The 56,279-nt window shown below is 65.1% G+C and carries 53 protein-coding genes (2 of these 53 cut by a window edge); 31 read left to right on the top strand and 22 right to left on the bottom strand.

Going from position 1 to position 56,279, the window contains the following annotated elements:
* The 7 genes from smc to ACFDR6_RS33995 all read left to right on the top strand — a co-directional run.
* Positions 1 to 676 carry the 3' portion of a chromosome segregation protein SMC gene (gene smc / locus ACFDR6_RS34025; RefSeq protein ID WP_375861027.1) on the top strand. 2,789 nt of this gene lie to the left of the window's left edge, so 676 of the gene's 3,465 nt are visible here — the last part of the coding sequence; the start codon falls outside the window, past its left edge; it ends in the stop codon at positions 674 to 676.
* 124 nt (positions 677 to 800) lie between these two features.
* Positions 801 to 1,778, top strand: a complete 978-nt coding sequence (locus ACFDR6_RS34020; RefSeq protein WP_375861026.1) for a small ribosomal subunit Rsm22 family protein — start codon at positions 801 to 803, stop codon at positions 1,776 to 1,778.
* Positions 1,779 to 1,916: 138 nt separating this feature from the next.
* Positions 1,917 to 2,477, top strand: coding sequence for a LemA family protein (locus tag ACFDR6_RS34015; protein ID WP_212089313.1), 561 nt, complete (start codon positions 1,917 to 1,919; stop codon positions 2,475 to 2,477).
* 130 nt (positions 2,478 to 2,607) lie between these two features.
* A complete protein-coding gene (locus tag ACFDR6_RS34010; protein WP_375861025.1) occupies positions 2,608 to 3,828 on the top strand; it encodes a M48 family metallopeptidase in 1,221 nt (406 codons plus the stop codon).
* 219 nt (positions 3,829 to 4,047) lie between these two features.
* Positions 4,048 to 4,800, top strand: coding sequence for a P-loop NTPase family protein (locus tag ACFDR6_RS34005; RefSeq protein WP_212089301.1), 753 nt, complete (start codon positions 4,048 to 4,050; stop codon positions 4,798 to 4,800).
* Between the two features lie 60 nt (positions 4,801 to 4,860).
* Positions 4,861 to 5,529 carry a hypothetical protein gene (locus ACFDR6_RS34000; RefSeq protein WP_212089299.1) on the top strand — a complete coding sequence of 223 codons (669 nt, stop codon included), beginning with the start codon at positions 4,861 to 4,863 and terminating at the stop codon, positions 5,527 to 5,529.
* Positions 5,530 to 5,614: 85 nt separating this feature from the next.
* Positions 5,615 to 5,947, top strand: coding sequence for a GIY-YIG nuclease family protein (locus ACFDR6_RS33995; RefSeq protein ID WP_375861024.1), 333 nt, complete (start codon positions 5,615 to 5,617; stop codon positions 5,945 to 5,947).
* A 13-nt stretch (positions 5,948 to 5,960) separates the two neighbouring features.
* On the opposite strand, the gene ACFDR6_RS33990 is transcribed toward ACFDR6_RS33995, so the two are convergent.
* The 5 genes from ACFDR6_RS33990 to petA all read right to left on the bottom strand — a co-directional run bounded on the left by ACFDR6_RS33990 (position 5,961) and on the right by petA (position 12,509).
* Entirely contained in the window at positions 5,961 to 6,500 is a 540-nt protein-coding gene (locus ACFDR6_RS33990; RefSeq protein ID WP_018323310.1) for an adenine phosphoribosyltransferase, read from the bottom strand.
* Between the two features lie 9 nt (positions 6,501 to 6,509).
* Positions 6,510 to 8,675 (bottom strand): anthranilate synthase component I, encoded by a 2,166-nt coding sequence (locus ACFDR6_RS33985; RefSeq protein ID WP_375861023.1) that lies wholly within the window; start codon positions 8,673 to 8,675, stop codon positions 6,510 to 6,512.
* 301 nt (positions 8,676 to 8,976) lie between these two features.
* Entirely contained in the window at positions 8,977 to 9,666 is a 690-nt protein-coding gene (locus ACFDR6_RS33980; protein WP_212089293.1) for a dienelactone hydrolase family protein, read from the bottom strand.
* 177 nt (positions 9,667 to 9,843) lie between these two features.
* Positions 9,844 to 11,916, bottom strand: a complete 2,073-nt coding sequence (gene fbcH / locus ACFDR6_RS33975) for a cytochrome b/c1 (RefSeq protein WP_375861022.1) — start codon at positions 11,914 to 11,916, stop codon at positions 9,844 to 9,846.
* 62 nt (positions 11,917 to 11,978) lie between these two features.
* Positions 11,979 to 12,509: a ubiquinol-cytochrome c reductase iron-sulfur subunit gene (petA, locus tag ACFDR6_RS33970; protein WP_212089289.1), complete on the bottom strand. Its 531-nt coding sequence runs from the start codon at positions 12,507 to 12,509 to the stop codon at positions 11,979 to 11,981.
* A gap of 277 nt (positions 12,510 to 12,786) precedes the next feature.
* Between petA and ACFDR6_RS33965 the strand changes: the two genes are divergently transcribed.
* The 9 genes from ACFDR6_RS33965 (at position 12,787) to ACFDR6_RS33925 (ending at position 21,241) form a co-directional block, all read left to right on the top strand.
* On the top strand, positions 12,787 to 13,245 hold the full coding sequence (locus ACFDR6_RS33965) for a tRNA (cytidine(34)-2'-O)-methyltransferase (RefSeq protein ID WP_212089287.1): 459 nt from the start codon (positions 12,787 to 12,789) through the stop codon (positions 13,243 to 13,245).
* A 34-nt stretch (positions 13,246 to 13,279) separates the two neighbouring features.
* Positions 13,280 to 13,912 carry a 7-carboxy-7-deazaguanine synthase gene (queE, locus tag ACFDR6_RS33960; RefSeq protein WP_212089285.1) on the top strand — a complete coding sequence of 211 codons (633 nt, stop codon included), beginning with the start codon at positions 13,280 to 13,282 and terminating at the stop codon, positions 13,910 to 13,912.
* A 19-nt stretch (positions 13,913 to 13,931) separates the two neighbouring features.
* A complete protein-coding gene (gene hemF / locus ACFDR6_RS33955) occupies positions 13,932 to 14,819 on the top strand; it encodes an oxygen-dependent coproporphyrinogen oxidase (protein ID WP_375861021.1) in 888 nt (295 codons plus the stop codon).
* Positions 14,810 to 15,565: an HAD family hydrolase gene (locus ACFDR6_RS33950; protein WP_212089281.1), complete on the top strand. Its 756-nt coding sequence runs from the start codon at positions 14,810 to 14,812 to the stop codon at positions 15,563 to 15,565. The genes hemF and ACFDR6_RS33950 overlap by 10 nt, the downstream gene beginning before the upstream one ends.
* Positions 15,566 to 15,885: 320 nt before the next feature.
* Positions 15,886 to 16,095: a DUF2158 domain-containing protein gene (locus ACFDR6_RS33945; protein ID WP_375848291.1), complete on the top strand. Its 210-nt coding sequence runs from the start codon at positions 15,886 to 15,888 to the stop codon at positions 16,093 to 16,095.
* Positions 16,096 to 16,203: 108 nt separating this feature from the next.
* Positions 16,204 to 16,803, top strand: coding sequence for an Isoquinoline 1-oxidoreductase subunit (locus ACFDR6_RS33940; RefSeq protein WP_317242803.1), 600 nt, complete (start codon positions 16,204 to 16,206; stop codon positions 16,801 to 16,803).
* 120 nt (positions 16,804 to 16,923) lie between these two features.
* Positions 16,924 to 18,435, top strand: coding sequence for a glucan biosynthesis protein G (locus tag ACFDR6_RS33935; RefSeq protein ID WP_317242802.1), 1,512 nt, complete (start codon positions 16,924 to 16,926; stop codon positions 18,433 to 18,435).
* Positions 18,423 to 20,564 carry a glucans biosynthesis glucosyltransferase MdoH gene (gene mdoH / locus ACFDR6_RS33930; RefSeq protein WP_375861020.1) on the top strand — a complete coding sequence of 714 codons (2,142 nt, stop codon included), beginning with the start codon at positions 18,423 to 18,425 and terminating at the stop codon, positions 20,562 to 20,564. Before ACFDR6_RS33935 ends, mdoH begins: the two co-directional genes overlap by 13 nt.
* Before the next feature lie 326 nt (positions 20,565 to 20,890).
* On the top strand, positions 20,891 to 21,241 hold the full coding sequence (locus tag ACFDR6_RS33925; RefSeq protein WP_375861019.1) for a hypothetical protein: 351 nt from the start codon (positions 20,891 to 20,893) through the stop codon (positions 21,239 to 21,241).
* A 10-nt stretch (positions 21,242 to 21,251) separates the two neighbouring features.
* Here ACFDR6_RS33925 and ACFDR6_RS33920 read toward each other — a convergent pair whose 3' ends face one another.
* The 5 genes from ACFDR6_RS33920 to ACFDR6_RS33900 are packed head-to-tail and all read right to left on the bottom strand — an operon-like array spanning position 21,252 to position 24,825.
* A complete protein-coding gene (locus tag ACFDR6_RS33920) occupies positions 21,252 to 22,022 on the bottom strand; it encodes a sulfite exporter TauE/SafE family protein (RefSeq protein ID WP_212089263.1) in 771 nt (256 codons plus the stop codon).
* The gene (locus tag ACFDR6_RS33915) at positions 22,019 to 23,275 is read right to left on the bottom strand and encodes a CCA tRNA nucleotidyltransferase (protein WP_375861018.1); all 1,257 of its coding nucleotides are present in this window, start codon (positions 23,273 to 23,275) and stop codon (positions 22,019 to 22,021) included. The genes ACFDR6_RS33920 and ACFDR6_RS33915 overlap by 4 nt, the downstream gene beginning before the upstream one ends.
* Before the next feature lie 10 nt (positions 23,276 to 23,285).
* Complete coding sequence (locus ACFDR6_RS33910) at positions 23,286 to 23,549, bottom strand: DUF6111 family protein (protein WP_212089259.1); 264 nt, start codon at positions 23,547 to 23,549, stop codon at positions 23,286 to 23,288.
* Entirely contained in the window at positions 23,546 to 24,217 is a 672-nt protein-coding gene (locus ACFDR6_RS33905; protein ID WP_212089256.1) for a CoA pyrophosphatase, read from the bottom strand. The genes ACFDR6_RS33910 and ACFDR6_RS33905 overlap by 4 nt, the downstream gene beginning before the upstream one ends.
* The gene (locus ACFDR6_RS33900) at positions 24,214 to 24,825 is read right to left on the bottom strand and encodes a DUF1285 domain-containing protein (protein ID WP_212089241.1); all 612 of its coding nucleotides are present in this window, start codon (positions 24,823 to 24,825) and stop codon (positions 24,214 to 24,216) included. Before ACFDR6_RS33900 ends, ACFDR6_RS33905 begins: the two co-directional genes overlap by 4 nt.
* 309 nt (positions 24,826 to 25,134) lie before the next feature.
* On the opposite strand from ACFDR6_RS33900, the gene ACFDR6_RS33895 reads away from it, so the two are divergent.
* The 6 genes from ACFDR6_RS33895 (at position 25,135) to ACFDR6_RS33870 (ending at position 35,287) form a co-directional block, all read left to right on the top strand.
* Positions 25,135 to 26,133 (top strand): AAA family ATPase, encoded by a 999-nt coding sequence (locus tag ACFDR6_RS33895; protein WP_212089239.1) that lies wholly within the window; start codon positions 25,135 to 25,137, stop codon positions 26,131 to 26,133.
* Positions 26,133 to 27,077 (top strand): DUF58 domain-containing protein, encoded by a 945-nt coding sequence (locus ACFDR6_RS33890; protein ID WP_212089237.1) that lies wholly within the window; start codon positions 26,133 to 26,135, stop codon positions 27,075 to 27,077. Before ACFDR6_RS33895 ends, ACFDR6_RS33890 begins: the two co-directional genes overlap by 1 nt.
* Entirely contained in the window at positions 27,074 to 29,887 is a 2,814-nt protein-coding gene (locus tag ACFDR6_RS33885; RefSeq protein ID WP_375861017.1) for a DUF4159 domain-containing protein, read from the top strand. Before ACFDR6_RS33890 ends, ACFDR6_RS33885 begins: the two co-directional genes overlap by 4 nt.
* A gap of 142 nt (positions 29,888 to 30,029) precedes the next feature.
* Positions 30,030 to 32,093 (top strand): hypothetical protein, encoded by a 2,064-nt coding sequence (locus ACFDR6_RS33880; protein WP_375861016.1) that lies wholly within the window; start codon positions 30,030 to 30,032, stop codon positions 32,091 to 32,093.
* A gap of 261 nt (positions 32,094 to 32,354) precedes the next feature.
* Entirely contained in the window at positions 32,355 to 32,771 is a 417-nt protein-coding gene (locus ACFDR6_RS33875; protein WP_375861015.1) for a DUF2946 domain-containing protein, read from the top strand.
* Positions 32,772 to 32,914: 143 nt separating this feature from the next.
* Positions 32,915 to 35,287 (top strand): TonB-dependent receptor, encoded by a 2,373-nt coding sequence (locus ACFDR6_RS33870; protein ID WP_375861014.1) that lies wholly within the window; start codon positions 32,915 to 32,917, stop codon positions 35,285 to 35,287.
* Between the two features lie 221 nt (positions 35,288 to 35,508).
* On the opposite strand, the gene ACFDR6_RS33865 is transcribed toward ACFDR6_RS33870, so the two are convergent.
* From ACFDR6_RS33865 to ACFDR6_RS33850, 4 genes are read right to left on the bottom strand one after another with little or no spacing between them, the layout of a single operon-like run.
* Positions 35,509 to 36,027 carry a GNAT family N-acetyltransferase gene (locus ACFDR6_RS33865; RefSeq protein WP_375861013.1) on the bottom strand — a complete coding sequence of 173 codons (519 nt, stop codon included), beginning with the start codon at positions 36,025 to 36,027 and terminating at the stop codon, positions 35,509 to 35,511.
* A 56-nt stretch (positions 36,028 to 36,083) separates the two neighbouring features.
* Positions 36,084 to 37,019 carry a glycosyltransferase family 2 protein gene (locus tag ACFDR6_RS33860; protein WP_375861012.1) on the bottom strand — a complete coding sequence of 312 codons (936 nt, stop codon included), beginning with the start codon at positions 37,017 to 37,019 and terminating at the stop codon, positions 36,084 to 36,086.
* Complete coding sequence (locus ACFDR6_RS33855) at positions 37,016 to 38,167, bottom strand: hypothetical protein (protein WP_375861011.1); 1,152 nt, start codon at positions 38,165 to 38,167, stop codon at positions 37,016 to 37,018. The genes ACFDR6_RS33860 and ACFDR6_RS33855 overlap by 4 nt, the downstream gene beginning before the upstream one ends.
* Positions 38,168 to 38,215: 48 nt before the next feature.
* Positions 38,216 to 38,707, bottom strand: coding sequence for an NUDIX domain-containing protein (locus tag ACFDR6_RS33850; protein WP_212089220.1), 492 nt, complete (start codon positions 38,705 to 38,707; stop codon positions 38,216 to 38,218).
* A gap of 93 nt (positions 38,708 to 38,800) precedes the next feature.
* Here ACFDR6_RS33850 and ACFDR6_RS33845 point away from each other — a divergent pair, with 93 nt between their 5' ends.
* On the top strand, positions 38,801 to 39,682 hold the full coding sequence (locus tag ACFDR6_RS33845) for a metallophosphoesterase family protein (RefSeq protein WP_375861010.1): 882 nt from the start codon (positions 38,801 to 38,803) through the stop codon (positions 39,680 to 39,682).
* A gap of 121 nt (positions 39,683 to 39,803) precedes the next feature.
* Here the strand turns inward: ACFDR6_RS33845 and ACFDR6_RS33840 are convergent, their stop codons facing one another.
* The 3 genes from ACFDR6_RS33840 to ACFDR6_RS33830 form a co-directional block, all read right to left on the bottom strand.
* Positions 39,804 to 40,358: a hypothetical protein gene (locus tag ACFDR6_RS33840; protein ID WP_212089216.1), complete on the bottom strand. Its 555-nt coding sequence runs from the start codon at positions 40,356 to 40,358 to the stop codon at positions 39,804 to 39,806.
* A 189-nt stretch (positions 40,359 to 40,547) separates the two neighbouring features.
* Complete coding sequence (locus ACFDR6_RS33835) at positions 40,548 to 40,757, bottom strand: DUF4170 domain-containing protein (protein ID WP_018323282.1); 210 nt, start codon at positions 40,755 to 40,757, stop codon at positions 40,548 to 40,550.
* A gap of 30 nt (positions 40,758 to 40,787) precedes the next feature.
* Positions 40,788 to 42,422, bottom strand: a complete 1,635-nt coding sequence (locus tag ACFDR6_RS33830) for an isocitrate lyase (protein WP_212089214.1) — start codon at positions 42,420 to 42,422, stop codon at positions 40,788 to 40,790.
* Positions 42,423 to 42,653: 231 nt separating this feature from the next.
* Here ACFDR6_RS33830 and ACFDR6_RS33825 point away from each other — a divergent pair, with 231 nt between their 5' ends.
* Positions 42,654 to 44,099 (top strand): helix-turn-helix domain-containing protein, encoded by a 1,446-nt coding sequence (locus ACFDR6_RS33825; protein ID WP_212089212.1) that lies wholly within the window; start codon positions 42,654 to 42,656, stop codon positions 44,097 to 44,099.
* A 163-nt stretch (positions 44,100 to 44,262) separates the two neighbouring features.
* On the opposite strand, the gene ACFDR6_RS33820 is transcribed toward ACFDR6_RS33825, so the two are convergent.
* On the bottom strand, positions 44,263 to 44,556 hold the full coding sequence (locus ACFDR6_RS33820; RefSeq protein WP_027575542.1) for an antibiotic biosynthesis monooxygenase: 294 nt from the start codon (positions 44,554 to 44,556) through the stop codon (positions 44,263 to 44,265).
* A 226-nt stretch (positions 44,557 to 44,782) separates the two neighbouring features.
* Between ACFDR6_RS33820 and ACFDR6_RS33815 the strand changes: the two genes are divergently transcribed.
* Positions 44,783 to 45,583 (top strand): hypothetical protein, encoded by an 801-nt coding sequence (locus ACFDR6_RS33815; RefSeq protein ID WP_212089210.1) that lies wholly within the window; start codon positions 44,783 to 44,785, stop codon positions 45,581 to 45,583.
* 162 nt (positions 45,584 to 45,745) lie between these two features.
* Positions 45,746 to 46,093, top strand: a complete 348-nt coding sequence (locus tag ACFDR6_RS33810; RefSeq protein ID WP_317242791.1) for a hypothetical protein — start codon at positions 45,746 to 45,748, stop codon at positions 46,091 to 46,093.
* A gap of 240 nt (positions 46,094 to 46,333) precedes the next feature.
* On the opposite strand, the gene ACFDR6_RS33805 is transcribed toward ACFDR6_RS33810, so the two are convergent.
* The 3 genes from ACFDR6_RS33805 to htpX all read right to left on the bottom strand — a co-directional run bounded on the left by ACFDR6_RS33805 (position 46,334) and on the right by htpX (position 48,654).
* Complete coding sequence (locus ACFDR6_RS33805) at positions 46,334 to 46,705, bottom strand: DUF3551 domain-containing protein (protein ID WP_375861009.1); 372 nt, start codon at positions 46,703 to 46,705, stop codon at positions 46,334 to 46,336.
* 220 nt (positions 46,706 to 46,925) lie between these two features.
* Entirely contained in the window at positions 46,926 to 47,567 is a 642-nt protein-coding gene (locus tag ACFDR6_RS33800) for a tetratricopeptide repeat protein (protein WP_375861008.1), read from the bottom strand.
* Positions 47,568 to 47,706: 139 nt separating this feature from the next.
* On the bottom strand, positions 47,707 to 48,654 hold the full coding sequence (gene htpX, locus ACFDR6_RS33795) for a zinc metalloprotease HtpX (RefSeq protein WP_375861007.1): 948 nt from the start codon (positions 48,652 to 48,654) through the stop codon (positions 47,707 to 47,709).
* A 285-nt stretch (positions 48,655 to 48,939) separates the two neighbouring features.
* On the opposite strand from htpX, the gene ACFDR6_RS33790 reads away from it, so the two are divergent.
* The 5 genes from ACFDR6_RS33790 to ACFDR6_RS33770 all read left to right on the top strand — a co-directional run bounded on the left by ACFDR6_RS33790 (position 48,940) and on the right by ACFDR6_RS33770 (position 55,499).
* Positions 48,940 to 50,280 (top strand): HlyD family secretion protein, encoded by a 1,341-nt coding sequence (locus ACFDR6_RS33790; RefSeq protein ID WP_317242788.1) that lies wholly within the window; start codon positions 48,940 to 48,942, stop codon positions 50,278 to 50,280.
* Entirely contained in the window at positions 50,280 to 52,217 is a 1,938-nt protein-coding gene (locus tag ACFDR6_RS33785; protein ID WP_375861071.1) for a glycosyltransferase, read from the top strand. Before ACFDR6_RS33790 ends, ACFDR6_RS33785 begins: the two co-directional genes overlap by 1 nt.
* A gap of 87 nt (positions 52,218 to 52,304) precedes the next feature.
* Positions 52,305 to 53,606, top strand: a complete 1,302-nt coding sequence (locus ACFDR6_RS33780) for a lytic murein transglycosylase (protein ID WP_375861006.1) — start codon at positions 52,305 to 52,307, stop codon at positions 53,604 to 53,606.
* A gap of 109 nt (positions 53,607 to 53,715) precedes the next feature.
* A complete protein-coding gene (locus ACFDR6_RS33775) occupies positions 53,716 to 54,219 on the top strand; it encodes a DUF1993 domain-containing protein (protein ID WP_212089190.1) in 504 nt (167 codons plus the stop codon).
* A 179-nt stretch (positions 54,220 to 54,398) separates the two neighbouring features.
* Positions 54,399 to 55,499 carry an alkene reductase gene (locus tag ACFDR6_RS33770; RefSeq protein WP_375861005.1) on the top strand — a complete coding sequence of 367 codons (1,101 nt, stop codon included), beginning with the start codon at positions 54,399 to 54,401 and terminating at the stop codon, positions 55,497 to 55,499.
* Positions 55,500 to 55,686: 187 nt separating this feature from the next.
* Here ACFDR6_RS33770 and ACFDR6_RS33765 read toward each other — a convergent pair whose 3' ends face one another.
* Positions 55,687 to 56,279, bottom strand: the end of a protein-coding gene (locus tag ACFDR6_RS33765) for an ABC transporter substrate-binding protein (RefSeq protein ID WP_212090331.1). The gene runs 1,150 nt beyond the window's last position; 593 of the gene's 1,743 nt are visible here — the last part of the coding sequence; the start codon falls outside the window, past its right edge; its stop codon occupies positions 55,687 to 55,689.

The raw sequence follows: 56,279 nt of genomic DNA, 5'->3' as shown, positions 1-56,279 counted from the left end.
CATCGAGGAAGATCTCGAAAAGATGCGCCGCGACCGCGAGCGCCTCGGCGCCGTCAATTTGCGCGCCGAGGAAGAGCTGCGCGAGGTCGAGACCCAGCACACCGGTTTGGTCACCGAGCGCGACGACCTGGTCGAAGCCATCAAGCGGCTGCGCCAGGGCATCCAGAGCCTCAACAAGGAGGCGCGCGAGCGGCTTCTGACCTCGTTTGAGGTCGTCAACAACCACTTCAAGCGCCTGTTCGTCGAGCTGTTCGGCGGCGGCGAAGCCGCGCTGCATCTGATCGAGAGCGACGATCCGCTCGAAGCCGGTCTCGAAATCATCGCAAAGCCCCCGGGCAAGAAGCCGCAGACGCTGTCGCTGCTCTCGGGCGGCGAGCAGGCGCTGACCGCCATGGCGCTGATCTTCGCGGTGTTCTTGACTAACCCTTCGCCGATCTGCGTGCTGGACGAAGTCGACGCGCCGCTCGACGACCACAACGTCGAACGCTACTGCAACCTCTTGCACGAGATGACCGGCTCGACCGATACGCGCTTCATCATCATCACGCACAACCCGATCACGATGGCGCGGATGAACCGTCTGTTCGGCGTCACCATGGCCGAGCGCGGCGTGTCGCAACTGGTGTCGGTAAGCCTGTCGGAGGCCGTGGACATCCTCGACCAGAACGTGGCTTAACGTCGTGGCTGTCATTCCGGGGCTCGCGCGGCGAGAACCCGGAATCCCTTTCTCGACCGAGTCTGCCGCGCGATGGATTCCGGGTTCGATGCTGCGCATCGCCCCGGAATGACGGTGGGCATAGATGATCTCGCCCATTCTTCCCGCTGAACTGAAAGCCGCCCTCGACGGCAAGCTCCAGGGCTTCTCGCGCACCGACGCGGCACAGCGCTCGCAGAAGATCTCGACCACCTACCGCGCAGGCGGTACGTCCGGCACGATCAAGTCCGAGGCTGATGGCCTCGCCTATGCCCTCGCGCGCATGCCGGCGACCTACGCGGCCGTGGCCGCAAGCTTGAACGCGCTGACCGAGATCGCACCAGACCTCGCCCCGGAAACGTTGCTCGACGTCGGCGCGGGCCCGGGCACCGCGAGCTGGGCCGCCGCCGAGGCATTCCCGTCGCTGCAGGATTTCACCCTGCTCGACGCCAACGCCACGCTGAGCCGGCTGGCGCTCGACCTCGCGCGCGACAGCACGCGTCTTGGAGAGTGTCGCTATCTGCCGGGCGATGCCGGCGGCAACCTCGCTGAAGTCTCGCAAGCTGATCTGGTCATCGCCAGCTACATCATCGGCGAACTCAGCGAGAGCGATCAGCGCAAGCTCGCCCAGGTGATGTGGGCGAAAGCACGCCACGCCCTGCTCGTGATCGAGCCCGGCACGCCCGCGGGATATGCCCGCATCCTCGCGCTGCGCCAGCAGCTGGTCACGGCCGGCGCTTACGTCGCCGCACCCTGCCCGCACGAAAGGCCCTGTCCGCTCCTCGCGCCCGACTGGTGCCATTTCTCCCAGCGCCTGCCGCGGTCGCAGGCGCACCGCCAGATCAAGGGTGCCGAGGTGCCGTTCGAGGACGAGCGCTTCATCTACGTCGCCCTGACCCGCACGGCGCCCGAGAGCCGCGCCGCGCGCGTGCTGGCGCCGCCGGATGTCGGCAAGGCCGAGATCACGGCCAAGCTCTGTACCGAGAGCAGCGTCGCGCTGACGAAGATCCCGCGCCGCGACAAGCCGGCCTATGCAAGCGCCCGGCGTTGGCGCTGGGGCGACGCGGTTGTTGCCGAAAGTTAACCCCGTTCAGGGCCTTCGGCTTGAACTCGGATGGCTCCTCGTCAGACCAAATCCTACCTCCCCTCCGCGACGGGCTCTCGCTCCACGCCAATTTGGTCTACCCTAGCGCCCGCCTTCTTCCCTCTTCAGGAGTTCTCCATGTCGACCGGCTGGATCGTTCTCGGCGTCATCGTCGTCCTCGCGCTGTTCGCCTTCAGCGCCTATAACCGCCTGGTGGCGCTGAGCCAACGCGTCGGCCAGGCCTTTGCCGACATCGACGTGCAGCTCAAGCAGCGTCACGATCTGATCCCGAACCTGGTCGAGACCGTGAAGGGCTATGCCTCGCACGAACGCGGCACGCTCGACGACGTCATCAAGGCGCGAAATTCGGCGATGTCGGCCCAGGGGCCGTCGCAGGTATCCGCCGCCGAGAACCAGCTCTCGGGTGCGCTCGGCCGGCTGATCGCGCTCTCGGAGGCCTATCCGGATCTCAAGGCCAACGCCAATTTCCAGCAGCTCGCATCCGAACTCTCCGACCTCGAGAACAAGATCGCGGCGAGCCGCCGCTTCTTCAACAACGCGGTCCAGGAATACAACACCGGCATCCAGCAGCTGCCTGCCGCGCTGTTCGCAGGCATGTTCGGCTTCACCAGGAAGGACTTCTTCGATCTCGGCGCCAGCCGCACCGAGGTCGAGGCGACACCGCAGGTGAAGTTCTGATTGCTTGAGCATGCCCATCATTTCTTTCCGTCATTCCGGGGCGATGCGTAGCATCGAACCCGGAATCTCGAGGTTCCGGGTTCACGCCTTCGGCGCGCCCCGGAACGACGGATTTTGATAAAGACGCGTCATGGCCGCGTATGGTCTCTACACGCATATCGCCTCGAACAAGTTTCGTTCGATGCTGCTGCTCGCCGGCCTGTTCATGCTGGTCTACGTGCTGGTCTATGCCGGCGCGCTGCTCGCCGAAGTTCTCATCGACAGCAACCGGACCGTCGCCTTCTACCTGAGCCACGCCTTCCAGGATCTGAAAATCGCGGCCCCCGTTGCGACAATCGTGGCGGCGGTCTGGATCGTGATCGCCTATTTCTTCCACCAGTCGATGATCGATGCGGTCACCGGTGGCCACGGCGTCACCCGGCAGGAGGAGCCGCGGCTCTACAATCTGCTCGAAAACCTCTGCATCTCGCGCGGCATCACCATGCCGAAGCTGAAGATCATGGAGAGCCCGGCGCTGAACGCGTTCGCGACCGGCCTCAATCCCAGGCAATATTCCATCACCGTCACCACGGGTCTGCTCGATGCGCTTGATGACAAGGAGATCGAGGCCGTGCTCGGCCACGAGCTGACCCACATCAAGAACGGCGACGTACAGTTGATGGTGGTCGCCGTCATCATCGCCGGCGTGGTCGGCTTCTTCGGCGAATTGTTCTTCCGCCTGTTTACGAATCTCAACTGGAGCTCCGGCTCCGGGGGCTCATGGTCCTCGGGCTCCTCCTCCTCGTCGCGGTCGTCCTCCTCGTCGAGCGAGGGCAAAAGTTCCGGTGGCGGCGCGGTGATCGTGATCGTCATCGCGATCGTGCTGATCGTGGTGGCCTGGCTGCTGTCCCAGGTGGTGAAGCTAGCGCTGTCCCGCTCGCGCGAATATCTCGCCGACGCCGGCTCCGTGGAGCTGACCAAGGATCCCGATGCGATGATCTCGGCGCTGCGCAAGATCGAGAATCGCGGCGAGCTGCCCGGCGCGACCTCGGCCGTCATGGAGCTCTGCGTCGACAATCCCCGCGAGGGCTTTGCCGACCTGTTCGCAACCCACCCTTCGGTGCAGTCCCGGGTCGATGCACTGGTCAAGTTTGCCGGCGGCCGCGATCCAGGCCCGCTGCTGCCGAGTGAGGAAACGGACGAGCCCGAGCCACCAGCCGACCAGCAGGACGCACTGCCGCCGCCGCGTCATGGCCCCTGGGACGATACCGACGAGCCCGCCGCTCCACCGCCCGTGCCTGCATCCGGCCCCTCGGGAACCGCGAACAGCAATCCGGTCCGCGATCCCATGGGCCCCTGGGGCCGTCATTAGGCACGCGACGTCCCGCCATCCGCGGCAGTTTCGCCGCGCTTGGGAAAAACTTCCGGAATTGCCGTATCGACGGCCTGCGGAATTGAATTCTCCCTTGTTTCTGCCATGTTCGCGCCCAACAGCAGACTCGGGACATCCTTGGGACCATCCTCGGGACATCGATTTGGGGCCCGGCCGATCGCGACCTCGCGATCGGGGGGCGCGCGTTAGGGGACAGCAATGGCAAAGCCGGCAGTGGTTGTGGTGGGCGCGGACAAGGGCGGGGTCGGCAAGACCACGGTGTCGCGGACCTTGCTTGATTATTTCTCAGCCAACAACGTGCCGACGCGCGCCTTCGACACGGAGTCGCCCCGCGGAACCCTGAAGCGCTTCCACCCTGACATCACCGAGATCGTCGACATGACGACGACGGCCGATCAGATGAAGATCTTCGATACGCTCAACGCGACGAGCCCGTCGGTCACCGTGATCGACGTCCGCGCCGGCCTGCTCTCGCCGGCGCTCGCCTCCTTGCGCGACATCGGTTTCCTCGACGCCGCCAAGGCCGGCCAAATCACCTTTGCCGTGTTCCACATCCTCGGCCCCTCGATCGCCTCGCTGGACGAGATCGCCGAGACCGCGGGCTTCATGGGCGGCGCAAAATATTTCCTGGTCAAGAACTTCATCAACGACACCCAGTTCTTCCAGTGGGACCAGGCGACTTACCAATCGTATTTCAACCGCATCAAGGACGCGACCGAGCTGACCATCCCCAAGCTCAACGAAATGGCCTATGAGCAGGTCGAGGTGTCCTCCGTCCCGTTCCTGAAATTCGTCGCCAACAAGGGCATCAACGACGAGGCAGCGAACTATTCGTTCGTTCTGCGCGGCTATGTCCGGCACTGGCTGGCCAACGTCTGGAGCGAGTTCGACCGGATCCGCCTGACCGACATCGTCGGGTCGAAATCCGCGACCCGCAACAGCGAAAAATAGTTGCGAAGCCGGGGCTGATACGGCTGGATTGGGCGGTGAGTTGGCCTGATATAGCTGTCGATGCCCGCGACACCCGTCTACATCATCTGTTCGCCCCGCCCGCAGGTAGGAAAGACCCTGCTGGCGCGGCTCCTCAGCGAATTCCTGCTGCTCAAGAACGGCAACGTCGCGGCCTTCGACGTCAATCTGAAGGAGCCGTCGCTGCTCGACTATCTGCCGAAGGTGACCGAAACGGCCGACGTGATCGACACCTACGGTAAAATGCAGCTGATGGACCGCGTCATCCTCGATGACGGCGTTGCCAAGGTGATCGACCTCGGCTTCCACGCCTTCGACGAGTTCTTCAAGATGACCGACGAGATCGGCCTGTTGAAGGAGGCCGCGCGCCGCCATGTCGCGCCTCAGATCCTGTTCGTCGCCGACACCGACCGCGTCTCGATTCGCGCCCACGAGACGCTGCGCGGGCAGATCCCGCGCATGAACCTGATCACGGTCGACAACGAACATGTCGTGCGCGGCGAGCTGCCGGCCGCGATGGCCGGCGGCCGGCTGTTCCGCCTGCCCGCGCTGCCGGGCTTCCTCAAGACGTATATCGACCGATTGAACTTCTCCTTCACCGGCTACCTGCGCCAGGAGAAGGATGCCTCGACCGAGCTGCACCAATGGACCCGGCGCAACTACCTCGCCTTTCGTGAGCTCGAGCTCAGCCTGATCCTGCAGCGCTCCTGAAGGTATTTTACCCGGGTATTATTGACAGAGGGCCGGCTCGCCGCTACTAAGTGCGCAGCAACGTCCTCAGCAAGGCTTGTCCCCCGTGAGCATCGACCGGAAAGCAGCGATCGCCGCCTACAAGGAGCGAAAGACCATCGCGGGCATCTTCGTCGTGCGCTGCGCGGCCTCAGGCGAGGCCTGGGTCGGCCAGGCGCCGAACCTGGAGACGATCCAGAACCGCATCTGGTTCTCGCTGCGCCAGGGCAGCCACACATGCCGCAGCCTCCAGGCAGCCTGGAAGGCCCATGGCGAGACCGGCCTGACCTTTGCCGAGTGCGAGCGCCTGGAGGACGAGGAGAGCGCCTATGTCAGGAACGCGCTCCTGAAGGAGCGCATGCTGCATTGGCGGGACGAGCTGAAGGCCGAGATGATCTGACCGCAGCGGCGGCTCAGTGCCCCTCGAACGTCATCAGCGTGCGCACCGGAACGTCCATGGCGCGCAGCTTGGCGGCGCCGCCGAGCTCGGGGAGGTCGATGATGAAGCAGGCGGCGACGACGTTGGCGCCGATCTGGCGCAGCAGCTTCACCGCGCCTTCCGCGGTGCCGCCGGTGGCGATGAGGTCGTCCACCAGGATGACGCGCTCGCCGGGCTGGATCGCGTCGACATGCATCTCCATCTCGTCGATACCGTATTCGAGTGAATAGGCGATGCGCACCGTCGTGTGCGGCAGCTTGCCCTTCTTGCGGATCGGCACGAAGCCGGCCGAGAGCTGATGCGCCACCGCGCCGCCGATGATGAAGCCGCGCGCCTCCATGCCCGCGACCTTGTCGATCTTGTTGCCGGCCCAGGGATTGACGAGCTCATCGACCGCGCGGCGGAACGCGCGTGCGTCCGCCAGCAGGGTCGTGATGTCGCGGAACATGATCCCTGGCTTGGGATAGTCAGGGATGGTGCGGACGCTCGCCTTGATATCATGGTCGAAGGTCATTGGTGCCTCTCAATCAACGCGCGCATCCAGCCGGAACGCATTCTCGACAATACGTAGTCCCACCTCATTGCCGAGCGACATCAGCGATTCCGGGTGGAATTGCACGCCGGCGATCGGCAGGGTCTTGTGCTCCAGCGCCATGGCGACGCCGTCCTCGGTGCTTGCGGTGACGGACAACACCTCCGGCATGCTGTCGCGCTCTACGAAGAGCGAGTGATAGCGGCCGATGACGATCTCGTTCGGCAGATTGCGCATCAGCCGTCCGCCGCGCACCTGCACCCGCGAGGGGCGGCCGTGGGCGGGATGGGTGAGCTGCCCGAGCTCGCCGCCAAAATATTCGCCGATGGCCTGCACACCGAGACAGACGCCGAACACCGGCAGCTTCTTCTCCAGCGCCGCATCGATCGTCTTCTTGATCGCGAAATCCTCGGGGCGTCCAGGACCCGGCGACAGCACCAGCAAATCCCATGTCCTCTGCTTGAGCATGTCGAGCGCATGCACATGGCGGACCACGGTGACGCTGGCGCCGACCTGGCGGAAGTAATCGGCGAGCATGTGGACGAAACTGTCGTCGTGGTCGATCAGCAGCACCTGCTTGCCCGAACCGGTCGCATCAGGCGCAAAGGTCGACAGCGGCTTCGGCGGATCGCCGCGCAGCGCCTGGAACAGCGCGGCAGCTTTCACCTGGCACTCGCGGTCTTCGGCGGCGGGATCGGAATCGAACAGGCACGTGGCGCCGACGCGCACTTCGGCAAGCCCATCCTTCATGCGGATGGTGCGGATGGTGAGACCGGTGTTGATGCTGCCGTCGAAGTTCACCGCGCCGATCGCGCCGGCATACCAGCGGCGCGGCGAACGCTCGTGATCCTCGACGAACTGCATCGCCCACAGCTTGGGCGCACCCGTTACGGTGACCGCCCAGGCATGGGTGAGGAAGGCATCGAGCGCGTCGAAGCCGGGGCGCAGCATGCCCTCGACATGATCGACGGTGTGGAACAGCTTGGAGTAGGTTTCGATCTGCCGGCGCGCCAGCACCTTGATGGTGCCGGGGACGCAGACGCGCGCCTTGTCGTTGCGGTCGACGTCGGTGCACATGTTGAGCTCGAACTCGTCCTTCTCCGAGTTCAGCAGCTGGCGAATCTGCTCGGCATCGCCGATCGCATCGCTGCCGCGCGCGATGGTGCCTGAGATCGGGCAGGTTTCGACGCGGCGCCCGTCCGAGCGCACGAACATTTCCGGCGAGGCGGAGACGAGAAACTCGCCTTCGCCGAGATTCATCAGCGCGCCATAGGGCGACGGATTGATGACGCAGAGGCGCTGGAACACTTCCGCCGGCGAGCGATCGCAAGGCTCCGCGAACAACTGCCCTGGCACCGCCTCGAACAGATCACCGCGGGCGAAGGCGGCACGCGCGGTCTCGACGGTGGCCTGATATTCGCCGGGCGCGTGATCGGCGAAGCCCTGGCGCGGCGTCTTCAGGTATGGGCTCTCGGCGGTCTCGCGCGGCAGGCCTGCGGTGGACTTGCCGTTCCAGGCGAAGTCGTAACTCAGCACGACGCCGCGGCCGGTGGCGCGGTCGTAAGCCAGCAGGCGATCGGGCACGTAGAGCACGATGTCGCGCTGGTCGCTCTCGCGTGCACGCTTCTGTACGAGGTCCTCAATCTGGAACACGAGGTCGTAGGCGAAGGCGCCGAACAGGCCGAGGAGCCCGTCTTCATTGGCGGAGAAGGCGGCGACGAGATCGCGCACCAGCGACATCACGCTGGCACGCCGGGTGCGCTGGTCCTCCTCGACCGGCGCGTCGCCGCGGATGATGTGGCCGGCCAGGCGCGAAGCGGTCTTCTCGGAGATCACCACGCAGGGTTCGCGCAGCACGTCAGTAAGGAAGGCGATCAGCACCTGCCCGCGTGCGTTCAGCGCTTCCAGCTTGAAATGGACGCCCGTGGTCTCGAGCTTGAGAGGCGGATCGGAGAAACCGAGGTCAAAACTCTCATAGCGGCCGGGCACGGTCGTGCCCGAGGACAACACCACGCCGCGGCGGTGGTCGAGCAGGTTGATCAGGTCGTCGAGCCGATTGGCACCGCCGGTAAACTGCTCGGCCACCCGCGTGATCGCAAGTCCCGCGCGGGTCACATAGTCGCTTCGAGCCGGGAGGGCAAAGACTGTCCTGTTCATGTCGTCCTCTTACGAAACTTGCCGAGGGAACGCCACACAGGACAAACGATCAGGCCGCCGCGCTGTGCTGGCGACCTCAGACGATTTGGGAAAGGAAAATCGCACCGGCCACCTCGTCAGGAGGTGCGCCACCAAAGACGGGCTGGGCGGACGGCGGTGCTCATGGCGTGGATACTCACCATGGCCGGGAAGCGGCGTCAAGGGTGGGCGGCAGCCCGGATGGAGCGTAGCGCAATCCGGGGACGCGCCACGACGAGACAGTCCCGGATTCCGGTGCGCTCCATCCGGGCTACCAGTTGGGTCAGGCCGCGCTGGTGCCGCCGAGATGATTGGCGAAGAACTTGATCGCCCGGCCCCAGGCGAGCTCGGCGGCTTCGCGGTCGTGCACGGCCTGGCGCTGCTCGTTGACGAAGGCGTGCTCGGCGTCATAGCGGAACAGCTCCAGCGACTTGCCGGCGGCCTTCATGGCCTTTTCGAAGCCATTGACCAGCTCCGGCGTGCACCAATCGTCCTTGTTGGCGAAATGGGCCTGGAGCGGAATCTTGACGTCGGCGGGCTTGGCCGCCTGCTCGGGCGGGATGCCGTAGAACACGACGCCGGCCGCAAGCTCCGGGATCTTGGTCGCGCCGATGATGGTGACGGCGCCGCCGAGGCAGAAGCCTGTCAGCCCGACCTTGGCGCCGTTGCGCGAGAGATATTGCGTGGCGCCGCGTACCGTCTGCGTGGTGGCGTCCATGAAGTCGAGCGAGTTCATTTCCTTGTTGGCGGAATCCGTGTCATGGTACGGCACCACCTTGCCCTTGTAGAGATCGGGCGCCAGCGCATCGAAGCCTGCCAGCGCGAAACGATCGCACAGGCCCTTGATCTGGTCCGACAGCCCCCACCATTCCTGGATCACGACCACGCCCGGCGCATTGCCGCGCGCGGCGTTGGCCAGATAGCCCGAGGCGTCCTTGCCGTCCGGGCGCTTGAAGGTGATGGCGGTTCCCATGGTGTCCTCCGATGAGTTTTTGGGGGAGCAGTTGAGGCTATTTTGACGGCTGGAAGCGCGAGGCGCAATCCACACTCCCGTCATTCCGGGTTCGATGCTTACCCATCGCCCTGGAATGACGGACAACAAAAAAGCCCCCATCCGGGGGCTTTTTCATTTCGTCTCGTCAGGCACAGCTCAGTGCGAGGTGGCCCAGACCTTTTTCTTGGTGAAGTACATCAGGCCGGCAAAGAGGATCAGGAACACGAAGACCTGGAAGCCGAGGCGCTTGCGCGCTTCCATGTGCGGCTCTGCGGTCCACATCAGGAACGTGGTGACGTCCTTGGCGTATTGCGCCACCGTGGCGGGCGAGCCGTCGTCGTAGGTGACCTGGCCATCGCTGATCGGCTTCGGCATCTTGATGGCATGGCCCGGGAAGTACTTGTTGTAGTAGGAGCCCTCCGGCAGGGTCACACCTTCCGGCGCCTTGTCCTCGTAACCCTGAAGCAGCGCCGACACGTAGTCCGGACCCTGCTCCTGGTATTGGGTGAAGAAGTCGATGATGAACCAGGGGAAGCCGCGCTTGTAGGAACGCGCCTTGGTGATCAGGGACAGGTCGGGCGGCGCCGCACCGCCGTTCGCGGCACGCGCTGCCTGCTCGTTCGGAAATGGCGAGGGGAAATAGTCCGCCGGCCGGCCCGCACGCTCGAACATGTCACCCGCATCGTTCGGGCCGTCCTTGACCTTGTACTCCGAAGCGAAGGCAGCCGCCTGCGCCACCGAATAGCCCGGACCGCCGGGCTCGGCGAGATTGCGGAAAGCGACGTAGGACAGGCCGTGGCAGCTGGCGCAGACTTCCTTGTAGACCTTCAGGCCACGCTGCAGCGCGCCGCGATCGAACGTACCGAAGGGGCCCGAGAACGACCATTTGTTGCCCGGAGGCTTGTCGCCGCCTTCAGCCGCTTTCGCGCTGTCGATCGAGCCCGCGAACAACGAACCGGCGAGCGCCAGCACGATCGCGGTCGAAACCATCGGCGTCGACCTGCTGCCGGTCTTGGCGAGCACCGCGTCCGAGATCGAGTTCGGAACCGGCCGCGGCTTCTCGATGCGCGCGAGCAGCGGCAGCACGATCAGGAAGTAGGCGAAATAGCAGAACGTAAGGATCCTGCCGGCGATCACGTAGATGCCCTCCGGCGGCTGTGCGCCGAGATAGCCGAGCAGGATGCAGACCGCGACGAAGATCCAGAAGAACTGCTTTGCCAGCGGACGATACTTCGACGACCTGGTCTTGGCGCTGTCGAGCCAGGGCAGGAAGCACAGGATGATGATCGCCCCGAACATTGCGATGACGCCCGCGAGCTTGTCCGGGATCGAGCGCAGGATCGCGTAGAACGGCAGGTAATACCATTCCGGCACGATGTGCGGCGGCGTCACGCCGGGGTTCGCCGGAATGTAGTTATCCGCGTCGCCGAGATAGTTCGGCATGTAGAAGATGAACCAGGCGTAGAGCAACATGAAGCAGGTGACGCCGAACATGTCCTTGATGGTGGCATGCGGCGTGAAGGGCACCGTGTCCTTTTCCGTCTTCGGCTCGACACCGTCAGGATTGTTCTGGCCGGCGACGTGCAGCGCCCAGACGTGGAGCACGACGACGCCCGCGATCACGAACGGCAACAGGTAATGCAGCGAGAAGAAGCGATTCAGCGTCGGATTGCCGACCGCATAGCCGCCCCAGAGCAGCGTCACGACGCTCTCGCCGACATAGGGAATGGCGGAGAACAGGTTGGTGATGACGGTGGCGCCCCAGAAGCTCATCTGGCCCCACGGCAGCACATAACCCATGAAGCCGGTCGCCATCATCAGGAGATAGATGATGACGCCGAGGATCCACAGCACCTCGCGCGGCTCCTTGTACGACCCGTAGTAAAGGCCGCGGAACATATGGACATAGACCGCGACGAAGAACATGGAGGCGCCGACCGCGTGCATGTTGCGGAGCAGCCAGCCGTAGTTCACGTCACGGACGATCAGCTCGACCGACTTGAAGGCGAGATCGGCATGCGGCGTGTAGTGCATCGCCAGGATCACGCCGGTCAGGATCTGCATCCCCAGCATGAAGGAGAGGATGGCGCCGAAGGTCCACCAGTAGTTCAGGTTGCGCGGGGTGGGATAGGCGACGAAGGAGGAGTGCATGAGACCAAAGATCGGCAGGCGCCGCTCGATCCATTGCAAGGCCGGATTGCTCGGCTGGTAGTCGGATGGTCCGCTCATGATGCGATCCTGAGGAAATAGTACGACGAGACGGCGCGAAGCTTCGGACGAAGGTCCGAGGCTCAGCCGATCTGGATTTTGGTGTCGGAAACGAACTGGTACGGCGGCACCGCCAAATTCGTGGGCGCGGGCCCCTGGCGGATGCGGCCGGACGTATCGTACTGCGAACCATGGCAGGGGCAGAAGAACCCGTCGTAATTGCCCTCATGAGCGATCGGGATGCAGCCGAGATGGGTGCAGATGCCGATCACGACCAGCCACTGCTCGTGGCCCGACTTGACCCGGGCCTCGTCGGTCTGCGGATCGGGCAGGCTCGCCACGTTGACGGCGCGCGCCTCGTCGATCTGCTTCTTGGTGCGGTGGCTGATGTAGATCGGCTTGCCGCGCCAGAACACCTTGAGGTCCTGGCCTTCGGCGACCGGGCTGAGATCGACCTCGATCGGCGCACCGGCGGCGATGGTCGAGGCGTCAGGATTCATTTGGGAGATGAAGGGCCAGAGCGCAGCCGCGCCCCCTACTGCTGCAGCTGCCCCGGTTGCAACGAATAAGAAATCACGGCGTGTCGGATGGTCCGCCGAAGACGCTGTCGTCACGATTCCAACCCTTTCTTCTTATGCGACCGGTGGAACCGCTCCAGGGGGCGCCCATGAGGTCCCCGGAAAGGCTGCCGGCGCCCGCGGCCCCCCGCGGCGGCAGAACTTCGCTTATCCACCTCTAAACAGGCGAAACAGCAGTCCAGAATCGTTCTATTGGCACCCTTGCCGGGCGAGCGCAAGCCCGCTATCGGCGCGGGAGCGTGCAATGCACGAATTCCCGGGCAGGCGATGTTTTATTGAGACATTTCCGCCCCGCAACCAACCGCAGCCCATGATGCAGATAGCGCTTTTCCAGCCCGACATCCCCCAGAACACCGGCACGATTCTCAGACTCTGCGCCTGCCTGGGACTGGCCGCCCATATCATTGAGCCGGCGGGGTTCCCGGTCTCCGACCGCGCGTTCCGCCGGGCGGGAATGGATTACCTCGGCCATGTCAGCATCGTCAGGCACGACTCCTGGCAGAAATTCGAGGACTGGCGCGCCTCGCACGGCTACCGCCTGCTGCTGTTCACCACCAAGGGCGCCACCGACTATCGCGATTTCCATTACCAGACGTCGGACATCCTGCTATTCGGGCGCGAGAGCGCCGGCGTCACCGACGCGGTGGTCGAGGCCGCGGATGCGCGGCTGGTGATCCCGATCACGGCGGGGCTGCGGTCGCTCAATGTCGCCATGACCGCGGCCATGGCCGCAGGCGAGGCGCTGCGGCAGATGCGAGCCCCGCAAGTCTGACAAGGTCAAGTCCGGCAAGGATGAGGAGAGACAATTGAGTTACGCGGTCAAGGAAATCTTCCTGACCCTGCAAGGCGAAGGCGCCCATGCCGGGCGCGCGTCCGTGTTCTGCCGTTTTGCCGGCTGCAATCTCTGGAGCGGGCGCGAGGCGGACCGCATGGATGCGACCTGCAAATTCTGCGACACGGATTTCGTCGGCATCGACGGCACGCTCGGCGGCCGCTACGGCTCGGCCGCCGAGCTCGCCGACACCATCGCCGCGCAATGGACGGCAACCGCCGCCAACCGTTACGTGGTGCTCACCGGCGGCGAGCCGCTGCTCCAGGTCGACGCCGCGCTGATCGAGGCGCTCCATGCCCGCGGCTTCGAGATCGGCGTCGAGACCAACGGCACGATCGAAGCGCCGGAGGGGCTCGACTGGATCTGCGTCAGCCCCAAGGGCGGCAGCGAACTGGTGCTGCGCCAGGGGCACGAGCTGAAGCTGGTCTATCCGCAGGCCCTCGCCGCGCCCGAGACTTTCGAGAACCTCGCCTTCGAGCGCTTCTCGCTGCAGCCGATGGACGGCCCCGAAGCCATCGAGAACACCGCACGTGCGATCGACTATTGCCTGCGCCATCCGCAATGGCGGCTCAGCGTGCAGACGCACAAGTCGCTCGGCATCAGATAGGACGCGACCGGGAATGCAGATGGACATGTCCACGATCGAAGACCGCAAAACCCGCGCACGCGCCTGGTTCGAAGCCTTGCGCGACGACATCTGCGCGAGCTTCGAGCGGCTCGAGGACGACGCCCCGCAGAGCCTCTATCCGGGCGAAGCAGGCCGCTTCAAGCGCACGCCGTGGCAACGCACCGACCATACCGGCGCGGCCGGCGGTGGCGGCGTGATGTCGATGATGCACGGCCGGCTGTTCGAGAAGGTCGGCGTGCACTGCTCGACCGTACATGGCGAGTTCGCGCCCGAGTTTCGGGCTCAGATCCCCGGCGCCGCGGAAGATCCAAAATTCTGGGCCTCCGGCATCTCCCTGATCGCGCATATGCGCAATCCGAACGTGCCCGCGGTGCATATGAACACCCGCTTCGTCGTCACCACCAAGGCCTGGTTCGGCGGCGGCGCCGATCTCACGCCGGTGCTGGACCGACGGCGCACGCAGGAAGATGCCGACACCATCGCCTTCCACGCCGCGATGAAGCAAGCCTGCAACCAGCACAACGGCGTTGCCGATTACGACAAGTACAGGAAATGGTGCGAGGAGTATTTCTACCTGCCGCACCGCAAGGAAGCGCGCGGCATCGGCGGCATCTTCTACGACTGGCACGACAGCGGCGACTGGGACGCCGACCTCGCCTTCACGCAGGACGTCGGCCGCGCCTTCCTGAAGATCTATCCCGAGATCGTCAGGCGCAATTTCGCGAGCGCCTGGACCGCCGCGGACCGCGAGGAGCAATTGATCCGGCGGGGCCGCTATGTCGAGTTCAACCTGCTCTACGATCGCGGCACCATCTTCGGGCTGAAGACCGGCGGCAATGTCGATTCGATCCTGTCGTCGATGCCGCCGGAGGTGAAATGGCCATGACGATGACGCCGATCTCGAAACCGTTGCCGCGCGCCATGCTGATCGACATGGACGACACCATCCTGTCCGCCTATGGCCGGCCCGAGATCGCCTGGAACACGATCGCCAGGGAATTTGCCGACGAGCTTGCGCCGCTGCCGCCCGAGCTGGTCGCAACCACGGTCCTGGCTTTCGCGCGAAACTTCTGGGCCAATGCGGAAGCCGCATGGCGGATGAAGCTCGCCGAGGCGCGGCACCTCACGGTCAAGGGCGGCTTTGCCGCGCTCGCGGCAGCCGGCCACCGCGCCCTCCCCGACGACCTCGCCATCCGCCTCGCCGACCGCTTCACGGCTTATCGCGAGGAGGAGATGTTCGTCTTCCCCGGCGCGCATGAGGCGATCGACAAGTTCAAGACGCTCGGCATCAAGCTGGCGCTGGTGACCAACGGCGCCGCCGACATGCAGCGCGCCAAGGTCGAGCGCTTCGAGCTGGCGCACCGATTCGACCACATCCAGATCGAGGGCGAGCACGGTTTCGGCAAGCCCGAGGAGCGCGCTTATCTGCACGCGATGGAAGCGCTCGGCGTCACGCCTGCGGACACCTGGATGATCGGCGACAATCTGGAATGGGAAGTCGTGACGCCGCAGCGCCTCGGCATCTATTCGATCTGGATCGACGTGCATGGCGACGGCCTGCCCGAAGGCTCGACGGTCAGACCCGACCGCATCATCCGCTCGCTGACCGAGCTGGTGCCGGACCGGCCCTGACCAAAGCAAAATATCGAAAAACAACCCCATGCACAGTAGACGGCTGTTGCAATAACAACGGCTTACGTCACGCCGAAAGCGAATTGCCGATTTTACGAAATCATTTGACCCGTCGGGCAAAACGGGCGCATGATGCCATCATCGCCGCACCCAGGACGGAACAGCCCTCGGTGACCATCGAGCGATCCCCACTCGAACCTCTGCCATAGACGCTTCGGAAGTTGACGCCAGCCGGGCACATTCGCGGGTCCCCATCCCGTGATCGGCGTGTCATGCCGGCTTGCTAGCTTCTCAAGTCAATCAACCTGAAAGGACCATCCATGGAACTGAAAGCCGGCGATATCGTCATGCTGAAATCCGGCGGGCAGCCGCTCACCGTCGCCGAAGTGAAGGGCGACGAAGTCCTCTGTCTCTGGATGGGCGTGGAAGGCGATTTGTTTCGCGAGACCCTACCGCTCGCCGTGCTCGAACAACTGGAAGAGTTGGACGAGGATGAAGAGGATGAAGAAGACGAGGAAGACGAGGAATAGGCGCGGCCGGGTCCTCATCCTGGCGGCGCGGGAACCAAACCCAAAGGCGTCGATTAGGATGTCATGATCCGCGCACCTCAATTCGCGGTTCGGGCCGGAAGCCTTGCGATGATCGCTTTCGTCGTAGCGATGACTGGCTCTGGCCCGAGCGGTGCAGACCCCTCATCTGCTTCCACAACACTTCGGAATGCCGCCGCTTTTTCGTCCATTTCAAATCAAGCGGATCGCTCGCGCGCGCTGTTCGAAGAAATCGGCAAGGTGCTCACCAATCCGCGTTGCATGAATTGCCACCCGGCCGGCGATCATCCGTTGCAGGGTGACGATAGCCACGAGCATGTACCGCCGATATGGCGTGCCGAGACCGGGCATTTCGAGGTCAATTGCTCCGGATGCCATGGCGGGAAGAACTTCTCGCTTCACGAAGCGGCCACCTATCGAAGCATTCCCGGTCATCCGCGATGGGGCTTCGCGCCACTGTCCATGGCGTGGGAAGGCAAGTCGTTGGGCGAGATCTGCCGCCAGTTGAAGGACGTCCAGCTCAATGGCGGTCGTGACCTCGCCGCGCTGCAGGAACACATCGCCAAGGATGATCTCGTCGCGTGGGGGTGGAATCCCGGCGAAGGCCGCAAGCCGGCTCCGGGCAGCCAGCAGGCGGCGGGCGAACTGGTGCAGGCCTGGATCGATAGCGGCGCCGAGTGCCCACGCTGACGCAGGCAGTTATCCGGACGTTGCGGCGCCCATAACGCGCGATGCTGAGCTCCTGGAATGTCCAATGGAACTCCCGGGAACATCGGCCGTTTCCATCCGTTCCAAAATCAGGAGACGCGCGTGAACCGCCGAGACCTTCTTCGCGCATCAGCTGCTGTTTCAGCTGCAGCCATCCTGCCACGGGCTGCAGACGCTCAGACCAGCGCCGCCGCGCCCTTCGGCCCATCCACCGTGCGCGAGCTGGCGCGGGCGCTTGCGACCAAGCCATTTGTGGCTCCGGACGAGAAGCTTCCGGATCCACTGAAGAATCTCGATTACGACCGATACCGATCCATTCGGTTCGCCCCCGAAAAGGCGCTGTGGCGTGACGAAAAATTGCCGTTCCAGGTGCAGTTCTTCCACCGCGGCTTCTTCTACAAGAACAGGGTCGACATCTTTGAGGTGGCGAACAGAAGCGTCACGCCGGTGTTGTATCGGCGCGCTGACTTTTCGTTCGGCGAAGGGCTCGGGCAATGGCCGGATGCGGACCTCGGGTTCGGCGGCTTCCGTATCCATACCCCGATCAACAAACCCGATTATTACGACGAACTTTGCGTATTCCTTGGCGCAAGCTACTTCCGGGCCGTTGCGAAAGGACAGACCTATGGCCTGTCCGCGCGGGGGCTTGCGATCGATACAGGCGAGAGCAAAGGCGAAGAGTTTCCGGTGTTCAAGGCGTTCTGGCTGGAGAAGCCGGCGCCGAACGCCTCCTCGATGGTGGTCCATGCGCTGCTCGACAGCAAGAGCGCGGCGGCCAGCTACCGCTTCACCATACGGCCGGGCCAAACCACGGTATTCGACGTCGAGATGGCCCTCTATCCGCGGGTCGACGTCGAGCACGCGGGGCTCGCGCCGATGACCAGCATGTTCTTCTTCGGTCCGAACGATCGGAAGGACTTCGATGATTTCCGCCCCGCGGTTCACGACTCGGATGGACTTTCGATCTTCAACGGCAGAGGCGAGCAGCTCTGGCGACCGCTCAACAATCCGCGCGATTTGCAGGTCAGCAGTTTTGCCGATGTCAATCCTGGCGGCTTCGGCCTCATGCAGCGGGAGAGGAATTATCTCGCTTATCAGGATCTGGAATCCAGTTTCGAGACGCGTCCAAGCCTCTGGTTCGAGCCGATCGGCGATTGGGGCGAAGGGGCGGTGAAATTGATCGAGATCCCGACCAAGGAAGAGGTCCACGACAATATCGCCGCGCTCTGGCAGCCGAAGCAGCCCCTGGCGGCAAAGAGCGAGCACATCTTTACCTATCGACTGCACTGGGGACCGGACGCGCCGAAAGCCGACGCACTTGCGCGGTTCACGCGAACAGGAATCGGCAGCCGTGGCGATGACAGCAAGCTGTTCGTCCTGGAGCTGATGGGCGACCGCCTCAAAAGCATCGATCCCAAGACCATCAAAGGCATGGTGACCGCTGAAAAAGCTGAAATCAGCAACATCGTCACGCAACCTAATCCCGCGACCGGCGGATGGCGTTTGAGCTTCCAATGCGCGGTCAAGGGGCAGGCGTCGATCGAATTGCGCGCTTTCCTCGCGCAAAACGATGCGCCGGTCTCTGAAGTCTGGATCTATCGATGGACGCCCTGAAGCACTCGCAGGCGGCGCTGCCAAGCGCCTCCGCCCGCCCGTTTCTGCCGCAGGAAAGCCCGCTGACGATGCTGCCGTGCCGGCTGGACAACGCAACCGGCGTCGGGCAGTCGCAAGCGCCGGCGAGGGCCAGCCTGACGGTTCGCCGTCTCTTCATCTTTGCCGGTACCGCCTTGCTGACGCTTGCAGGCGGCTACGGCATGTACGACGTGGTGAAAATTGGCGGTGTCACCTTTCTCGAGGCGCTGCTGCTGGGTCTGTTCTTCGTGCTGCTCGCCTGGGTCGCGTTCTCGTTCATGTCCGCGCTTGCCGGATTTTTCGTGCTGTTGACGCGCGGGCAGGTCAGCCTGCCGATCGACACGACAGGCCCGCTGCCTCGCATCACCACGCGCACCGCGATGCTGCTGCCGACCTATAACGAGGACCCCCATCATGTGATGGCCCGGCTGCGCGCAATGTATGAATCCGTCGAAGCGACCGGATATGGCCCACAGTTCGACTGGTTCTTGCTGAGCGATACGACCGACCCGGACATCTGGATCAGCGAAGAGATGGCCTTCATCCAGCTGCGCCGCGCCTGCGGCGGAGATCGGCTGTACTACCGGCATCGCTCCGACAACACCGCGCGGAAGTCCGGAAACATCGCGGACTGGGTCACCAGGTTCGGCGCGGCCTATGATCACATGATCGTCCTTGACGCTGACAGCCTCATGGAGGCTGACACGATCGTTCGTATCGTCCACGCGATGGAACACAACCCCACTTGCGCGCTGATCCAGACGCAGCCCGTCATCGTCAACGCGCGCACGCTGTTCAGCAGGCTGCAGCAATTTTCGGGACGCATGTACGGTCCGCTCATCACGGCGGGCAATGCCTGGTGGCACGGCGGCGACAGCAACTATTGGGGCCACAACGCCATCATCCGGATACAGGCCTTCGCTGCGGAGGCCGGACTGCCGGAACTGCGCGGTCGCAAACCCTTCGGAGGACACATCCTCAGCCATGATTTTGTCGAGGCCGCGTTGATGCGCCGCGCCGGCTGGGGGATCTATATGGTCCCGGCGATTCACGGCAGCTTCGAAGAGGTCCCGCCGTCATTGCTGGACTTTGCGGGGAGAGACCGTCGCTGGTGCCAGGGAAACCTGCAGCATCTCGCGGTCCTGCCGGCACGCGGGCTACACTGGGTCTCGAGGCTGCATCTGCTCACCGGCATCGGCTCCTACGTGACGGCGCCGCTCTGGCTTGTGTTCCTGTTGCTCGGTCTGCTCATCTCGCTGCAGGCGCACTTCATCCGGCCCGAATACTTTCCGAAGGGCTTCAGTTTGTTTCCGACATGGCCGCAACAGGATCCGGTGCTTGCGGCCTGGGTCTTTGCCGCGACAATGGGGCTTCTGATCCTGCCGAAGCTGCTGGCCTATCTGGTTATGATCAGCAATCGCGATGAGCGAGCCGGATTTGCAGGAAGCTGTCGTGCTCTGGCGGGTGTCGTTTGCGAGACGTTCGTGGCGGCATTGCTAGCGCCCTGCATGATGATCCTTCAGACCAAGGCCGTCGTGGAAATTCTCGCCGGCCGTGACGCGGGCTGGCAAGTGCAGCGCCGAGGCGATGGACAGCCTGCCCGCGGCGAAGTCCATCGAAAGCTCGCCGGACCGACACTGTTCGGCCTCACCCTGTCGATATGCGCCTATGCAGTCTCCTTGCCCCTGCTGCTCTGGATGTCGCCGGTGGTGCTGGGACTGCTGCTTTCAATCCCGTTGGGGATCATGACGTCTTTGCGGCTGAGCACGCCCGGGGTCTTTGCCACGCCGGAAACCAACAGCCCGCCTGCCGTGGTGCTGCGCGCGAACGAGCTTGCCGCATCAAAGCGCACTGAAATGGCCGGGGCTCTACACCAGCTCGGCCGGGACCCTGAATTGCTGGTCGAGCATCTGGGCTCGCTCTCGCCTGCCAGCCCGCGCAGATTTGGTCCCGTCGACGTGCCTCTTGCGACCGCAACCGCCAAGGTCGAGCAATGCGAAAGCCTGGAGGATGCCGCTTCCTGGCTCGACCGCTCGGAATTGCAAGCCGTTCTCGGCCATCCGACGCTGCTCAAGCACGTCCTCGAAATGCCTCCGGGCAGGCGAGAGTAGCCGTTGCGGTCAAGCCGTTATCGGGTGCCAGCTGCGGGCGTTCATTGCTCACGGCTGCCGATCGCTGCCGCACCAATTGCGTTGGACGAAAAGGCTGACTAGGACGTTCGGATGAGCATCGAATCGCCTCCGAGTTGGCCAGTTGTGGACCCGCCGCCTTTTGTGCCCGCGCCTCGTCGCCGATGGCCGTTTGCGCTCTTCGTGGCCGTTGTCTTGGCGCTGGCAGGCGCAGGGGCCGGTTACGTCTGGCTGAATCCGGGTTGTTCAGTCAGTCCGCCGGACGCGAGGATGGGGATGCCGACAGCAGATCCGGTGACAAGGCGATCATGACCGACTTGCTCGCCGCGCAACAGAAAACGGCCGACGACCTGGCAGCGGTCGACAGGGCCATCGCCGACCAGCAAGAGCAGCTGAAGGCGATCGTAAGTCAGCTTGCCAACCTCAGTTCGAAAATTGACGCACTGAAGAGCCCGGCCCCGCAGTCATCGGTCGCGCCGGCTCCGCTGACCGCGCCCGGTGTCGCGATGCCATCGGCTTCAGTGCCTCCCGTTTCGCCAGCAGCGACAGCGCGCGTCGCCCCGAAGCAAAAGAAGCCACCGCGCGCAGCGGCCCCGAGCGGTCCGATATCAATCGGGGGAGCGCCGTTAAACGCGACGCCGGATGCGACTGTGCGCTGAGCCGCGTCGTCTACGCGATCAGCTGCCTCGCCGCCGCCGAGATCATCACCAGCCCGCCGGTGATCACCGCGGCATCGAGGATCGCGGTGTGGATATGCACCGGCATCCGCTCGACGAAGGCCTTGGCGAGGAACGCGCCGGGGATCGCGATCGCGCCGATCAGCAGCGCGAAGGCGAGCACTTGCGCGGTGACGGCGCCGGCGAGACCGAACACCGAGATCTTGATGAGGCCGGTGCCGAGCGAGATCATCGCATCGGTCGCAATCACGGCGGCGCCTTCGAGGCCGGCGGCCATCAGCAGCGAGAGCAGGATCACGCCGGAGCCCGAGGTGCCGCCGACCAGCACGCCGTAGCCGACCGAGCCGGCGGCAAGACCGCCGTCGCCGATCCGCACCTGACGGCGGCGGAGCACGCGGCGCAGCGGCACGCTGAGGATCAGCATCGAACCAATCACCAGAGCCGCGCCGGCGTTGGTGAGGCGCGTATAGCCGTAGGCGCCGAGTGCGGTCGTCAGCGCCGCGCAGGCCAGCACGATCAGCGCGCGGCGTCGGTCGGCATAGCGGATATAGGCGAGTGCACGGCTCGAATTGGTGAGCATCGCGGAGATCGCGATGATCGGCACCACCGGCTCGGCGCCGACCAGGGGTACCAGCACCAGCGGCATCAGGGCGCCGGTGCCGTAGCCGGCGAGACCACCGATGATCGAAGCAAACAACGCCATCAACGCGACCAGCAGGAGCTGAAAGATCGAGATGTCGGCGAAGGCTGAGACGATGGTCACGTTCTCTCGTCGCGGCTGACGCGGGCCGCAGCTTGATCGGCGATGGCAGCGAGTGCGGCATCATCTAGGGGAAAATCCGCCGCAAGCCAAGCGTCCTCCGCGAGCGTCAGCACATGCCCGAGCCGGGGTCCTTCCGCCATTCCGCGCGCGATGAAGTCGGCGGCCTTCAGCGGAAATTTCGGCGCAGTCCAGCGCTGCGGCAGCTCGGCGAGCGCGCGCCAGCGCGTTGACGTGACGTCGCCGCCGGCCCGCGCCCATCCCAGCAACACGCGATCGTGATAGCGCTCGGGGCCGAGCCGATAGAGCAGCCGCCGCGCATTGGCCTCGTCCTTGGTGGCGAAGCGCCACCAGCGATGGCCCATCGAATCCAGCGCCTTGGTCTCGGCATTGGACAGCCGCAGGCGCGCGGCGACGCGCTTGGCATCTTCGGTCACCGCGACGGTCAGCGCGGCGAGGCGGCGCGTGCTGCTCGCGGTGAGGCGGAGCTCGCGTTCGATCGCAATCATCGTCGCCAGCGGCCCGGTATAGACGACGCCGCCGGTCAGCGTTTGCAGCAATCCGCCCTCGGCCATGGCCAGCGCGGCCGCGGATGCGCCTGATGCCACCAGCAGCTTCAGCAGCTCCATCCGCATCCGCTCGGCCGAGAGGCTGGCGAGGCCCGCGCGTCCCCGGATACAGGCGAGATAGCCGTCGCGGTCGGGCTCGCCCGCGCCGAAGGCGGCGTGGATGCGGAAGAAGCGCAGGATGCGCAAGTAATCCTCGGCGATGCGCTGATCGGGATCGCCGATGAAGCGTACGCGGCGCGCTTTCGCATCCGCGATGCCGCCGACATGATCGTAGACGATTCCTGCCGCATCGACCGACAAGCCGTTCATGGTGAAGTCGCGCCGCTCGGCATCCTTCACCCAGTCGCGGCCGAACGCGACCTTGGCCTTGCGGCCGAAAGTCTCGGTATCCTCGCGCAGCGTCGTGACTTCATAGGGATGGCTGTCGATGACCAGCGTGACGGTGCCGTGATCGATGCCGGTCGGCACGCTCTTGATGCCGGCCGCCTTGGCGCGCCGCATCACCTCCTCCGGCCGCGCCGTGGTCGCGATGTCGATGTCGCCGGGCTCGAGACCGAGCAGCGCGTTGCGCACCGCGCCGCCGACCACCCGCGCCTCCTCGCCGTCGGCGTTGAGCAGTTGCAGGACGCGCGCGGTCCCGCCTGCGGTCAGCCAGGGCGCATGGGCGAGTAAAGGCTCCGCGCTCATCAGCCGGCCCCTATTTTTCCGTGCCCGGCACCAGCCTGCCGTCCTCGATATGAGCGGGAACGTAGGTCGAATCGGGCGACGCGCCGGAGAAGTGCGCAAGGCCGATCAAGCCCGCAATGACGAGCACGATGGCAACGAGCGCGAGGCGCGCCACGACGGTGAGCGGCCAGGACGAGCGCGCGAACAGGCCGGATCGCGTCGCGGCCAGAAACAGCGCATAGACGGCAAAGGGGATGAGGAAGATTCCGATCTCGGTCAGAACCGTCCGCATCATGATGAATAGATCCGTTCATAGAGCACGCGCAGCATCCCGGCGGTCGCCCCCCAGATGTAGCGCTCCGCGAAGGGCATCGCGTAATAGGATCGCTCCATGCCGCGGAATTCCTTGCTGTGCACCTGATGGTTCACCGGGTTCATCAGGAAGGATAGCGGCACCTCGAACGCGTCATCAACCTCGGAATGGTTGATGGTGAGCTCGAAGCCCGGCCGGACTTTCGCGACCGTCGGCAGGATGCGGAAGCCGAACCCCGTCCCGTACAGATCGAGATAGCCGAGCGGCTCGACGAAGTCTCGGGACAACCCGACTTCCTCCTCGGCCTCGCGCAGCGCCGCGTCCAGCGGCGAGGAATCGGTCGCGTCGATCTTGCCGCCCGGAAAGGCGATCTGGCCGGCATGGTCGTTCAGATGGGCCGAGCGCTGCGTCAGGAGGATGGTCGGCTCGGGATGGTCGACCACCGCGATCAGGACCGCTGCGGGGCGCACCGGCTGCTCGCGCGCGATGATCTCGAGCATCTTGTCGGTGCCGGGATCGCCCGAGGCGGGGATGATGTTGGGATCGAACAGACCGGGCGGCACGTCGAAACCAAGCTTGGCCCGGGAACGCGCGAAGAAATCCGCCGCGCCGATCACGGCCGGATCGTTCTTGGGGATAGGCTTGTTCAAAGCGCGGCCCTCACCTGCTCCGCATCGGCCATGGCGAAGAATTCGCCTGATGATTCGACGCCGAACATCGGCTGGCCATCGACCATCCGCTCCTCGCCCATGTCAACCAGATCGTAATAGAGCGCCCGCGTGACCTTGGCCCAGAGATCGGCGCGGACATGCAAGTACGGCGTCAGCCCGCCGTCCCCGGCCTGCTCGAAGCGCAGCCGGTGCGCGGCATCGCAAGGGACCCAGTCGTCGACATTGGTGCGGAAGCTGAGCACGCGATGCGTTCCCTCCCCGTCCTTCAGCATCTCGACCGCCATGAATGGCGCATCATCGACGCGGATGCCGACCTTCTCGACCGGCGTGACCAGGAAATGCTTGTCGCCCTCGCGCTTCAGGATGGTCGAAAACAGCCGGACCAGCGCGGGGCGCCCGATCGGCGTCCCCATGTAGAACCAAGTACCGTCGGAGGCGATTCGGATGTCGAGATCGCCGCAAAACGGCGGATTCCACAGGTGTACCGGAGGCAGGCCCTTTTTGGCGCCTTCGGCCTTGGCAGCAGTTTGGGCCGCGGCCGTCAGCCCCTCGAGACCACGATCGGCGCTCTGCCCTTGGTTCGCCATGGTTTGCCCTGACTTTGTCCTTTGGCACGATTGGTGCAGGTCTACGTTGTACATCGGCGCTCGGTTCCACCCCGGATTAGTGCGGTGTGGCGGTCGCCACTTCGTGATGCCGTACATAACCCGAAGCCGATAAGGTGGGGATAGGTTAATTCAACGAATACATGGCCTTCCTGCAAGTCTAGCATAGGGCCCATGATCTGGCGTGATGACCTAGCGTGATGACCTGGCGGTGATCACCTGACGTGATGAATTGGCGTGATGCGATGACATCATGACGCAAGCCGCATGGCGGGCCGAAGGAGCGAACGGATGGCGGAGAGTGTCGAGAAACTCGAGGACGGGATCGTCCGTTCGGCCGAGCAGGTGTCGGGCCAGATTCGCGCAGCGAAAGAGGCGATCGCGTCCGTCATCTTCGGCCAGGATCGCGTGATCGAGAACACGCTGGTCACCATCCTCTCCGGCGGCCATGCACTGCTGATCGGCGTCCCCGGCCTTGCCAAGACCAAGCTGGTCGAGACGCTCGGCGTCACGCTCGGTCTCGATGCCAAGCGCATCCAGTTCACGCCGGACCTGATGCCGTCGGACATTCTCGGCGCCGAGGTGCTCGACGAGAGCACCGCGGGCAAGCGCGCTTTCCGCTTCATTTCAGGCCCGGTGTTCGCGCAGCTCCTGATGGCCGACGAGATCAACCGCGCCAGCCCGCGGACGCAGTCGGCGCTGCTGCAGGCGATGCAGGAGCAGCACATCACCGTCGCCGGCGCGCGCCACGATCTGCCGAAGCCCTTCCACGTGCTCGCGACGCAGAACCCGCTGGAGCAGGAAGGCACCTATCCGCTGCCGGAAGCGCAGCTCGACCGCTTCCTGATGGAGATCGACGTCGACTATCCCGATCGCGACGCTGAGCGCCGCATCCTGTTCGAGACCACCGGCGCGGAGGAAACGCTCGCGAGGGGAGCGATGAGTGCGGATGCGCTGATCACCGCGCAGCGGCTGATCCGGCGCCTGCCGGTCGGCGATTCCGTGGTGGAGGCGATCCTGTCGCTGGTGCGCTCGGCCCGTCCCGGTCCGGACGCCGGCGAAGCCGGCAAGTTCATCGCCTGGGGTCCCGGCCCGCGCGCCAGCCAATCGCTGATGCTGGCGGTGCGCGCGCGTGCGCTGATCGACGGACGCCTCGCGCCCTCGGTCGACGACGTGCTCGACCTCGCCGAGCCCGTGCTGAAGCACCGCATGGCGCTGACGTTCCAGGCGCGCGCCGAAGGCCGCACGATTCCGGACGTGATCCGGCAATTGAAGACACGGATCGGTTGATGGCAGCGGAGAACGGGCACGCGGCGAAGGAGGTCATTGCGATCCGACGTGCCGACGGCGAAAGCCGCACGCTCGCAGCTTCCTTGCCGCGCCTCGTGCTCGAAGCCCGCCGTATCGCCGCCAACGTCATCCACGGCCTGCATGGTCGGCGCCGCGCCGGCTCAGGCGAGAATTTCTGGCAATATCGCCGCTTCGTCTCCGGCGAGCCGGCGCAGAACGTCGACTGGCGCCGCTCGGCGCGTGACGATCTCCTGTATGTCCGCGAGCTCGAATGGGAGGCCTCGCACACGGTCTGGATCTGGCCGGACCGTTCGCCCTCGATGGCGTTCGCCTCGAAGACCGCGCGGGAGTCCAAGCTCGAGCGCACGCTGATCGTCGCCTTCGCACTGGCAGAGCTGCTCGTCGCGGGCGGCGAGCGCGTCGGGATTCCCGGGCTGATGGCGCCGACGGCGAGCCGCAGCGTCATCGACAAGATGGCGCAGACGATGCTGCATGACGATGCCGATCGTCTCAGCCTGCCGCCGTCCTTCGTGCCCGCGGCGCTTGCCGAGACGATCGTGCTGTCGGATTTCTGGTCGCCGATCTCCGAGATCAGGGCCACGCTCGCAGGGCTCTCCGGCTCGGGCGCGCATGGCACGCTGGTGCAGATCGTCGATCCCGCCGAAGAATCGTTCCCCTATTCCGGCCGCGTCGAGTTCGTCGAGCCCGAGGGGTTCGGCGTGATCACCGCCGGCCGCGCCGAGAGCTGGGCGCAGGATTACACCGCGCGCCTCGCCCTGCACCGCGATCAGATCCGCGCCGAGACCAGCAAGCTCGACTGGCTGTTCACGACGCACGCCACCGATCGCTCTGCCGCCGAGCTGCTTCTGTTCCTGCATGCCGGCATGCAGGTGAGCAAGTCGGGCGCCCGCACCACGACCATCAAGGCGGGGCCGGCCGCATGATGGGACTACCGCTCGCATTCACCCAACCGCTGCTCCTGATCGGGCTGATCAGCCTTCCGGTACTGTGGTGGCTGCTGCGCGTGATGCCGCCGCGACCGCGCCGCATCGAGTTTCCGCCGACCCGCCTGTTGTTCGACATTGCGCCGAGGGAAGAGACGCCCTCGCGGACGCCATGGTGGCTAACCGCATTGCGCCTCCTGGCTGCGGCGCTCGTCATCTTCGCGGCCGCCGGTCCGATCTGGAATCCGCAATCAGGCCTCGCCGCCAGCAAGGCGCCGCTGATGATCATGTTCGACGACGGCTGGAGCGCCGCATCGCACTGGGATGTCAGGATCAGGGCCGCCGACGAGCTGGTCGCCAACGCCGACACCGACCGCCGCGCCATCGCGCTGGTGCCGCTGTCCGAGCCGAACCGCGACATCACCCTGATGCCGGCGGGCGCCGCGCGCGTCGCGCTGCGCCAGCTCGCGCCAAAGCCCTATTCGATCGACCGCGTCGAGACGCTGACTGCAATCGACCGCTTCCTGAAAGCCACTGGCGATTGCGAGATCGCATGGCTCTCCGATGGCATCGACACCGGCCGCGGCGAGGATTTCGTGCAGGGCCTCGGCAAGACCATCGGCGATCGCAGCCTGACCATTTTCGAAGGCGGCACATCCTCGCCGCTGGCGCTGGTTGCGGCCGAGAATGCCGCCGCCAGGATGACGGTGAAGGTGCTGCGTACCGACAGCGGCATCGCTGTCGGCACCGTGCGCGCGCTGGACCAGAAGGCCTCGCCGATCGGCGAAGCGCGTTATACGTTCGGCCCGCAGGACAAGGAGACCGACGCTTCGTTCGACCTGCCGGTCGAGCTGCGCAACGACATCACGCGGCTCGAGATATCGGGCGAGCGCTCCGCCGGCGCGGTGCAGCTGCTCGACAAGCGCTGGCGCCGCCGCGCCATCGGCGTCGTCTCGGGCACGACAAGCGAGACCGCGCAGCCGCTTCTGGCGCCGACCTTTTACCTCGCCCGCGCGCTGGCGCCATTCGCCGACGTCAGGCTCGCCGACAAGGGTTCGCCGCAGCAGGGCATTACACAGTTTCTGGACCAGAAGCTGCCGATGATCATCCTTGCCGATGTCGGCACCATCGCCCCCGAGCTGCGCGAGCGCCTCAATGCCTGGATCGACCAGGGCGGCGTGCTGGTGCGGTTCGCAGGGCCTCGGCTGGCTCAGGCCGAGGACGATCTCGTGCCGGTCAAGCTGCGCAAGGGCGGCCGCACGCTCGGCGGCAGCCTGACCTGGGAGAAGCCGCAGCATCTGGCCTCCTTCGCCGCCGATGGTCCGTTTGCCGGCGTCGTCGTCCCCAAGGACATCACCGTGAGCCGCCAGGTGCTGGCCGAGCCCGACGCCGTGCTCGCCACCAAGAGCTGGGCCTCGCTGGAAGACGGCACGCCGCTGGTGACCGGCGAGCATCGCGGCAAGGGGCTGGTCAGCCTGTTCCACGTCAGCGCCGACATGCGCTGGTCGGATTTGCCGATGTCGGGCACGTTCGTCGAAATGCTGCGGCGGGTGGTCGACATGTCCGGCTACACGTCCAAGCCCGGCGCAGGGGTTGCCAGCGAAGCGACCACTGAAACGGTGGCGCCGCTGCACATTCTCGACGGGTTTGGCGCCTTCGGCCCGCCCCCGGCAACCGCAAAGCCATTGCCCGCGGACTATCGCGACCGCGCTACCCCCGATCATCCGCCGGGCTTCTACGGCCCGGCCGAAGGACCGCTCGCCGTGAACACGCTTGCCAGCGCCGACCGCATCGCGGCCCTCAACACCGCGAGCCTGCGCGCCCGGCACGCCACCTACACCAATGCCGAGCCGCGGGACTTGCGCGGCTGGCTGCTGTCGACGGCGCTCGCACTGTTTCTGATCGACGCCATCATCGTCGCGGTGCTCGGCGGCGGGATCGCCGCGCTGCTGCGCCGCCGCGCCGCGCCTGCGATGATCGTGCTTGGGCTCGTGCTCGCGGGCCTTCCGGCGCTCGCGCCCGCGCCGGCGCGCGCCGATGGCGCGTCCGACGAGTTCGCGATGAAGGCGGTATCGCAGACCCGCCTCGCCTATGTCGTCACGGGCAATGCCGACGTCGATTCCATCGTCAAAGCCGGGATGAACGGGCTGACGCTGTTCCTGGCCCAGCGCACCGCGCTCGAGGCCGGCGATCCCGTCGGAATCGATCCCGCGCGCGACGAACTCGCCTTCTTCCCGCTGATCTACTGGCCGATCGTGCCCGGCGCGCCGAAGCCGCCGCAGGCCGCCATCAACAAGATCGACGCCTACATGAAGCAGGGCGGCACCGTGCTGTTCGACACGCGCGACGCTATCGAAGCACCGCCCGGCGCGAACGGCGCGGCCCAGACCCCGGCCATGCGGACGCTGCGCGAGATCCTGTCGTCGCTCGACGTTCCCGAGCTCGAGCCGGTGCCGCGCGAGCACGTGCTGACCAAGACCTTCTATCTGCTGCGCGACTTTCCCGGCCGCTTCGTCACCGGCCAGACCTGGGTCGAGACCCTGCCGCGCGACGAGGACGAGGACAGCGCGCAGCGGCCGGCGCGTGGCGGCGACGGCGTCTCGCCGATCATCATCACCTCGAACGATCTTGCCGGCGCCTGGGCTGTGCGGCCCGACGGCCAGGCCATGCTGCCGGTGACCGGCGGCGACACCCGCCAGCGCGAATTCGCCTACCGCGCTGGCGCCAACATCGTGATGTACACGCTGACCGGCAACTACAAGGCCGACCAGGTGCACGCACCGGCGCTGATCGAACGGCTGGGGCAATGATGCGGGTGTTGCGATTGAATGCTCGCCAACATGAAGCCGTCATGCCCGGGCTTGTCCCGGGCATCCACGTTCCTCGTGCCGTGTGGCAAGGCGTGGATGGCCGGGACAAGCCCGGGCATGACGATGCCGAGAGAGTGACGCCATGAATTACGGCATCGCATTCACACCGCTTGTCCCCACGATGGTCCTCTGGATCGCGCTCGCCGCGATCGTCGTCGTCGCGCTCGTGCTGCTGTTCGCGCGGGCACGCGGCGCCGCCGTGCGCGTCGCCGCGCTGGCGCTGTTCCTGCTGGCGCTCTCCAACCCCTCCTTCACCCGCGAGGACCGCGATCCCCTCACCTCGGTTGCCGCCGTCGTCGTCGACAAGAGCCCGAGCCAGAATTTCGGCAACCGCAATCGTGAGGCCGCGCAGGCGCAGGAGGCGCTGGTCGACAGCCTGAAGAAGATCAAGGGCCTCGAAGTCCGCGTCGTCGACGCCGGACAGGCCGACGGCGAGACCGACGGTACCAAGCTGTTCGGCGCCCTCGCCTCGACTTTGTCGGACGTGCCGGTCGACCGCGTCGCCGGCGCCTTCCTGATCACCGACGGCCGCGTCCACGACGTTCCGGCGAACGCCGCCGCGCTCGGCTTCCAGGCGCCGGTGCACGCGCTGATCACCGGGCAGAAGGACGAGCGCGATCGCCGCATCGCGATCACGGCGGCGCCGCGCTTCGGCATCGTCGGACAGACCCAGACCATCAGCTACCGCCTCGACGACCAGGGCGTCACCGGCGAGCGCGCCCGGGTCACGGTCCGCAGGGATGGCGAAGTCATCAACGAGCGCACGCTGTCGAGCGGCCAGGCCGCGAGCGTGGACGTCGACATCAAGCATGCCGGGCCGAACATCGTCGAAATCGAAGCCTCGCCGCTCGAACGCGAACTGACTCCGGTGAACAACCGCGCCGTCGTCGCCATCGACGGCGTGCGCGACAAGCTGCGGGTGCTGCTGGTCTCGGGCGAGCCGCATTCGGGCGAGCGCACCTGGCGCAATCTGCTCAAGTCCGACGCCAGCGTCGATCTCGTGCATTTCACCATTCTGCGTCCGCCGGAGAAGCAGGACGGCACGCCGATCAATGAATTGTCGCTGATCGCGTTTCCGACCCGGGAGCTGTTCCAGCAGAAGATCAACGAATTCCAGTTGATCATCTTCGACCGCTACGCCCGTCAGGGCGTGCTGCCGATCGCCTATTTCGACAACATCGCGCGCTATGTGCGCGGCGGCGGCGCGGTGCTGGTCTCGGCCGGTCCCGACTACGCCTCCAACACCAGCATCTGGCGCACGCCGCTGGATTCGGTGCTGCCGGCCGAACCCGTCGGCGTGACGGAAAAGCCGTTCTATGCGCACCTGTCCGACATCGGCAAGCGCCACCCCGTGACCCGCGCCCTGGAGGGCTCCGGAAGCGAGCCGCCGCGCTGGAGCCGCTTCTTCAGGACGGTCGACACCCGCAATTCCGTCAACCCGCCGGTGATGACGGGGGCCGACGGCAAGCCGCTGCTTTTCCTGTCGCGCTTCGGCGAGGGCCGCGTCGCACTGCTGCTGTCCGACCACATCTGGCTGTGGGCGCGCGGCTATGAGGGCGGCGGCCCGCATCTCGATCTGCTCCGGCGGATGTCACACTGGCTGATGAAGCAGCCCGATCTCGACGAGGAGGCGCTGCGTCTGCAGGTACAGGCCAAGGACCTCGTCGTGGTGCGCCAGACCATGGCTGACAGCGTCCCGCCGGTGAAGGTCACCTCGCCATCGGGCGCGACGCACGATCTGACGCTCGCACCTGCCGATCCCGGCGAGTGGCGCGCCAGTCTTCCCGCGAGCGAGCTCGGCCTGTGGCAGGCCACCGACGGCACGCTGAAGGCGCTGATCAACGTCGGTCCGACCAACCCGAGGGAATTTTCGGAAGTCACCTCCACCACCGAGACGTTGAAGCCGCTGACCCAGGCGACCGGCGGCGACGCCGTCCGCGTGGCCAGCGGTTCAAGCGTCGAGCTGCCGCGCATCCTGCCGGTGCGCTCAGTGGGCATGTTCCATGGCGATGGCTGGATGGGCGTGCGAATGCGCGATGCCAGCGTGGTGAAAGGCGTCGGCGTGCTGCCGATCTTCGCCGGCGTGATCGGCCTGTTGCTGTTGCTCGGCGCGTTTGCCGCGACCTGGGTGCGCGAAGGGCGCTGAGGCGCGATGCCATCAGTCTTGATTGCAACGGGGCGCTTCGCCCCGACCTCCGCCGCACGCACGCGGGAGAGCTGAACCACCCCGCGGTTGCACGATTCAACCAGCCCCATCCGATTTAGTTGCCCGAAGGACACATCCAGCGGGCCGCCTCAGCGGCAGCCGGGACCGGCCGTTGACATCCAACGACTGGTCAGGCGATGTTACATTATAACATCGCGGCGTCCTGAGATTGGCGTCCCGGTGTGGGGGTGGCGTTTTCAGATGAAGTGGTTCCGGTCGAATATCAGGCACGGCACCCGGCTCGCGTTGTTCGCGATGCTGGTGCAGTTCGCGCTGACATTCGGCCACAGCCATTGGTTCGCCCAGGCTGCTCCCCTTGCTCAATCCTCGCTGCAGCAGACCGACGGCGTCAAGGACAGCGGCAAGGACGTCGCTGCGATCGACCGCACAGCGGTTCACAAGCAATTGCCCTCGAGCCCCGACCGCGAGCATCCGGCCGAGGACAATTGCGCTATCTGCGCCATCATTGCGATGGCGGGCACGATCATATCGGCAACGCCGCCCGTGCTGCTGCTGCCGCAGGCGATCGAACTGCTCCACCGCACCACAGATGCCGAATTCATCCATCTGAAATCGGCCGGCACGGCATTTCAGCCCCGCGCCCCTCCCGCGTCCTGACCTCCAACGTCTGATCACGCCCAGCCTCGCCGCGCATCGGCGAATGCCTGGGAGAAGTTGAAGTCGAATTCCGTCGCGCTGCGACGGCGGGCCGCCTCCCCATCAGCGAACAATATGCGGACGGCCTGGCTGGAATCAGGATCATGTCATTCAAATCGCGACGCGCGCAGCGTCTTGGCGGAGCAAGCCTGCTCCTGCTCGGTGCTGCCGCCACACCCGTTTTCGCCCAAACGCCTGCGCAAGACCAATCGTCGACCGAGATCCCCGCCGTCACCGTGACGGCGCCGAGCCCGATCGTGCGCAGAGCGGCGGTGACGTCCCGCAACCCAGGCCGCGGCACGCGGACCGCGCGGGTGCGCAACCCCGCGCAAACGGCGGCGGAAGCAACGCCGGCGACGCCGGCGTCCGCCGCGCCCCAACCGGGCGTGCTGCCTATTGTGACCAACCAGTTCGCGACGGTCACCGTGGTGCCGAACGAGGAGATCCGCCGCGAGGGCGGCGGTCAGCTCGGCGATCTCCTGTTCTCCAAGCCCGGCATCACCGGCTCGAGCTTTGCGCCCGGCGCCTCCAGCCGGCCGATCATCCGCGGCCTCGACGTCAACCGCGTTGGGATCATCGAGAACGGCACCAATGCCGGCGGCGTCTCCGATCTCGGCGAGGATCATTTCGTTCCGATCGATCCGCTCGCGACCAACCAGATCGAAGTGGTGCGCGGCCCCGCCGCTCTGCGCTACGGTTCGACCTCGATCGGCGGCGTCGTCAGCGCCACCAACAATCGCATTCCGGATGCGCTGCCGAACTGCGGCGCCCCGTTCCAGAGCTATGGCCTGCCGGTCAAGGCGCCGCTCGCCGGCGCCGCCTCGGCGCCTTGCGTGACGGCCGAGACGCGGACCGCGGTCAGCTCGGTCGATCGCGGCGTTGAAAGCGGCGTGCTCCTCGATACCGGCGGCGGCAATTTCGCGTTCCATGCCGACGCCTATGGCCGGACGACCTCCGACTATCACATCCCGGGCTATCCGTATCTGTTCGACCAGACGCGGCCGGTGAACGGTCGCCAGCCCAACTCGGCGACGCGCTCGTACGGTGCCTCGATCGGCGGCTCCTATTTCTTCCAGGGCGGCTATATCGGCGCGTCGATCACGCAGAACGACGCGCTCTACCACATCCCCGGTATCGAGGCTTCCGACCACAACACGCGGATCGACGCGCACCAGACCAAGATCAACGTCAAGGGCGAATACCGCCCGGACGCTGCAGCCATCGATGCTGTCCGGTTCTGGGCCGGCGCGACCGACTACAGGCATCACGAGATCGGGCTTGGCGATCCGGCCGATCTCACCAGCGACGGTATTCAGCAGACTTTCACCAACAGGGAGCAGGAGATCCGCACCGAGGTGCAGCTGATGCCGTTCAACGCGCGCTTCGCCGAGGTGACGACGGCGCTGGGCTTCCAGGTCGGCCATCAGGAACTGAGCGCGTCGAGCCCCAACAATCCCGGTGCGCTTTTCAACGGCTTGCTGGATCCCAGCAACAGCAACCGTGTTGCCGGTTACGCCTTCAACGAGTTCAAATTCACGGAGGCGACCCGGGCGCAGATCGCCGGCCGCATCGAACATGTCGAGCTGCACGGCACGACGCCTAATTTCCCGGCGGACTATCTGCCCGACGGCACGCCCCAGGCAGCGATCGGGCGTAACCCGTCTTTCACGCCCAAGAGCGGCAGCATCGGCCTGCTGCAGGATCTGCCCGGCGGCATGGTCGGCAGCATCACCGCGCAATATGTCGAACGCGCGCCGAAGGCGGCCGAGCTGTTTTCCCGCGGCGGCCACGACGCGACGGCAACCTTCGACATCGGCAACCCGAACCTCACCATCGAGACCGCAAAATCTGTCGAAGTCGGCGTGCGCCGTGCGACGGGCCCGTTCCGCTTCGAGGCAACCGTCTACTACACGCATTTCGACAATTTCATCTATCGTCGCCTCACCGGCGTGCGGTGCGATGACGATTTCGCATCCTGCGGCGCGCCGGATGGCGAGTTGAACCAGGCGGTCTATACGCAGCGGAACGCAACCTTCCGCGGCGGCGAATTCCAGTCGCAGCTCGACGTCGGCGCGCTCCAGGGCGGCATCTGGGGCATCGAGAACCAGATCGACTTCGTCCGCGCCACCTTCTCTGACGGCACCAACGTGCCGCGGATTCCCCCGCTCAGAATGGGCGGCGGCCTGTTCTGGCGCGACGACAACTGGCTGATGCGCGTCAACCTGTTGCATGCCTTCGCCCAGAACAACGTCGCCGTGATCGCGGAGACGCCGACGGCAGGCTACAATCTATTGAAGGCCGAGGTCAGCTACAGGACCAAGCTCAACCCCAATCCATTCGGCGCGCGCGAGATGCTGATCGGCCTTCTCGGCAATAACCTGCTCAACGAGAACATCCGCAACTCGGTGTCCTACACCAAGGACGAGGTGCTCATGCCCGGCATTGGCGTGCGGGCGTTCGCGAACTTCAAGTTCTGAGCGTGGATCAAGGCCGGGGCCCACGGGCCCCGACCTACACCGTCATTGCGAGGAGCCCTTGCGACGAAGCAATCCAGACTGCCTCCGCGGAACAATTCTTGATTGCTTCGCTTCCGCCGTCGCTCTCCGAGCTATGGCGGACAAGCCGCTCGCAATGACGGAGTATGAGGCGCGCGGCCGTGTGTCTTATCGACGGTCTCGTAGCCGGATAGAGCTACGAGCTAGCCTAACCGCGCCTTGCTCCAGTCGGGGCCGACCGGGCCCGACACGCCCTCGAAGGCGCCGTCGACGAGCTCGAACACCAGGATGCGCGCGGCATCGACAGGGCCCGGCATGGTGACGCGGCCCTTGGGGACCGGCTTGAAGCCGACACGGCTGTAATAGGGTTCGTCGCCGACCAGCAGCACGAGACGGTGGCCTTTCGCCTTCGCGTCCTTGAGCGCGCGCTCCATCAACAGACGGCCGACACCGCGGCCGCGGAACGGCGGCTCGACCGTGAGCGGCCCGAGCAGCAGCGCGGGCGTGTCGCCGATCAGGATGGGCAGTTGCCTGACGGAGCCGACCAGCAGCGTGCCGATGCGGGCCGTGAAGGACAATTCGAGCAGATGGTCGACGTGCTCGCGAATCCGGTAGGCGCTGAGCACGAAGCGGCCGGGACCGAAGGTGCGTTCATGCAGCCGCTCGATCGACTGGGCGTCGCCGGCGGCCTCGGGAAGGATGGTCAGTGAGAGATCGGTCATGTCAATTCGCGGGATAGCACCTCAACGCAGCGCGGTCCATTGGGCAGCGACGGCGCTCAGCTCCTTTTCAAGGTCGGTTGGGACAGATAGGCCAGCATCTTCACTTCCCGCCGTCCTCGCGTCACCGTGTCGAGCACGAGTCCCGACGACACCGAGAGCAGGGCCATGATCGCCAAGCCCATCGACAGCACCGCGGTGGGCAGGCGCGGCACGAGACCGGTCTCGATGAAGGTGATCACGATCGGGATCGCGAGGGTCACCGAGGCCAGCGCCAGCAGGATTCCGATCACCGTGAAGAAGCGCAACGGCCGCTCCGAACGGTAGAGCTTCAGCATGGTGCCGAGGATGCGAAACCCGTCGCGCCAGGTGTTGAGCTTGGAGAACGAGCCTTCCGGGCGCGCGTAATAGGGAGTCTCGATCTCGGCGACCGGCAGCGACAATTCCAGCGCGTAGACTGCAAGCTCCGTCTCGATCTCGAAGCCGTCGGAGAGGACCGGGAAGGATTTGACGAAGCGGCGCGAGAACACGCGGTAGCCGGACAGGATGTCCTTGAACGTGTGACCGAAGGTCGACGCCAGGAAGCCGGTCAGCATACGGTTGCCGGTACGGTGGCCGAGCCGGTAGGCGGCCTGGTCCTGATCGACGCGAAGGCCGACCACCATGTCGAGCTGATCATCGAGCAGCCTGTCGATCATGCGCGGCGCGCTCGGCGCATCGTAGGTGGCATCGCCGTCGACCAGCACATAGACGTCGGCCTCGACGTCGGCGAACATGCGGCGCACGACGTGGCCCTTGCCCTGCCGCCGCTCGCTGCGCACGATTGCGCCAGCTTCGCGCGCGGCTGCCGCGGTACGGTCGCGCGAATTGTTGTCGTAGACATAGATCTCGGCCGAAGGGAGCGCCTTGCGGAAGTCGGCAACGACGGTCGCGACCGCCGCTTCCTCATTGTAGCATGGCACCAGCACCGCGATGCGAAGTTGCGTTGAGGTCATCGCGAGGGCACCCCGAGGCTTGCCGGCTCGCGCGCGAGCAGAGCGGGCTGCCGCGCCTGCTCGGGCTGCATCAGCCAGGCGAACGAGACGCTCCACAGCGACAGCATCGCGATCGGCACGATGTAATAGGGTGTGAAGATCGGATGGCTCAGGAAGAAGACGAGGTTGACGACGAGATTACCGGCGACGACGAGCGCGACCTGCCGCACGCTCCCCTCGCCCACCCGCAAGAACCAGGCCGTAGAGCCGATCGCCAGCACGATCAGCGCGGACTGCGTGTCGCGTAGATACTGGCCGAGGACGGCAAGATCGAAGGCCGGCGCGACCGCGTCGACGCTGCCATAGGTGGTGGCCAGCGGGCTGCCGGCGTTGACGGCCTGGGCAAGCAATGTCGGCGTCATACCGACGAGGGCACCAACACCGAAGCCGAGCCCCTGCATGAAATCCGCGACCGTCCGCGATCGCAGGAACGCAACGGCCAGGAACAGGCAATAACCAGCCAGCAGCAGCGCGTTCGGCAGCCTGAAACTGACGGAGGCTCCGAGCAGAAGGCCGATCAGCGCGAGCAGCAGCAGACTGCGCTTCTGCCTCGTCAGCCACAGCGCGGTCAGAAATCCCGCGACGGCACACACCGCCATGGTCGGCGCGATCGAATAGCTCGCCTTCGCCGGGTTGATCATGAGATAGATTGCCAGAGCGCCGAACAGGCCCGCGCCCACTATCGAAGGCAGCGTGCGCGCCAAGAAGATGCCCGATAGCGCGAGGCCGCAGACGATCAGGCTCGCGGCAATGTAGAGCGGCACCACCTGATTGCCTTCCGGAAACAGCGCCAGCAGGAATCCCGTGCCGGGCGGATATTGAATCACGATCTTGCCGCCTGGCATCGGATTGTGGCACGGCCAGCGCGTCGGATCCTGCCACTCGGCGTACGAAATTTCCTTCCACTTGCCTTTGGCATAATCATCGTAATCAAACGCGGCGTTGGTGTTGAGCCCACCGATGCCGAGGCGCTGGAATAGATGCGCCTGCCGGAGATAGCAGATGTCGTCATAGACGCCGCGCGCCTCGCTCCAGCGCGACATCGTGACGATGTTGCTGGCAAGGATCGCAAGGCAGATCAGGCCGAAGGCGAGTTTGGCAATCTTCATCCGGGGTCCGCGGAATCCGTAGGATCCGGTTACTAGCACAAGCCGCCGTCAGCGCCACGTCGCAATCGGAGCTTGTCCGCCCACGACTTCCGCGATCCGCAGCCGCGTCCCGGGCGTGGTCCCCTCCGGCAGCGCCGTGACTGCGAAAAATCCGCACTCGACGATCTCGCGATTGGGCTCGGGCAGGCGGTCCTGGCTGAACTGCCTGACCACGTAGACCGCGACGTGGTCGCGGCGGGAGACGTGGCTGTTGAGGAAGATGCCGTGCAGCACGGCATCTCCGACCAGATCAATGTCGCCCTCCTCCTTGAGCTCGCGGCGCAGCGCCTCTTCCATGGTCTCGCCGAAATCGACGCCGCCGCCGGGCAGGTACCAGCCGCTGACGTAGCTGTGCTTGACCAGGAACACCCGATTCTCATGATCCAGCACCACGGCGCGGACGCCGAGCGTCATGGCGCGGACGACCAGGAAATAGGCGTGGAAGATTCGCCGCAGCAACGGCTCGAACTTCCTGCGAACGCTGTTCAGACGATCTTCCATCAGGCTTCCTCGAGGCCGTTGTCCCGGGCCCCGCTTGCACGTTGCCTGCGACCTTGCCATTACAGTGGAGCAATAGCGAGGCAATCGCGCGCCATGGCCCCTTTCACGCTCGCCCATCTGTCCGATCCGCATCTGCCGCCCTTGCCGAAGCCGCAGCTGATCGAGCTCGCGGGCAAGCGCGTGCTCGGCTATGTCAACTGGACGCGCAACCGCCACAAGTACCAGCGCCGCGAGGTGCTCGACGCGCTGGTGGCCGACATGAAGGCGCAGGCGCCCGACCACATCGCGGTGACTGGCGATCTCGTGAACCTGGCGCTGGAAGCCGAGTTCGCTCCTGCCCGCGCCTGGCTCGAGGGCGTCGGCCCGCCCGACCGAGTCACCACAATTCCCGGCAATCACGACGCCTATGTTCGCGCCACCTCGCATCGCTTCGGCGAGACGTTTGGCCCCTATCTTGCGGACGATGACGGCAAGATCGGCTTTCCGTCCGTGCGCCGGCGCGGGCCGCTCGCGCTGATCAGCCTGTCGACGGCGGTCCCGACCCTGCCGCTGATGGCGACGGGCACGCTCGGCAGCGATCAGCTCGCCTCGCTCGCAGGAATGCTCGAACGGCTCGCGACCGAGGACGTCTTCCGCGTGCTGCTGGTGCACCATCCGCTGAAGTCCGGTGCGCGGCAGAAGCGGATGACAGATTCGGCCGCGCTGCTGGCCCTGCTCAAGCGCCACGGCGTCGAGCTGATCCTGCACGGGCACGACCACATTCATTCGACGATGTGGTTCGAGGGGCCGAACGGCAAGATTCCCGCGCTCGGCGTGCCCTCAGCGTCCGCGCTCGCGCATGGGCGCTACCCCGCGGCGGCGTATAATCTGTTCACGATCGAGAAGGACAATGCCAGCTGGCGGTGCGAGCAGACGGTGCGGAGCCTGAGAGCGGGATTGCAGATTGGGCAGATCAAGCATGTGAGGTTGATTTAGCCCCGCTGTCATTCCGGGGCATGCGAAGCATGAACCCGGAATCCATCGAGCCGCACTACGTGCTGATGAATGGATTCCGGGTTCGCGCTTCGCGCGCCCCGGAATGACGATGGAGAGAGCCTCACCAGCTCCGCAAGGCGGCGACCACGGCGACGCCGAACAACGCGGCAGCGCCGAGAATGAAGCCGAACACGAACGGCCACACGCGTGAGCGTCGCCGCGGGGGCGCGACCTCGGGTTTCGGTTCGGGCGGGACCACCATCGCATGCTCGCGCTCGACCATGCGGCGCGCGACGTAGTCGGTGACGGCCTCGACGATCACGATGGTGTCGTGCGATTCGGCGAGCACGATGCGGCCGAAGCGGGTGTCCTGGACGAAGCGGTACATCCTCTTGTCGCGCCCCATCACGATGTGCGCGACGACGTCGATCCACAGTCTCGGCGTATCGCCCTGGCTGATGCCGCGGTCGAACAGGTCGATCTTGTCAGGCACCTGCGCGAACAGCGGATCGAGGGCGTCGTTGAGGATCTCGAGTCGCGCGACCTCGGCGTCCCTGAGATCGACCACCACGCCGGTCCGGTCGGCGGCCTCGATCCGCGCTCGCAGCAGCGCATCGCGCAGCCGCACCGGGCGCGGCTGGCCGGGATGGATCCCGCTGGTCTCGGGCTCTGACATTGTCGGCCTCGTCCTCGACTTTCCTCCGTTAACCTATCAGCAACCAATACGCCCGCAAAGGGCCCACAATTCCAGAGGCTTACGGCGCCCACAGGCCATTCACCTGTGCCAAAAACAGACGATCCCACCCGGCTTGCGCCGGATGGGACCCTCCGTCCTTGGACGTCTTCTTAGATCTTCAGGCAGCCGTCAGGCCGAGACCCGCGACGGCTCTTCCACGATCGAGAAACGGACGCCGGCCTTATGGCGGTTCTCTTCCGAGACCGTGCGCCAGGCGTCCTCGGCCTCCTTGCGGGTCTTGAACGGACCCTGCACCTGGGCCGAGCCTTCCACCAGCTTGTGGAAGTTCATCGAGCCGAACTCGCCGCCGATCACCCAGAAATTGCTGCCTTTGGTCATTGTCAGTCTCCTGTTTCGGTGCGTGCTGCGTTAGCCGAACTGGTTCATCGTGTTGTGGGCGCCGCCCGCCTTCAGGGCAGCCTCGCCGGCGAAGTACTCCTTGTGGTCGTCACCGATGTCGGAACCGGCCATGTTCTGGTGCTTCACGCAGGCGATGCCCTGACGGATCTCGGCGCGCTGGACGTTCTTGACGTAGCCCAGCATGCCCTGCTCGCCGAAATACTCACGGGCGAGGTTGTCGGTCGAGAGCGCTGCCGTGTGATAGGTCGGCAACGTGATCAGATGGTGGAAGATGCCGGCACGCTTGGCCGAATCCGCCTGGAAGGTGCGGATGCGCTCGTCGGCTTCCTTGGCCAGCGGCGTATCGTCGTACTCCGCCTTCATCAGCTCGGCACGGTTGTACTTGCTGACGTCCTTGCCTGCTTCCTTCATCGCGTCGTAGACCTGCCAACGGAAGTTGAGGGTCCAGTTGAACGACGGCGAATTGTTGTAGGCCAGCTTCGCGTTCGGGACGACCTTGCGGATCCGATCGACCATCTTGGCGATCTGCTCGATGTGCGGCTTCTCGGTCTCGATCCAGAGTAGGTCGGCGCCGTTCTGCAGCGAGGTGATGCAGTCCAGCACGCAGCGGTCTTCGCCGGTGCCGGGGCGGAACTGATAGAGGTTCGAAGGCAGCCGCTTCGGACGCATCATCTTGCCGTTGCGATTGATGATGACGTCGCCGTTGCGGGCGTTCTCCGCCGTCACTTCCTCGCAATCCAGGAAGCTGTTGTACTGGTCGCCGATATCGCCGGGCTTGTGGCTGACGGCGATCTGCTGCGTCAGGCCGGCGCCGAGCGAATCAGTGCGGGTCACGACGATGCCGTCTTCGACGCCGAGCTCCAGGAAGGCGTGGCGGCAGGCACGGATCTTGGCGAGGAAGACGTCATGCGGCACGGTGACCTTGCCGTCCTGGTGGCCGCACTGCTTCTCGTCCGAGACCTGATTCTCGATCTGGAGCGCGCAGGCGCCCGCTTCGATCATCTTCTTGGCGAGCAGATAGGTCGCCTCGGCATTGCCGAAGCCGGCGTCGATGTCGGCGATGACAGGCACGACGTGGGTCTGGAAGTTGTCGATCTTCGCAATCAGCTCCTTCTCGCGAGTCTGGTCGCCTTCCTTGCGCGCCTTGTCGAGAAGACGGAAGATGTCGTTGAGCTCACGCGAATCCGCCTGACGCAGGAACGTGTAGAGTTCCTCGATCAGTGCCGGCACCGAGGTCTTCTCGTGCATGGACTGGTCGGGCAGCGGGCCGAACTCGGAGCGCAGCGCCGCGATCATCCAGCCCGAGAGGTACAGATAGGTGCGATCGGTTCTGCCGCCGAAGTGCTTCTTGACCGAGATCAGCTTCTGCTGGGCGATGAAGCCGTGCCAGCAGCCCAGCGACTGGGTGTACTTGGTCGGGTCGTTGTCATAGGCGGCCATGTCGGCCCGCATCAGCGCCGCGGTGTAGCGGGCGACGTCGAGACCGGTCTTGAAGCGGTTCTGCAGGCGCATGCGTGCGACGGCCTCGGCCGACACGCCGTTCCAGGTCGGCTGGGTCTCGAGGAGCGCCCGGGCTGCCTTGACCTCGTCCTGATACGAACCCGGGCCCTGAAGGGTGCTGATGCCGCGCGGCTGGTAGTTCATGTGCCTGATCCTTTCGCTGACGATGGCGATGGCTTGCCATCGACATTCTTGACAGTGCATTGCGAGATGCGTGTCAGGAGCTAAACGCGAAAACAGAAACTTCGTATAGATGGCTTGTTTTTTATTGGTGATGTCATGTAACATCAGAACATGTAACAGATGTTATTTTGTAAATCTTGTAACACATAGGTCAGCAAAACTGTCCTTTACGCGGTCCGGGAGATCTGAGAAATGCCCGCCAATTCCGGCAAGAAACTCTTCGTCGGCCCGCGGTTCCGGAGGATCCGGCAGCAATTGGGGCTGTCGCAAACCCAGATCGCCGAGGGACTCGGGATCTCGCCGAGCTATGTCAACCTGATCGAGCGTAACCAGCGCCCGGTGACGGCGCAGATCCTGCTGCGGCTGGCCGAGACCTACGACCTCGATTTGCGCGATCTGGCCACCGCTGACGAGGACCGTTTCTTCGCCGAGCTCAACGAGATCTTCTCCGATCCCCTGTTCCGCCAGATCGACGTTCCCAAGCAGGAGCTGCGCGACCTCGCCGAGCTCTGCCCCGGCGTCACCCATGCCCTGCAGCGGCTCTACGCCGCCTACGCCGAGGCCCGCCAGGGCGAGACGCTGGCAGCCGCCCAGATGGCCGACCGCGATGTCGGCACCCGCTATGAGGCCAATCCGGTCGAGCGCGTGCGCGAGCTGATCGAGGCCAACCGCAACTACTTCCCGGAACTCGAACAGGCCGCGGAGAATCTTCGCGACGAGTTGAACGTGCCGGCCGAGGGACTCTATGCAGCGCTCGCGGCGCGGCTGCGTGAAAAGCATTCGATCCAGACCCGCGTCATGCCTGTCGACGTGATGCGCGAGACGCTCCGGCGGTTCGATCGTCATCGCCGCCAGTTGCTGATCTCCGAGCTGGTCGATCCGCCCGGCCGCGCCTTCCAGCTCGCCTTCCAGCTTGGCTTAGGGGAATGCGCGCAAGCCCTGGAGACCATCATCGGCCGCGCCGGCCCGCTCGACGACGCGCCGCGCCGCCTGTTCCGCATCACGCTCGGCAACTACTTTGCCGCCGCCGTGATGATGCCCTATCCGGCATTCTTGGCCGCGGCCGAAGCCCTGAATTACGACATCCACGTGCTGGCGCAGCGCTTCAATTCCGGCTTCGAGCAGGTCTGCCACCGCCTCACCACCCTGCAGCGGCCGAACGCGCGCGGCATTCCGTTCTTCCTCTTGCGCGTCGACAATGCCGGCAACGTCTCCAAGCGCTTCTCGTCCGGCACCTTCCCGTTCTCGAAGTTCGGCGGCACCTGTCCGCTCTGGAACGTGCACTCGACCTTCGACACGCCGGATCGCCTGCTCAAGCAGGTGATCGAGCTGTCCGACGGCACGCGTTATTTCTCGATCGCGCAGATGGTGCGCCGTCCCGTCGCGCCGCACCCGCTGCCGCAGCCGCGCTTCGCCATCGGCCTCGGCTGCGAGATCCGTCACGCCGCGCGGCTGACCTATGCCGCCGGCATGGACCTCGAGAAAACCGAGGGCACGCCGATCGGCGTCAATTGCCGCCTGTGCGAGCGCGAAAACTGTGCCCAGCGCGCCGAGCCGCCGATCACGCGCACGCTTATCCTGGACGAGACGACGCGGCGGGTGTCGAGCTTCGCGTTCTCGAATGCGCGGGAATTGTAAGGTTTGACGGAAGGCACATACCGCTCATTCCGCTGTCATGCTCCGCGAAAGCGGGGCATCCAGTACGCCGCGGCCTATCGGCTCCATCACTGCCGCCACGGAGTACTGGATCGCCCGGTCAAGCCGGGCGATCACAGTTGAATGCGTGGCGACAGCCAGCACCTCACGCCAGCGTATGCACGATCACGGGGCCCGCGGCGGCGCTCGCATGCCCGGCCAGCAGCGGGCCGAGATCCTTTTCGATCCAGGCGATCGCGCGCTTGTTGGCTTCCTCGGCCTGCTCGAACTTGTCGAAGATCGAGATCGCGGTGACCGTGTCGTCGCCGGCATAGACGACGTAATAGGCGCGGAAGCCGTCGACGTCGCTGATGATCGGAACGGCGCCGTCCTTGATCCTGCGCGCCAGCTCTTCCGCACTCCCGCTTTTCGCCTTGGCCTGACGGATGGCGGCATACATGGCATCCTCCCTTCCGGCTCGTGATGAGGGGCTTGTTGCCCGGAACGATGTTACGCCGAAGCGCCCCGCCAATCCATGCTTGGTTAACCCTGCCCTAATCCATTGCGGCGTTCTGCAACCAACGGTTAAGCACACCTCAACATCGGCGCCTTAGTCTTGCCCCACTCACTTTTCGCAAACACCGGTGACCTATTCTACCGGGCGAAGTGACATCAGGGGGTTCATCATGCGCATTGCGTTGCTGCTGACCGCGACCATCGTCGGCGCGCTCTTCGCCAGTCCATCCCATGCTGGCTCGCTCGATGCCGGCGCAGCGCAGCCGCTGCCGCCGGGCTTCCAGAGCTACCGCGGCTACATGTTCGACCTGTCGGAGAATTCCGACCGCAAGGACGTCGACAAGCTCACCGACAATCTGAAGCAGCAGATCGATCTCGTCGAAGGCGCTGGCCTTTCGCCGCGCGTGTTGCGTTTCTTCCATACCGTGCCGATCGTCGCGAGCGAGCTGGCCTGTCTCGACGAAGGCGCCGCGACCGCGTGCTACGGCCGGGTCACGCCAGAGATTCATCGCTCCGCGCCACGAACGCTCACGGTGTGGGACCCGAACAAGCAGCGCTGGACCAACCCGAACGCCGTCGACCTCGCAGTCGATTCCGGGCTCGGCGTGATCATGCTGCGCCCGGACATGATGCGGTATGAGAAGGAAGCCGTGCTGCTGCACGAGTTGCTGCACGCCTATCACGCCCGGCTGTTGCCGGACGGCTATGCCAATAAGGGCGTGATCGCCTATTACGCGCTTGCCAAGTCCAAGGATCTTCTCCCCAAGGACTCCTATGCGATGAAAAATCCGATGGAGTTCTTTGCCGTGACCGCCAGCATCTTCCTGGCCGGAAAAAGCGAATTCCACGACCCGAAGTCGCGCGAGGCGCTCAAGGAGAAGATGCCGGATTATTACAAATATCTGGTCGGCGTGTTCGGCTTCGACCCCGAGCCCGCGGCGGCAAACGGACCGGTGGCCTCGCTGAAGTGAGGCGCCTCCCGAAACGTTCAAAAGCCGCGCGGCATGCGCGGCTTTTTTTGTTTTGGCCCGCGGGAAGCTGCGGATGACGCCCCGGCGGGAATTGCCAAGGCGGGGCCTGATCTGCATAGTCCCGCCCGCATCGATACCGTTTTTCGAAGGGGATAAGAGAACATGGCGGACGCCGACCTGGATGTCGTGATCCGGCAACTGGCCAGACAGCTGCATACGGGCCTGATGACCCGCGCCAAGGAGCGGCGGGATCGCTTCAACGGCCTTGCGGTCAAGGCCAAGGGCAAGGAAACCGCCGACCGCTTCAAGATGATGGCCAAGGCCACCATGGAGCAGGCCACCGCCGCCGCCAAGCGCCTCCAGATGTCCGCCGACAACGTCGCCGACAGCTACGCGCGGTCGATGCGGATTGCCGCCAGCACGCCCGTTGCGGTGAAGGTGGAGAAGAAGGCGAAGGAGAAGCCGGAGAAGAAGGCCGCGAAGAAAGCCAAAGCAAAAAAGACGAAGTAGCCGTTGCTCTTCCGCGCTCCCGGCGCTGCTTGTCATCCCGGGAGCACTCGTCGGCTTTTCTTGTCATCTCCCGTCTGGTCGGCTCGCGGGCCTTCGCTGCAGCGTCGTTCGTTTACGACTCGCCATTTGGACGGCGTGCTTCCGCAGGTCCGCCGCGATAGGGTCGCCCACGACGTACGAAGCTGCCCCCCGGCCCGAGGGCTGGCACACGTGCGCTACACACCGTCGATCCGTCATCCGTCACATAAAGCTTCTCACACTTTGGAGAAATCGTTCCTTCTCGCCCGGCGCGTAGCCCTGCGACGCTCCATAATACGGTTCATAGTGTTGATTGTACGGTGAGGCCCGGTAGTGCACCGGCGGCCGAGGTGGTGCGTAGGTTTGACGATGCTGACCCCGTTTGCTTCCTCTGGCCGGACCTGCGTAATAGGGATTGAGGACGCACATCTGACCGTTCGCCGACGCCCTGCATTGGTCCATCGTCATGTAGCTGCATCGATAGTACGGGGTCATTCCGAACGAAACGACGTACAGGCAAACCGGAAAAGCCGGGTCGTATGTTTGGGCCCGGGCGTGCCCCGCTGTCAGGGCGATACTCACCGTCAGAATCATGAAAGCCCATTTCCACATTGGAACCTCCAAGTTTGCACGACACAGGGTGCAGTCTGGGCGCAATCAGCATTGATCCAAATCAATTCTGGGGGATTGGTTCAAACGCCCGCGCGGCCGCGACAGTCTTACCGGCCGCATCCATCGCCCGTCTCGCCGCTCCAGGGCGAGCCTCCCCTCTCCGACCAGGGCGAGTAGCTGTGCGCGGTGAACGCTGCTCTCCTCACCTTGCCGGCGCGGCGATCCGGGTCGGCTCGGCGCTCGCGAGCTCGGCGAGCTTTTCGCGCGCAGCCTCGCGCGCGCGGCCGTCTTTGCCTGCAGGCAGCGCCAGCGCCGCCTCGAAATCGGCGCGCGCGTCGTCGGCCTGGCCGCGGGCCAGGAATGCCAGGCCGCGGTCGAGGCGGGCCAGGGCATCCGACGGATCGAGGCGGACCGCCGTGTTGTAACTCAGGATGGCGCGATCGAGATCGCCGGTGGCGGCGAGCGCAAGACCACGCTGGTGGTAGGGCGTAGCGCGCTTGGGATCATGCGCGATCGCCTCGTCATAGTCGGCGATGGCGAGCTCGAGATCGCCGTTCTGACGACGCGCGAGCGCGCGCTCGCGATAGAGCGAGGCGCGGTTGGGATTGAGGTGAATGGCCTCGTCGAAATCGGCAATCGCCCGCTTGAAGTCGCCATGACGCAGCGCGATCCGTCCGCGCCCCTCATAGGCAAAGGCGATCAGCGAGCCGCGGAGCGGCGAGAAGCCGATCACCGCCGAGCAGATGTCGGGATCGTCCTCGTCACCGCAATTGACGACCATGTGCGTGGACAGGCCGACAAGGACACACAGGACGATCAGCAATGGTACGGCAGTTCTGGTCATCTTCGACGGTGGCCGGCATTGGGCCGGCCACGCATCCCCTTTCGCAGAATTGGTCTCGCCGGGGTGTTAACACCGGCTCAAACGATCCAGTGTGCGCCAGGTCACAAAGCGGGATGCAAAATTCCAGCCGGTTTTCGCATCAGCCCCAAGGGCCGCGTGAAGGGCCGCGTGAAGACGAGCGGCCCCACGGGCCTCGGGGCGGATAATTCTCGTTGGCCCCGACCGACGGCGCCGCCCGCGTGCCGAGCTCGGCCGCCAGCTGCTGGAGCGCCGCGATGCGGTTCTGTGTCGAGGGATGGGTGGCGAACAGATTGTCCACACCGTGGCCCGACAGCGGATTGATGATGAACATGTGCGCGGTCGCGGGATTGCGCTCGGCGTCATAGTTCGGCACCTGATGCGCGGCGCCCTCGATTTTCACCAGCGCGGAAGCCAGCCACATCGGTTGTCCCGCGATGCGCGCACCGAGATTGTCCGCCGCGTATTCACGGGTACGGCTGATCGCCATCTGCACCAGCATGGCGCCCAGCGGCGCGAGAATCATCATCAGGATCGAGCCGACGATGCCCAGGCCGTTGTTGTTTTCGCGATTGCCGCCGAAGAACATGCCGAACTGAGCGAGCATGGAGATGGCGCCCGCGATGGTCGCGGTGATGGTCATCAGCAGCGTGTCGTGATTCTTGATATGCGCAAGCTCGTGCGCGATCACGCCGGCGAGCTCCTCGCGGCTGAGCTGGTTCATCAGGCCGGTCGTGACGGCAACCGCGGCGTTCTCAGGATTGCGGCCGGTCGCGAACGCGTTGGGCTGCGCCTCGTCCATCAGGAACACCCGCGGCATCGGCAAGCCCGCGCGGCCCGCAAGCTCGGCGACGAGCCCGACCAGTTCCGGCGCGCTTCTGCGGTCGACCTCATGGGCGCCGTACATCGAGAGCACCATGCGGTCGGAGTTCCAGTAGGTGAATAGATTGGTCGCGGCGGCAATGACCAGCGCGATCACGGCGCCGGAGGCGCCACCGATCAGATAGCCGACGCCCATGAACAGGGCAGTGAGGCCTGCGAGCAGCATTGCGGTGCGGAAATAGTTCATGGCCGTCTCCTGGGGCGGCCGCGGGCGAACCTTCGGCCGGCTCCGGCGAAAATATGGATGCCGCCGGCGACCGCAAGGTTCGTGCGTCGCCGAGCCGCAGATCCACGGCAGTGCGGCAGCCTTTCCGCTGTCGCTAAACCTTGACGGGGATTTACACCAAAACACACGTGGACGGTTAGTAACCTGGAAAGCGCGGCGTCGACTTAATCCGCGGTAACCGGGCACGTCGCAGGGTTCTTGCGCATTGACCGGTTCCGTTGGCATCTCGTCAGCAAGGTGACCATCATGATGGACCGCTCAGGTGCCGCTCCGGTCGACCCCACCCCCTCCCCTACCGAGAGCAAAGCTGACGCCAAGGGCTTGCAGGAGGCGCTGCACACGCAACTGTTCGCGCATGACGAGCCCGAGCAAACGTCCGATGCGCAGACGGAGCCGGAGCCAGGGCGCCGGTGGCCGCACCTGCGGCGCGGCGCCAAGATCGCCATCGGACTTGCCATCCTCGCCGTTTTTGGCTGGCTACCGCTGCGCGCGATCTGGGAATATTCGAGCGTCGAGGCCGTGCTGAATTCCCGCCTCGTCACCTTGCGCGCACCCATCGGTGGCCGCGTCTCTGCCGCGCAGCGCGTGACTGACCAGGCCCGGTTAGAGGCCGGAACCGTCGTCCTGCGTGTCGTCAACTCGCGCGGCGATCGCACCCGGCTCGACGATCTCCGGCGACAGAAGTCGCGCCTGGAGAACGACCGGCCCAGCCTTGCTGTCAAGCTCGCCTCGGCGCAGGCCGCGCAAAAGGACCTGGCGCGGCAGGCAGCCCAATTCCGCGACGGACGCGTGCTTCAGCTCGAGGCTCGCATTGCCGAGATCCAGACCTCGATCGAGGCGGCGGCGGCGCGGCGGGACGAAGCCAGCGCCGCCGTCGAGCGCGCATCCTCGCTGGCCAAAACCGGCAATGTCTCGACAGTCGAGCTGGCGCGGCTGACGCGCGAGCTCTCCGTGTCACAGCAAACCGAACTCGGCGCGCGCAAGCGGCTGGATGCCGCCAAAGTCGAACTCACCGCCGCACAGAACGGCTCGTTCCTCGGCGACAGCTACAACGACCGGCCAAGCTCGGTGCAGCGCGAGGAGGAGATGCGTCAGCGTGCCGGCGACCTCGAAGCCGATCTGTCGCGCACCGACACCGAGATCGCCTGGCTCGCCAACGAGATCATCGTCGAGGAGGTCCGCTTCGCCGATCTGTCCGAAGCCAACATCACGACACCCGTCACGGGACGCGTCTGGGAGATGATGACCTCACCCGGCGAGGACGTGCAGGCCGGGCAGCCCCTGCTCAAGGTGCTCGATTGCAGCGGCGCCGTCATCACCGCCAACGTCACCGAGAGCGTCTACAACCGCCTGCAGCTCGGCGATCGCGCGACGTTCGAGCCGAATGACGGCGGTGAGCCGATCTCCGGCACGGTGGCCAACCTGACCGGCGCGGCCGGTGCGCCGGCCAATCTCGCCATCAATCCGGATGCGCTGAGCAAGGAGCCCTATCGCGTGACCGTGGCATCGCACGATGCGGCGGCCGGCGCCTGCACCGTCGGACGCACAGGCCGCGTCGTGTTTGCCCGGCACGAGACAGCACCGTGATGATGGCGCTGACGCCCGGGCTGATCGCGCTCGGCGCCTTCATGGCGATCGTGCCGCTGCTGAGGCGCAACAGCACGATGGCGCGCTCGCTCCTGGCCATCGTGTCGGTGACCTTGCTGCTGCGTTATCTCCATTGGCGCGTCACCTCGACGCTCCCGCCGCCGCACCTGACCGTCGATGCCCTGATCGGCTACCCCTTCATGCTGCTGGAAGCGGCCTCGCTGGTCGCGGTCGCGTTGTCGTTGCTGTTCCTGAGCCGCACGCGCGACCGCACCGGCACCGCGAAGATTCACAGCAGCGCCGGCGATCCTCGCGCACCGCTGATCGACGTCTTCATCTGCACCTACAACGAGGAACGAGGGATCCTCGAGCGCACCATCATCGGCGCGACCGGTATGGCGTACGGCCATTATCGCGTCTGGGTGCTCGACGACGGCAGGCGGCCCTGGCTGCGTCGGCTTTCGGGCGAGCTCGGCTGCCATTATCTGACGCGGCCCGACAACCACCACGCCAAGGCCGGCAACATCAATCACGCCCTCAAGCATGTCGGCGCGCTGCCGGAGCGGCCGGAATTCGTCGCCATTCTCGATGCGGACTTCGTGCCGCGGCCCGACTTCCTCGCACGAACCGCCTCGCTCATGGACGATGCTTCGGTCGGCGTGGTGCAGACGCCGCAGCATTTCATCAATCCCGACCCGATCCAGACCAATCTCGCTGCGACCGACGTGTGGCCCGACGAGCAGCGCTTCTTCTTCGACATCCTGCTGCCGGCCAAGGACGCCTGGGGCGTTGCGTTCTGCTGCGGGACCTCCTCCCTCATCCGCTATGCCGGGCTGATGCAGATCGGCGGATTTCCGACCGATTCGGTGACGGAAGACTACCTCGTCACCCTTCGCCTGAAGGAATACGGGCTCAACACGATCTATCTCAACGAGCGGCTGACGATCGGGCTCGCGCCGGAAGGGCTGAAGGAATACATCACGCAGCGCGCCCGCTGGTGCCTCGGCCTGATGCAGATCGTGCGCGGCCGCAGCGGACCGCTCTCGCGGAGTTCGAAGCTGTCCTTCATCGACCGGCTCTCGCTGGTCGACGCCTTCATGAGCTGGTCCGCGGTCTACACCTCGAAGGTGGCGGGCCTGGTGGTGCCCTGGCTGTTCCTGCTTTTCGGCATCCAGGCGGTGCGGGCCGACCTCAACGAGCTCTTGCGCGTCTTCCTGCCGTTCTATGTCTGGAACGGCCTCAGCATGGCCTGGCTGTCGCGCGGCCGCTCGCTGGCGATGATGACGGATGTCTCACAGCTCATCGCCGCGCCCGCCGTGCTCAAGGCCGTTGCCGCCGGCCTGCTGAAACCGAAGGGACACAAGTTCAAGGTCACCGCCAAAGGCGGCGACCGCGACCGGCGCTTCGTCGAATGGCCGCTGCTGCGGATCTATGGCTGCGCACTCTTCATCACGCTCGCGTCCATCGCGTATGCTTTCGTCCTGCAGGAGCGCGGCGAGAACATCGCCTATGGCGGACTGGCGCTGGCCTGGAGTCTCTACAACGCGCTCATCCTCACCGTGGTCTGCTTCGTCTGCATCGAGCAACCGCGCAAGCGCAAGGCGGAACGGTTCAACCGCAATGAACCGGTCCTGGTGCGCCAGGACGGCAGGTCGCATCTCGCGCGGCTCGCCGACATCTCCATCACGGGCGCTCGCCTGATCGATCCCGATCCGCCGGCGCCGGGCAGCACGATCGAATGCCGGATCTATGGCCGCCCGATCGCGGCCATCGTGGTGCGGCGAACCACCGACGGGTTCGCCGTGCGTTTCGAGGAAGGCATGGATACGCGCGTGCACGCGATCAGGGCGTTCTATGCGGGCGAATATGTTCGCGCCTTCCGAGGCGTCAGGGCGCTCCCGGTCGGGAAAGCGCTGCTGATGCGGCTGTTCGGCTAGGCGGGCGACGAGGAAGTGATGGCCCGAGGCCATCACTTCACCTAAACTTCGGACGAATCCACGATCGCCCTCCTCACCGGAACACCTATGGTCCAGACCCGATTTCTGATCGCGGCCGTCGCGCTTCTCGCATACACCGCCACCGCCTCCGCTCAAATCCTCCCGTCTCCCGCAAAGCCCGCAGCGCCGAGGGCCGCTGCCCCTTCGCCGCGCGCAGCTTCGTGCCACAACGGCGCGAGCTTCGATCGCTTCCTGGCCGACCTGAAACAGCAGGCGATCGCGGCCGGGGTGTCGCAGCGCGCGCTCGCCGAAGCCGCGCCATACCTCACCTACGACCAGAGCATCGTCAACCGCGACCGCGGCCAGCGCGTGTTCGGCCAGGTGTTCACCGAATTCTCGCGCAACCGAGCGTCGGAGGGCGCGGCCAGGAACGCTCAGGCGCGCATCAAGATGCATGCGGCGGCGTTCGCCCGCGCCGAGAAAGAATATGGCGTGCCGCCGGCGGTCATCGCTGCGTTCTGGGGATTGGAGAGCAGCTTTGGCGCCGAGCTCGGCACGCTGCATACGCTGCCCTCGTTGGTGTCGTTGGCCTACGACTGCCGCCGCTCCGAGATGTTTCAGAAGGAAACCATCGCGGCTCTCAAGATCATCGACCGCGGCGATCTCTCACCATCCGAGATGATCGGCTCCTGGGCGGGCGAGCTCGGGCAGACGCAGTTTTTGCCCACGCATTATTTCAACTATGCAGTGGACTATGACGGCGACGGCCATCCCAACTTGTTGCGCAGCGCGCCCGACGTGATCGGCTCGACCGCGAACTACATCGCCAACGGACTGAAGTGGCGGCGTGGCGAGCCGTGGCTGCAGGAAGTGCGCGCGCCCACGAACTTTCCGTGGGACCAAGCCGACCTGACGATCAAACTGCCGCGCGCAAAATTCGCGCAACTCGGCGTCACCTATCCCGATGGCCGGCCGCTGCCGAACGACGACCTGCCCGCCTCACTGCTACTGCCGATGGGTCGTACCGGGCCAGCCTTTCTCGCCTATGCGAATTTCGCGGCCTATACCGAGTGGAATAACTCACTGATCTATTCGACCACCGCAGCCTATCTCGCCAGCCGCATCGCCGGCGCCCCGCCGATGCGGCAGCCCGCCGTGCCGGTTGCGCAACTGCCGCTCAACGAGCTGAAGGAGTTGCAGCAGCACCTCGTCCGCGCCGGCTTCAATGTCGGCAAGGTCGATGGCGTAATGGGGCAACTGAGCCGCACTGCAGTGAAGGCGATGCAGATCAAGTTCGGCCTGCCCGCCGATTCCTGGCCGACTGCGGAGTTGCTGGCGCGCATGCGGGGCGGCACGGCGCAGGCGCAGCCCCAGGCGACGGTGCGATAGAATTTTCGCATCGCACAAGCCGCTGTCTGCGATTGTATTTTTCCATGAGGCTCCCATGTGAGTGGCTCAGGTTTTCTCCTGAGATTTCCCATTCACAAGCGAGCATCACATGTCCTTCTACGACGCGGCCGTCCCGGCCTATCTGCAAATGCTGAACAGCGTCACCGGCCTGCTCACCAAGGCCGAGGCGCATTGCGCGGCCAGGAAGATCGACCCCAGCGTCCTGCTCGGCTCGCGCCTTTTCCCGGACATGCTGCCGCTGTCCAAGCAGGTCCAGCTCGTCAGCGACTTCGCCGCCAAGGGCTGCGCGCGACTGACGCATAGCGAGGTGCCCGCGACCCCCGACACCGAAACCAGCTTTGCGGAGTTGAAGCAGCGACTGGCAAAGACCATCGACTACGTGAAGTCGTTCAAGCCGGAGCAGTTCGAGGGTGCCGACACCAAAGACGTCACCTTCCCGGCCGGACCGGACAAATCCATCACCATGAAGGGCCAGCAATTCCTGAGCGCGTTCTCGCTGCCGAACTTCTATTTCCACTGCGCGACCGCCCACGGCATTTTGCGCCACAACGGCGTCGAGATCGGCAAGCGCGATTTCATGGGCGCGAACTGACTTGCGAAATCGCACGGTCGCGACAGCTGAAATCGACTGTCGCGGCCGGAATTGCACATGAATTATGCTACGCGGGATTTGCCGCGTAGGTCGCCTGCGCTTTCCGTATGGCTCCTCCCTTGCGCCAGATATCGCAATGCACAACTGTTCCAGACCCCTCACTGCTGGAAACATTGCCAATGAGCCGTCCAACCAAATTGTTTGAGACCTATAAGCTCGGTCCGATCACGCTTGCGAACCGCTTCGTGATGGCGCCGCTGACGCGCAACCGCGCCGTTCCCGGCACGTTCGTCCCCGGCGCCCTCGCAGCCGACTATTACGGTCAGCGCGCCTCCGCAGGGCTTCTGATCACCGAAGCGAGCCAGGTCTCGCAGCAAGGGCAAGGCTACCAGGACACGCCCGGCATCTACAGCAAGGAGCAGGCCGCCGGCTGGCGCAAAGTCACCGACCGCGTGCATGAGCGCGGCGGCAAGATCTTCATCCAGCTCTGGCATGTCGGCCGTATCTCGCATGTCGACCTCCAGGCGAATGGCGCCGCCCCGGTGGCGCCGAGCGCGATCCGCGCCAAGGGCAAGACGTTCGTGAATGGCGGCTTTGCCGATGTCTCCGAACCCCGCGCGCTCGAGCTTTCCGAGATTCCGGGAATCATCGACGACTTCAAGCGCGCGACGAGGAATGCGCTCGAGGCCGGCTTCGACGGCGTCGAGATCCACGGTGCCAACGGCTACCTGCTGGAGCAGTTCGCCAAGGACGGCGCCAACAAGCGCACGGACGCCTATGGCGGCTCGATCGAGAACCGCGCGAAGCTGATGCTGGAGGTCTCCAAGGCCGTCGTCGCCGAGGCCGGCGCCGAGCGCACCGGCATCCGCATCTCGCCGGTGACACCGGCCAACGACATCTCGGATTCCAACCCGCAGGCCCTGTACGACCACATTGTCGACGGCCTCGGCGCGCTCAAGCTGGTTTATCTTCACGTCGTCGAAGGCGCCACCGGCGGTCCCCGCGACGTCGCGCCGTTCGACTATGCGTCCTTGCGCAAACGCTTCACCGGCGCCTACATCGCCAACAACGGCTACGATTTCGATCTCGCCACCAAGGTGCTGGATGCGAACGCAGCCGACCTCATCGCCTTCGGCAAGCCCTTCATCTCCAACCCCGACCTCGTCGAGCGACTGAAGCAGGGCGCAGCGCTGAACGACTGGGACAAGACCACGTTCTACGGCGGCGGCGCGAAGGGGTATACGGATTACCCGACGCTGGCGGCCGAACCGGCGGAGTAAAATCAACTCTCTCCGCGTCATTGCGAGGAGCTCTTGCGACGAAGCAATCCAGACTGCCGCGGCGGGAAGGCTCTGGATTGCTCGCTTCGCTCGCAATGACGGTGTGGAGACAGCGCAGCGAACTCACCAAAAACAAAAAGGCCGGGATCGCTCCCGGCCTTTCGCATTTGGTGACGTCGCGCGCCGCTTACTTCGCTTCCGCGCGCTTGGGCGGGGTGGCCGGCCACGACTTGATCAGGGTGTCGTAGTCGACCGTCTCGCCCTTCGGCTTCTCGTTGGCGAGCTTGCGCTGGGGCGCGATGGTGCCGTCCTTCTCGGCCTTCGCGAACCAGTACTCCGGCTTCTCCTTCTTGTGGAGCTTCGGACCGCAGGCGCCCTGCACGCCGGACTTCTCCAGGCGCTCCATGACGGAGTCCTGGGCCGCGGCGAGAGCATCCATCGCCTGTTGCGGCGTCTTCGCACCGGACGACGCATCGCCGATGTTCTGCCACCACAGCTGCGCGAGCTTCGGATAGTCGGGCACGTTGTTGCCGGTCGGGGTCCACTGCACGCGCGCCGGCGAGCGGTAGAACTCGACCAGGCCGCCGAGCTTCGGCGCACGTTCCGTAAACGACTTGTCCCAGATGTCGGATTCACGGACGAAGGTGAGACCGACATGACTCTTCTTCAGCGACACCGACTTCGAGACGATGAACTGGAGATAGAGCCAGGCGGCCTTGCGGCGATCCGGCGGAGTGGACTTCAGGAGCGTGAGCGAGCCCGCGTCCTGATAGCCGAGCT

The organism is Bradyrhizobium tunisiense, assembly GCF_042263385.1.
GTDB classification, from domain to species: domain Bacteria; phylum Pseudomonadota; class Alphaproteobacteria; order Rhizobiales; family Xanthobacteraceae; genus Bradyrhizobium; species Bradyrhizobium tunisiense.
Note: the sequence above shows the minus strand (reverse complement) of the source record. Positions and strands in the feature narration are given on the sequence as shown.

Bases quoted from the DNA above. Each gene is read 5' to 3' on its own strand.
- ACFDR6_RS34020 (WP_375861026.1), top strand. From the start codon at position 801: ATGATCTCGCCCATTCTTCCCGCTGAACTGAAAGCCGCCCTCGACGGC.
- ACFDR6_RS34015 (WP_212089313.1), top strand. From the start codon at position 1,917: ATGTCGACCGGCTGGATCGTTCTCGGCGTCATCGTCGTCCTCGCGCTG.
- ACFDR6_RS34010 (WP_375861025.1), top strand. From the start codon at position 2,608: ATGGCCGCGTATGGTCTCTACACGCATATCGCCTCGAACAAGTTTCGT.
- ACFDR6_RS34005 (WP_212089301.1), top strand. From the start codon at position 4,048: ATGGCAAAGCCGGCAGTGGTTGTGGTGGGCGCGGACAAGGGCGGGGTC.
- ACFDR6_RS34000 (WP_212089299.1), top strand. From the start codon at position 4,861: ATGCCCGCGACACCCGTCTACATCATCTGTTCGCCCCGCCCGCAGGTA.
- ACFDR6_RS33990 (WP_018323310.1), bottom strand. From the start codon at position 6,500: ATGACCTTCGACCATGATATCAAGGCGAGCGTCCGCACCATCCCTGAC.
- ACFDR6_RS33985 (WP_375861023.1), bottom strand. From the start codon at position 8,675: ATGAACAGGACAGTCTTTGCCCTCCCGGCTCGAAGCGACTATGTGACC.
- ACFDR6_RS33980 (WP_212089293.1), bottom strand. From the start codon at position 9,666: ATGGGAACCGCCATCACCTTCAAGCGCCCGGACGGCAAGGACGCCTCG.
- fbcH (WP_375861022.1), bottom strand. From the start codon at position 11,916: ATGAGCGGACCATCCGACTACCAGCCGAGCAATCCGGCCTTGCAATGG.
- ACFDR6_RS33965 (WP_212089287.1), top strand. From the start codon at position 12,787: ATGCAGATAGCGCTTTTCCAGCCCGACATCCCCCAGAACACCGGCACG.
- hemF (WP_375861021.1), top strand. From the start codon at position 13,932: ATGGACATGTCCACGATCGAAGACCGCAAAACCCGCGCACGCGCCTGG.
- ACFDR6_RS33950 (WP_212089281.1), top strand. From the start codon at position 14,810: ATGGCCATGACGATGACGCCGATCTCGAAACCGTTGCCGCGCGCCATG.
- ACFDR6_RS33945 (WP_375848291.1), top strand. From the start codon at position 15,886: ATGGAACTGAAAGCCGGCGATATCGTCATGCTGAAATCCGGCGGGCAG.
- ACFDR6_RS33940 (WP_317242803.1), top strand. From the start codon at position 16,204: ATGATCGCTTTCGTCGTAGCGATGACTGGCTCTGGCCCGAGCGGTGCA.
- mdoH (WP_375861020.1), top strand. From the start codon at position 18,423: ATGGACGCCCTGAAGCACTCGCAGGCGGCGCTGCCAAGCGCCTCCGCC.
- ACFDR6_RS33925 (WP_375861019.1), top strand. From the start codon at position 20,891: ATGACCGACTTGCTCGCCGCGCAACAGAAAACGGCCGACGACCTGGCA.
- ACFDR6_RS33915 (WP_375861018.1), bottom strand. From the start codon at position 23,275: ATGAGCGCGGAGCCTTTACTCGCCCATGCGCCCTGGCTGACCGCAGGC.
- ACFDR6_RS33910 (WP_212089259.1), bottom strand. From the start codon at position 23,549: ATGATGCGGACGGTTCTGACCGAGATCGGAATCTTCCTCATCCCCTTT.
- ACFDR6_RS33900 (WP_212089241.1), bottom strand. From the start codon at position 24,825: ATGGCGAACCAAGGGCAGAGCGCCGATCGTGGTCTCGAGGGGCTGACG.
- ACFDR6_RS33895 (WP_212089239.1), top strand. From the start codon at position 25,135: ATGGCGGAGAGTGTCGAGAAACTCGAGGACGGGATCGTCCGTTCGGCC.
- ACFDR6_RS33890 (WP_212089237.1), top strand. From the start codon at position 26,133: ATGGCAGCGGAGAACGGGCACGCGGCGAAGGAGGTCATTGCGATCCGA.
- ACFDR6_RS33885 (WP_375861017.1), top strand. From the start codon at position 27,074: ATGATGGGACTACCGCTCGCATTCACCCAACCGCTGCTCCTGATCGGG.
- ACFDR6_RS33880 (WP_375861016.1), top strand. From the start codon at position 30,030: ATGAATTACGGCATCGCATTCACACCGCTTGTCCCCACGATGGTCCTC.
- ACFDR6_RS33875 (WP_375861015.1), top strand. From the start codon at position 32,355: ATGAAGTGGTTCCGGTCGAATATCAGGCACGGCACCCGGCTCGCGTTG.
- ACFDR6_RS33870 (WP_375861014.1), top strand. From the start codon at position 32,915: ATGTCATTCAAATCGCGACGCGCGCAGCGTCTTGGCGGAGCAAGCCTG.
- ACFDR6_RS33865 (WP_375861013.1), bottom strand. From the start codon at position 36,027: ATGACCGATCTCTCACTGACCATCCTTCCCGAGGCCGCCGGCGACGCC.
- ACFDR6_RS33860 (WP_375861012.1), bottom strand. From the start codon at position 37,019: ATGACCTCAACGCAACTTCGCATCGCGGTGCTGGTGCCATGCTACAAT.
- ACFDR6_RS33855 (WP_375861011.1), bottom strand. From the start codon at position 38,167: ATGAAGATTGCCAAACTCGCCTTCGGCCTGATCTGCCTTGCGATCCTT.
- ACFDR6_RS33850 (WP_212089220.1), bottom strand. From the start codon at position 38,707: ATGGAAGATCGTCTGAACAGCGTTCGCAGGAAGTTCGAGCCGTTGCTG.
- ACFDR6_RS33845 (WP_375861010.1), top strand. From the start codon at position 38,801: ATGGCCCCTTTCACGCTCGCCCATCTGTCCGATCCGCATCTGCCGCCC.
- ACFDR6_RS33840 (WP_212089216.1), bottom strand. From the start codon at position 40,358: ATGTCAGAGCCCGAGACCAGCGGGATCCATCCCGGCCAGCCGCGCCCG.
- ACFDR6_RS33835 (WP_018323282.1), bottom strand. From the start codon at position 40,757: ATGACCAAAGGCAGCAATTTCTGGGTGATCGGCGGCGAGTTCGGCTCG.
- ACFDR6_RS33830 (WP_212089214.1), bottom strand. From the start codon at position 42,422: ATGAACTACCAGCCGCGCGGCATCAGCACCCTTCAGGGCCCGGGTTCG.
- ACFDR6_RS33825 (WP_212089212.1), top strand. From the start codon at position 42,654: ATGCCCGCCAATTCCGGCAAGAAACTCTTCGTCGGCCCGCGGTTCCGG.
- ACFDR6_RS33820 (WP_027575542.1), bottom strand. From the start codon at position 44,556: ATGTATGCCGCCATCCGTCAGGCCAAGGCGAAAAGCGGGAGTGCGGAA.
- ACFDR6_RS33815 (WP_212089210.1), top strand. From the start codon at position 44,783: ATGCGCATTGCGTTGCTGCTGACCGCGACCATCGTCGGCGCGCTCTTC.
- ACFDR6_RS33810 (WP_317242791.1), top strand. From the start codon at position 45,746: ATGGCGGACGCCGACCTGGATGTCGTGATCCGGCAACTGGCCAGACAG.
- ACFDR6_RS33805 (WP_375861009.1), bottom strand. From the start codon at position 46,705: ATGATTCTGACGGTGAGTATCGCCCTGACAGCGGGGCACGCCCGGGCC.
- ACFDR6_RS33800 (WP_375861008.1), bottom strand. From the start codon at position 47,567: ATGACCAGAACTGCCGTACCATTGCTGATCGTCCTGTGTGTCCTTGTC.
- htpX (WP_375861007.1), bottom strand. From the start codon at position 48,654: ATGAACTATTTCCGCACCGCAATGCTGCTCGCAGGCCTCACTGCCCTG.
- ACFDR6_RS33790 (WP_317242788.1), top strand. From the start codon at position 48,940: ATGATGGACCGCTCAGGTGCCGCTCCGGTCGACCCCACCCCCTCCCCT.
- ACFDR6_RS33785 (WP_375861071.1), top strand. From the start codon at position 50,280: ATGATGGCGCTGACGCCCGGGCTGATCGCGCTCGGCGCCTTCATGGCG.
- ACFDR6_RS33780 (WP_375861006.1), top strand. From the start codon at position 52,305: ATGGTCCAGACCCGATTTCTGATCGCGGCCGTCGCGCTTCTCGCATAC.
- ACFDR6_RS33775 (WP_212089190.1), top strand. From the start codon at position 53,716: ATGTCCTTCTACGACGCGGCCGTCCCGGCCTATCTGCAAATGCTGAAC.
- ACFDR6_RS33770 (WP_375861005.1), top strand. From the start codon at position 54,399: ATGAGCCGTCCAACCAAATTGTTTGAGACCTATAAGCTCGGTCCGATC.